Source organism: Brucella sp. NBRC 14130, from assembly GCF_040371715.1.
In the GTDB taxonomy this organism is placed as follows: domain Bacteria; phylum Pseudomonadota; class Alphaproteobacteria; order Rhizobiales; family Rhizobiaceae; genus Brucella; species Brucella intermedia.
In genome coordinates this window covers 57,672-115,342 of record NZ_BAABTE010000011.1, presented here as the reverse complement: position 1 = coordinate 115,342, position 57,671 = coordinate 57,672, and the positions used below count along the sequence as shown (strand labels likewise).

Genomic DNA, 57,671 nt, shown 5'->3' with positions numbered 1-57,671 from the left:
ATCCCTATTATAATCAGGGCACGTGGCCGCAGTTCGGGGCCTACTCCTTTCCTTCCCTGATCGAGAAGATCGAAAAAATCGACGATCACACCGTCAAGTTCGTGCTGGCGCATCCGGAAGCGACGTTCATCTCCACGCTGTCGCTGACATTTGCCGTCATCCAGTCCAAGGAATATGCCGACAAGCTCGTCGCGGAAGGCCGCATCTCCGAGTTCAGCCAGCAGCCGGTCGGAACCGGTCCCTATCAGTTCGTCGCCTATCAGAAGGATAGCGCCATCCGCTATCAGGCCAACCCCGATTACTGGGCGGGCAAGCAAAAGATCGACAATCTGATCTTCGCGATCACGCCCGATGCGGCTGTGCGCTACCAGAAGCTGAAGTCCGGCGAATGCCATGTCATTGCCGCGCCGAACCCGGCCGACATTGCGGAGATGAAGAAGGACCCGGCTGTCGAAATGCTGCACAAGGAAGGGCTGAACCTCTCCTTCCTCGCCTACAACACCCAGCAGAAGCCGTTTGACGATGTGCGTGTCCGCAAGGCGCTGAACATGGCGGTCAACAAGGCCGCGATCATCGATGCGGTCTATCTGGGTTCGGCTGTCCCTTCGGTCAATCCGCTGCCGCCAAGCGTCTGGGGTTCCAACAAGAACGTCAAGGACGACGCTTACGATCCCGAACAGTCGCGCAAGATGCTCGATGAGGCAGGCGTCAAGGACCTCAAGATGAAAATCTGGGCCATGCCGGTGCAGCGGCCCTATATGCCCAATGCGCGCCGCGCTGCCGAACTCATCCAGTCCGATTTCGCCAAGGTGGGCGTAACGGCCGAAATCGTCACCTATGACTGGGGCGAATATCTCAAGCGTTCGCTGGACAAGGACCGCGATGGCGCCGTCATGCTTGGCTGGACCGGCGGCATTGCCGATCCCGACAACTTCCTCGCCGCGCTTCTGAGCTGCAAGGCCATCGGCAGCGCCAATCGCGCCAACTGGTGCGATCAGGATTTCGAGAAGCTCATTCAGGCGGCCAAGCTGACGACCGATCAGGCCGAGCGCACCAAGCTCTACGAACAGGCGCAGGTCGTGTTCAAGGAACAGGCGCCGTGGCTGACGATCGCCCATCAGATCGTCGAACAGCCGATCAGCAAGAAGGTCCGCGATTTCCGCATCGATCCCTTTGGCGGCTATCTCTTTGAAGACGTCGATATCGAGGAATAAGGCTTGTCCCCGCTTGCCGGATGCCTGACCGCATAACAGGCCGGATGACTGGCCCGATGACTGGCGACCGACTCCGGTTGGCGGGCATGGAGCATGATCCGACCGGAGTGAGCGGGATCGATCAGGATCATGCTCCGAAAAGACAGGTTCAGAGCGCCGAACTGATTCAACCAGATCGAAGCGCGCTTTGAACGCCCGCTATCTTCTTTGGGCCCCGGCTGAATCCGGGGCCGCATCTGACCAATATTCGAGAGAATGACATGGATATCGTAGACCGCTTTCTAGCCTATACCCGCATCAACACGACCGCCGTGCCCAATGCGGGGAAACTCCCGTCGAGCGCCGGACAAACCGATCTCGCAAAGCTGCTTGCCAGCGAAATGCGCGCCATGGGGATGGAGGTTGAAGAGCGTGACCACTCGATCGTCGTCGGCACCTTGCCTGCCAATGTCCCGAACGGCGACCAGCGGTTTCCGACAATTCCCTGGGTCGCCCATCTCGATACGTCGAGCGAATATACGACCGACACCCACGCTCATGTCGTGGATTATAAGGGCGGCGATATCGTGCTCAACCAGGCCACCGGCGCTACCATGCGGCTGGCCGAGTTTCCTGAACTCGAACGCTATGTCGGTGACAGGATCATCGTGACGGACGGCACCAGCCTGCTGGGGGCCGACAACAAATCCGCCATCGCCGAGATCATGCATGCCATGCAGGTGCTGGCCGGCAATCCCGAAATCGAGCACGGTACGGTCAAGGTCGTTTTCGTCCCCGATGAGGAAATCGGATTGCTTGGCGCCAAGGCCCTCGACGTCGCTTCCCTCAATGCCGATTTCGCCTATACGCTCGACTGCTGTGCGGTTGGCGAGATCGTTTATGAGAACTGGAATGCCGGTGAGTTCCGCCTCACCTTCAAGGGCCAGCCGGCGCATCCGATGTCGGCCAAGGGCAAGTTGCGCAATGCCATTCTCTACGCCCAGCAATTCATCGCAATGATGCCGGGAGGCGAGCGTCCCGAATATACGGAAGGCACCGAGGGCTATTACTGGGCGAAGGGCATTCAGGGGGCGGTGGCGGAGACAACCCTTGTCATCGATATCCGCGATTTCACGAAGAACGGGTATGAGGCGCGCCGCGCCTTCATTGAAAACCTCGCCGCAAGCTTCAACCAGCTCCATGGCGAGGGCACGGTTCACGTGGACTACAAGGCCGTCTACCGCAACGCAGCCGAGAGCCTGCAAGGCGAAAATCGTTATCCGGTCGCGCTGGCGCTGGACGCCATGAAGGCAATAGGCGTGGAGCCGACGCCGCTGCCGATGCGCGGCGGTTATGACGGCGCTGTGCTTTCGGAAAAGGGATTGCCCTGCCCCAACCTGTTCTGCGGCGCGCACAACTTCCACTCGATCTACGAGTTCCTGCCGGTGGGTTCGCTCAACAAGGCCTCCGAAATGGTCATCGAGATTCTGAAGACTGCGCGGATCAACGGCAAAAACGCCGGTTGATCCGCTACGGCCTCAAATGCTGAGGAGACGTGAATTGTCTCGTCTCCTCGTTCGAGCGATCAGGCGCCGGAGCGGTCCGGGTTAGAGCATTTCCAGCAAACGGAACCGCTCTAATAGCCGATGGCGGCACCAGCGACGGCGCGGCTGTCTATGGCGCCGTAATAGCGGTTGTCGCCGCCCTTTTCGATGGCCGCCATGTTCTTGCCGCCGACGAGAATGCCTGCCGCCTCGCCCCAGACCGGCCAGTTATGGTCCTCGCCGACCGTATAGCCCATGCCGGTCAGCAGCCGGATCGTATCGGGCGAAAGCGCGTTCGCTTCCATATAGACCCGATCAGGCAGCCACTGGTGATGAATGCGGGGCGCATCGATAGCTTCCTGAATGTCCATGCCATGGTCGATGACACTCATGATCGCCTCCAGCGTGATCGTGATGATGCGCGAACCGCCGGGGCTGCCGATGACCATGAACGGCTTGCCATCCTTCGACACGATTGTGGGGCTCATAGAGGACAGCGGCGACTTGCGCGGTTCGATGGCATTGGCTTCGCCCTGTATGAGACCATAGAGATTGGCCACGCCCGGCTTGATGGTGAAGTCGTCCATCTCGTTGTTGAGCAGAATGCCGGTGCCTTCGGCCACCTTGGCCGTGCCGAACGAACCGTTCAGCGTGTAGGTCACGGCGACGGCATTGCCGTCCTTGTCCACAATGGAATAATGCGTGGTCTCGTTGGATTCCTTGAATTCGGCTGGCTTGAGCGCCTCGCTGACACCGGCGCGATAAGGATCGATACGGCTGCGAATTTCAGCGGCATAGGCCTTGCTGGTAAGCTTCTCGATCGGGTTCTTGATGAAATCCGGATCGCCCAGCGCCGTGTTGCGATCCACATAGGCGTGGCGCATCGCTTCCACCATCAAACGCGTGGTTTCCGCCGAGCCATAGCCCAGATAGGAAATCGGATAGCCCTCGAGCACGTTGAGGATTTCGCAGATGATCAGTCCGCCGGAGGAAGGCGGCGGCGAGGACACGATATCATAGCCGCGATAGCTGCACTTGACCGGTTCCAGTTCGCGGACCTTGTATTGTTCGAAATCCTCCTTGGCGAGAATGCCGCCATTTTCCTTGCTGGATTTGACGATCAGATCGGCAATATCTCCCTTGTAGAAGGCTGACGGGCCCTTTTCCGAAATGGCCGAGAGCGACTTCGCCAGATCCGGCTGGACGAGCTTCTCGCCAAGGCCGATCGGCTTTCCGTCCTTCAGGAAGATTTTTGCAGCAGCCGGGTCTTTCGCCAGTCTCTCATTGCCGTCGGCGAAGGAGAGAATATCACCCAGTTCCAGCGCAAAGCCGTCCTTCGCCAGTTTCACTGCGGGCTCGATCAGTTCCTCGCGCTTGCGGGTGCCGTATTTTTCGCGCGCTTCCTCGAGGCCGGCGACCGTGCCCGGCACACCCACGGCGAGATAGGTTTCAGTACTGGCGCCCTCGACCGGCTTGCCATCCTTGTCCAGATACATGGTCTTGGTCGCGGCGAGCGGCGCGCGCTCGCGAAAATCGAGGAATGTGCTCTTGCCGTCCTTGAAGCGGATCGTCATGAAACCGCCGCCGCCGAGATTGCCGGCCGTCGGATAAACGACCGCCAGCGCATAGCCGACCGCAACTGCCGCATCGACGGCATTGCCGCCGTTCTTCAGCACATCGATGCCGACCTGCGAGGCGAGATGCTGTGCCGTGACCACCATGCCGTTCTGGCCTTCGGCGGGGGCTGGCGATGCCGCATAAGCCGAAGGCAGATGACCTGCAACGGCAATGGCCGCGGCAAGGGAAAGCGATTTCAGTCTGTAATGCTGCATGTCTTTCCTCCCTTGTGTCCTCCCCAATGGGAGGCAAGACCACAGCGTCTGCAAAATCTTTCCCAAAAGCAAGTGTAAGAAATTGGCTCTATTTCAGCTTGCCGATCAGGCGTTGAACGATAATAATATTCAATATTCGGTTCAGGCGCTGCCACAGTTGCAGCCGGTTTCCTCTCCCTTCCCACGATGCGATCCATGTTCGATAGAGCCATCAGGAATAGCCGGAGCGCAAACCCCGTGCGTTTACGCCGTCATGTGTCGAACATGGCCAGTGTGCGTAACAGGTGGGCGAATGTAACGGAGCGGTTCGCATCGGGCTGGCTGTCGCCGGTGCCGTCGTTTCGCGGCAGGGCTTTGCGGACATTGGTGGGGCTGTAGCCGAAATGTTGCGTGAAAGCCCGCGTGAAATTGGCCGCGGTCTCGAAGCCCAGCAATTGCGCAATATCCGACACTTTGCGATTTTCCGAGGCATCGGCCAGCATTTCATGCGCCGCGAACAACCGCTTCTGGCGGATATAGTTGAGCACCCCGCCCGAGCCCTCGAACAGCTGATAGAGATGCGTGCGCGAGATCGCCAGCTCCCTGCTGAGCGCGTCGGGCGTGAGATCGCGGGACATGAGGTTTTTCTGAATAAAACGCCGGGCGCGGGTCATCAGCCCCAGAGAAGCGCCGTGCGCGTTCGCATCGCTCTCCCTCACCAGCGGAACGATGGTGTCGAACACGAGCTGGCGCAAGGCGTCGCGCAATTCTGGCAGGTCTTCGGCTGTTATGCGGTCCAGCCCGGTCTGGATTGTCGATACGAAATCGATGAGGAGCTTGGCGCGATAGCCTCCGAGCGTCGCATTGTTGCAGGCTTCCGGCATGCCGCCGAGGCCCGCGAACTGGTCGACCGGAATGATCAGCAGCACGGCTTCGGTCGCGAGCGCCCGACCGCGAAACGGGTAGCCGAACGAACGGATGTTGATCATGCCGGGTTCGTTTTCCGCCACCCGGCCATCCACCGAGGTCCACGAGCGGCCGGAGCGCAGGAAACTGATCTGCCAGTGATCTATCGGGCTGAAGCGAACTTTTTCCGGCGTGCGCTCGTAACTGAACGGAGGGGCTGCCTGTTCGATCAGCAGCATCCCGCGCAGGTCCCAGACTTTCTGGCTGACGGCAAAGCCGTCCCGGGCACTGACGCCTTCCGGCAAGCGCACATCATAGAGGGGAGCCACATGCTGCTGCCATGCGGAAAACTGCGCGGAGGGGTCCAATTGTTCGGTCGTAAAGACCAGCGGGGCCAGAATATTGGTGCTTCGGGCTTCTTCTCCAAGCCTCGCAAGCGGCACTCGCGCTGACTGGCGGCGCTCCACAAATTCCGGCTTCAGATCACTCGTGGCCTTGTCGCTCGGGGATGTCACGGCAACTCCCAAAACCAAACCGGGGGCCAGGGCGCGCAGACCGCATCCCAAGACCATGGCTGGATATTAGCATTTGCGCGTATAAAATCAAAATAAGCCGGAACATTATCTGTCAGCTATCCGTTGGAAGCGGCAGCCGGTATCCTCATGCACAGCGAAGACCTGTTTTTCCGGCTTCGCCCGGAACTGACCGGAATTGGTCTGTGACGGAAGATCATTGCATCCCATTTGATGAAAATTTTCATGAAAATCCGGCCAGAATATTAAAACGCATCCGATAGAAAGCACGGTAATAACAACCGGAGGCAATCGCATGAACAATGTATTTGCATATACTGTGCGCCGCGAAAGCTTGAAATGGGCTGCCGCTATAGTGGTTGGACTTTCCGCTTCATTATGCCTGACGGCGGGTGCAGAAGCCAAGGATGCCCGCAAGCAGAAAAGCGAAACGATTTCCGTTTATCGTGCCAAGGTCGAGACAAACGGGCAGGTTCGCTACAACAAGCCGGGATCAGCGAAAGTCATGAAGGTTTCCGCCTCGCAATATGCGAGCGGTACGTCCCTTGTGTGCACGCCGAGCGGTTTCGGGCAGAAATCCCGCTGCTTCAACCGCAACTAGGGTGAAGCGCGAAACGCGCCAGTCACACCGGCTCGCCGGAACTCCATACAGATCGGCGAGCCGGCATGTTCGCCTCGCGATCAGCTCGCATCGGCTTTCATGCGCGCCAGTCCCTTGCTTATGCGGTCGCCCCGCAGGAGCTTGGCGGCCTCGTCGGTCGGGCGCTGCGGATTGTTGCGGAACACGTACCATGTGCCGCCCAGCGAACGCTTCTGGTAGATGACGCCGTTCTTCTCGCGATGGAGGAAGCAGGTCGTGTCACCGTCGCCGCTCATCTTGTTGACCCAATAGGCCTGCAGGCAGAGCTTGCCATTGTCGGTGGCATACCAGCTCCCCTCGGCATAGGACCACGCCCTGCCCTTCTGCGACCAGGCGGTGAAGCGATGTCTGTCGGCGGAGAAATAGCCGCCGCCATCCTTCCATTTCCATGTTCTGCCGGAATAAAGCGCCTCAAGCGCCGTGGCTGACAGCGGCGATGCCGCCGCAGCCTCGATGGCGACCGGATCGTCGGCCTTCGGCTTCGGCGCTGCTTCCGCAGCACTTGCCACGAGAAGCACTGCCAAAGGGAGTACGGCCCGGAAAACGGACTGTGCCGTGCTGACGGTTCTAAAACGGATCGAAAACATTGTCGTAATCCTGTTCAGACGTTGGATCATTTCCAGCAAAGGTGCGATGCGGTTTCTCATCCGGGACGCACTTGCTTCGCCGGATCAGTCAAGCGGATGGTTTGCAACCCGCCAGTCGGGCCGACCCACACCACGTGGCCACGGATAGACTTCGCGGTCATTGAAGTAGACCGCCGCGGTCAGCGCGGGAAATTCGGCCTGCGGCTTGTTGGTTTCCTGCGCCCAGGCGCGGACATAGGCGTCGCTTCCCTCATAGCCGAGTTCGGCGATGACAATCGGCTTCTTGAAACCCACCACCCGGTCATAGCCCGGTTTGGCGCGTTCCACGAAGGTGGATGCCCGTCCCAGTTCCAGCATGTCGTAGGGTTCGTAACCGAATACGGAGAGGCCGATCACGTCGACATAACCATCGCCCGGATAATAGGCTTCCAACCCCTCCTCGCCCTTTGGCGACCACATATATTTGGCGTGTGGCAAGGATTTGCGGCAGACATTGACGACATGCTGATAGGCGCGGATATAGCCCTGCGCCGGCCAGTAGGACCAGGTGAACTGGCCTGCCTTGTCATCCATTTCCTGCGCCCAGCGAATGGTGACCGGGCTCTTCAGCTTCGAGGCAGCGGAACAGACCGCTGCCATGTTTGAATCGTAACGGCTACCCACAATGCCGCTCAGCAGATCGTCTGGCACCACGCGCCAGTCGCGGGCCCACGACCACGGTTCCACGGTGATCAGCAGCTCGCGGCCCCGTTCCTGCGCATAGGCGTCCGCCGCCGAAAGGCTTGTCAGGTCCACATCCTCCCACGGCAGGAACAGATGCTCGATGCGTGAATTGGGATCATTGGTGAAATCCCCGTGCGGATCATAGGCTCCGAAGGTGATGGATTGCGGAGTGATGACCGGGCGCTTGTCGTGGAACATGCTGCGGGTGTCGACAGTGGCACCCGAAACACCGCTGGCGGCGTAGACGGCTGTTGAAAGCAGCGCGCCGCAAAGAATGGCTGTTGCTAGTTTGTATGAGGTTTTCATCGCCGCCTCCTTTATTGCGTTGGCGATTGGGCAACGGGCAGCGCCAGATTCAGCGCTTCCCTGTCCGGTGTTATCGTTTCGATGGAGATGAGTTTGCGCGCCTCGTCATCCTTGTTTCCGCCCGCATGGCGGAAGACATACCAGACGCCGTCCGGCTCTCGTTTCTGATAGATGGTCCCATCGGCGATGCGGTGGGAGAAACAGGTCTTGTTGGGGAATACACCCTCATCCATATGCCACTTCGCATCGAAGCACATCTGCCCCGACCTTGTGATGCGCCAGCGGCCTTCGGCCCAGGCCTTGCCCTTCTCGCCATCGACCCGCGCGGTGAACCGGCGGTTCTGGCTTTCCATGCGCCCGGAACCATCGGTCCACTGCCAGCTCTTGTCGTGATAGAGCATGTAAAGCTCGGCAGGCGTCATCGGGCGGGCGCCGTCAGGCAGCCCATCCTTTGCGGATGGCGATGCACCGGCTGGCGCGCTGATCCCGGCAAGCACGATGAGGAGTGGCAGAACGCGCCTGCTCCGCAACGACAGGGTCCGCCCACCCTCAAACCTCGCCTCAAACTTCAAATGTTTCATTTGAACCTCCCACGACCTTGAGGTTGCGCGCACCCGCCAAAGGTTCTTGCGATTGACGGATGCGCGCCTGCGGCAGAACGTTTGTTGCTCTTCTTTCCTGCCGCTGTTGAACAGGATGGCCGATTGTCGAAATCCGGAAACCCAGGCTCCCGGCAATCGCCGGTGAAAAGACATTGCGCAGGTCGATGATTACCGGGTCCCGCATGGTCTGCTTCATCCGGGCGAGGTCGAGCTTGCGAATACTGTCCCATTCGGTCACGACCACGGCGGCGTCGGCCATGTTCAGGCAGTCATAGGGGTCGTCATGGAACTCGACGTCGCTGAGCAGGCGGCGGGCATTCTCCATCCCCGCCGGATCATAGGCGCGAATGCTGGCGCCAAAACGCTGCAAGGTTTCGACAAGCGGAATGGACGGTGCGTCGCGCATGTCGTCCGTGTCGGGCTTGAACGTCAGGCCGAGGATGGCAATCGTGCGGCCTTCGGCGCTGCCGCCAAGCGCATCCAGCACCTTCAGCGCCATGCGGCGCTTGCGCGCTTCATTGACCGTGACCGTTTCCTCGACCAGCCGCAGGGCCACCCCGTGGTCCTGGGCGGTGCGCAGCAGCGCAAGCGTATCCTTCGGGAAACAGGAGCCGCCATAGCCCGGCCCCGCATTCAGGAAACTGGTCCCGATACGCTTGTCCAGCCCCATGCCGAGCGCCAGTTCGCTGACATCGCTGCCGACTTCCTCACACAGATCCGCCAGCTCGTTGATGAAGGTGATCTTGGTGGCGAGAAAGGCGTTGGCGGCATATTTGATGAGTTCCGCCGTCCGCCGCTGCGTGATCAGGATCGGCGTCTGCCGGGGTTCGAGCGGCGGAGCGTAAAGGGCCACCAGCATGGAGCGCGCGCGCTCATCCTCGACGCCGATCACGACGCGGTCCGGCTCCAGAAAATCGCCGATGGCCACGCCCTCGCGCAGAAACTCGGGATTGGATGCGACGGAGAAACTTCCCGGCCTTTTGACCGAACCGATGATCTTCTGCACCACATCGCCAGTGCCGACCGGAACGGTGGACTTGATCACCACGACGCTATGATCGTCGATCAGCGGGGCGAGTTCACGAGCGGCCATATAGACAAAGGACAGGTCGGCATCCCCGTGGCCAGCGCGCGCAGGCGTTCCCACGGCAATGAAGACAACCGACGCGCCCTTGACGGCCTCCGCCAGATCGGTCGTGAAACGGAGCCGCCCAAAGGCGAAGTTGCGTTCCACCAGCTCCTCCAGCCCCGGCTCGTAGATCGGCACGATGCCGCGTTCCAGCCGGACGATCTTCCGCTCGTCCTTGTCGACACAGACGACTTCGTGTCCCCAGGCCGCGAAACACACGCCACTGACCAATCCGACATAGCCCGTACCGATGACAGCGATCTTCATAATCGTCGCGCCTCTTTCGCCTAGTTTACTGCGCTGGCCGCACCGGTGCGCCAGCGTGGGTTGAAGACTGTACGGTGAACGTCGCGCCCGCCTCTGCCAGCCCCTGCAACCGAGAAGCGGTCGTCAAAGAGCGTGAAGCTTTTCGTGCCCCAGCTCAGAGCCTCGATGCCGTCGCGCCCGCGTTCGGCAGTGGTGAAGCCGGTCAGCGCCACCAGCGCCGTGAAACTGCATGCCATGGCGGGTCGATAGAGGCGGCTCGTCATCCGCACCTGATTTTCCCGCGTGTGCTGGATGACGATCATCGCCATCAGGAACAGGTAGAGACACGCATTGAGGATGGCGAAGACGAAGAAGCCGCGCGTCTGGTCCGCCTCGCTGACGAGAAGCACCGGCAGGATGGACAGGCCGGAGATCAGCGCATAGGGCGCGATCACCCGCAGCGGCACCGGATCGACTTCCGACGAACCTTTCGGCGTGACGCGGAAATCGACAAAGGAACCGGTCAGCCAGTCGCGAAGGGCGGCGAAGGTTCCAGCCATAAGCCAGGGCCAGCGCGCCAGCAGGAACAGCATCGCTTCCCAACTGAGAATCCTTCCGTCCACCGGGCGGAACGTCTTGCTGGACCGCCACCAGAATGCCAGCATCAGGGTGACGAGCGATAGCGGCAGGAAATGCGTCAGGAAGGCGGGATAGGTGACGCTGACGAAATTGTCGCCATAGCACAGGATGGCAATGGGCAGGACGAATGCCAGCGACAGAAAGAATGCGTAGAGCGGATACCAGAGCTGCGAGAACAGGAACTGGAACTTGAGGCGCAGCGGCAGCCGGCCGATCAGCGCCGGCGTATATTGCAGCAGGATCATCACGAGGCTGCGCGACCACTGGAATTCCTGCGTCACAAGATCGGCGAAGGTGCGCGGGCCGTCGCCATGGGCAATGGCATCCAGCGCATGAACGCCGTGCCAGCCATGCGCATTCATGAACAGGGTCGTAGAATGATCTTCGGCGAGTTCGGGTCCAAGACCGCCAATTTCCTTCAGAGCCGCCGTGCGCACCGCATAGTGCGAACCGATGCAGAGCGGAGCAAAGCCGCCATTGTAACCGGCCTGCAGCGAGCCGTGCATGCTGGCCTCGGCATAGAGGCGTCCGCGCGCCGACCAGCTTTCGTGGGCGTTGCGGTCGCAGATGCTCGGCGCCGAAACATAACCGACCGAGGGATCGGCGAAGGGCCGCAGAATGTTGAAGAGATAGCCCGGCTCAGGCACATGATCGGCATCGAGCTGCGACACGAAATCATAGCGCTCATAGCCATAGTGATCGTAGAAGAAGGCGAGATTGCCTTCCTTGCACCGGGTGCGGCGCGGCCAGCTTTGCCGATGATAGTCGGCACGTCCCTTGCGCGTGGAAACGTACACGCCATGTTCCCGGCACCAGGCAAGCGTCGCGGGCGAAGGGTCCTCATCGGCAAGCCAGGTATCGTGCGGCACATCCTGCGCCAGCATGGCGCGCAAGGTTTCAGCCACCACCTCGAACGGCTCAGACGGCGCCTTGGTGACGACCATGGCAACGCGGCTTCCGGCGGGGATGCGAAGCGGCCCGGTCGGGCGCGCCGCGTGGAAGAAAATGGTGATGAAATAAAGCGGCAGGATCGTGATCCAGGCCAGGAGCGCCGTCACCAGAATATAACCCGCAAGGTGATTGGGCGTGGCGCTGATGAGCCACCATTGCCAGAAATAGGCGAGGGTGAAGGCCCAGAGGACAATGCCAACCACATACTCCACCCGCTTGCGGCCAGTGAAGATCGGCGCCAGCAAGGGTTCCGTCTCGCCTGTATCGCAACCAGTGACTGGATGAAGATCGCGCCGTGTCATGTCCGCATCTCCAGCCCAAAGAAGGGCGCAGCCGTGCGGATGATCGTGTCGAGATCGGAATGGAGCGTGCGGAAGCCGAGCTTTGCCGCAGCCTCCGACGGATCGGCATAAAGCACGGGCGGGTCGCCCGCCCGGCGCGGCCGCATTTCGACGGGCACCCTGCGGCCGGTCAGCCGATCTATGGCATCCACGATTTCCCTGATGGATGTTCCGCGCCCGGTTCCCAGATTGAGAACGAGGTTTCCGCCGCCATTCAGAAGATGTTCGACCGCAAGCACATGCGCCCGCGCCAGATCGACGACATGAATATAGTCGCGGATGCAGGTGCCATCCGGCGTTTCGTAATCATCGCCGTAAACTTCGAGGCAATCGGCCTTTCCCGCCGCAGCCAGCATGGCGCGCGGTATCAGATGGGTTTCGGGATCGTGCCTTTCGCCCAGTTCTCCATCCAGATCGGCGCCGCAGGCGTTGAAATAGCGCAGTGCCGCATAGGGCAAGCCATAGGCTGCCGAATAATCGGCCAGCATATGTTCGGCGATCAGCTTCGTGCGCCCATAGGGGTTGATGGGACGCTGCATTTCACCCTCGCGGATCGGCAGCGCATCCGGAATGCCATAGGTGGCGCAGCTCGATGAAAAGATGACGGGGCGTCCGCCCGTCAGGCGGCTGGCCTCCAGGACGGACTGGATGCCGCCGACATTGTTGCGATAATATTTCGCGGGGTCCGTGACGGATTCCCACACATAGGCCGAGGCCGCAAAGTGGATGATGGCTGCCGGATCAAAGGTCGTGATGGCGGCGACAAGCTGATCCTGGGAAAGCGTGTCGCCCTCGACAAACTCGCCCCAGCGCACGGAAGACCGGTGACCCGTCGACAGGTTGTCGTAGACGACCGGCGAGAATCCGCTCTCATGCAGAAGCTTCGCCGTATGGCTTCCGATGAAGCCCGCACCGCCGGTGACGAGTATGGTCGGCCGTGTCATCTCGCCACCTCGAAAAGCTCGCCCGTCGGCCTGACAAGCTGGCGTTCGAAATAGGCGATCGTCTGCTTCAGCCCTTCGACAAGCGCTATCTGCGGTTCCCAGCCAAGCTCGCGCTTGGCGAGCATGATGTCCGGACGGCGCTGGCGTGGATCGTCGGTCGGCAGCGGACGATAGACGATCCGCGATGACGAACCAGTCAGCGCAATGATCTGCTCGGCGAGTTCACGCACGGTGAATTCTCCCGGATTGCCCAGATTGACGGGCTTGCGGACCTGACTGTTCATCAGCCGGCTGAAGCCTTCGATCAGGTCATCGACATAGCAGAAGGAACGGGTCTGCGAGCCGTCGCCATAGATGGTGATGTCTTCGCGCTTGAGGGCCTGAACGATGAAGTTCGACACGACGCGCCCGTCGTCGGGCCGCATGCGCGGGCCATAGGTGTTGAAGATGCGCACGATGCGGATATCGACGCCATATTGCTTGTGAAAATCGTAGAACAGCGTTTCGGCGGAGCGCTTGCCGTCGTCATAGCAGGACCGGGGGCCGAAGGAATTGACATTGCCCCAATAGGCTTCCGGCTGCGGATGCGTCTGCGGATCGCCGTAGACTTCCGAAGTCGATGCCTGAAAAATCCGGGCCTGGTAATGCGCTGCAAGCTCAAGCAGGTTGAGCGAGCCGATGACGCTCGTCTTCATCGTATGCACCGGATCGGCCTGATAATGCGGCGGCGAAGCCGGGCAGGCCAGATTGTAGATCTCGTCCACCGGCAGATCGATCGGGTTGACGATATCGTGGCGCACGAAGCTGAACGTGTCGTAACGCAGGAGATTGCGCAGGTTCTCAAGCCGCCCCGTCGAAAAATTATCGACGCAGACGACGAAGTTGCCTTCGTTCAGAAGACGTTCGCAAAGATGAGAGCCAAGAAACCCCGCGCCACCGGCGACAAGGATGCGCCGCGTCGACATGCGCATGGCAGATATACCCGATGATCTGAAGTTTATACTCACGAGAACCTCCAACGCCAATTCTTCAACAAGCGATCCCGCAAAAACACAAAGCATCTTCATCAACACGCTTGAATAGAAACGTGCTGTTCGGTGATTTATGCTTGCTCTACCAGATGATTGAAGATAGCGGCGCTGGAGACCAGAGTCGTTAGCGTAGAATCCGGAAACTTATCCTTGCGTCCATTTTTGAAGAGCCTTTATTGCTCTAGTTCCGCGCCTGCAACTGCGCGAAATGGGCAAGCATCCGGTCCGGATCGGCTTTGATGCCGCTGAAGAGCTCGAATGCGCCGACCGCCTGAAACACAGCCATCCCGCCGCCGTCGAGCACGCGACATCCGCGCTCCTTCGCAAGCCGGACCAGCGGCGTCTGCAATGGAAAATAGACGATATCCGAAACCCAGAGGTGAGGCTGCACCAGCGCGGGCGCGAGCGGCAGGCCGGGATGGGCATCCATGCCCGTGGGCGTCGCGTGGACCAGACCGGATGCACCCGCCAGCGTCCCCTCCAGATCGGAACCTGCAATGAAACTGCATTGCGGCTGCACCGCAACGAGCTTGCCGATGACCGCATCGACCTTCGCGGCGTCGAGGTCGAAGATGTGCACTTCCCGCGCCCCCATCTCGGCGAGCGCATAGGCGACCGCAACCCCGGCCCCACCCGCACCGAGCAGCACCACACGCGCCAGCGACGCACCCGGCAGGCCGCGACGAAACCCTTCCGCATAGCCCCACCAGTCGGTGTTGTGACCGATGCGCCTGCCATCGGAAAACACCACCGTGTTGATCGATTGCAGGGCAAAAGCATGGGGCGAAAGTTCATCGACCAGCGCCACCGCCGCCTGCTTGCAGGGGTGGGTGATGTTGAGACCGGAAAAACCTGCAGCCTCGGCCTCCGCGACAAGCGCGGGCAGATCGCTGGCTGAGCGCCCCTTCTCGGCAAGATCGATAATGTCGTAGCGATAGGCGAGACCCGCCGCCTCGCCTTCCCGCATATGCATTGCCGGTGAGAGCGAACGCTGGATATTCGCGCCGATCAGGCCCACATGAACACGGCGTTTCGTCACTTCACTTCTCAATTCCATTCTCCACAGGATCGGACGGCGCGCCGACCCCCGCTATTCCGGGCTTTTCAAAAGGGCGATGATCGTATCGCTGATCAGGCGGCGATGCCGCGCCTTCACGTCGGAGGCCATCAGGTCGGTGCCGAAGATCGCGCCGAATGTGTGCCTGTTGGACACGCGGAAGAAGCACTGCGCGCTGATCAGCATGTGGAGGTCGAGCGCGGAAATGCGCCGCTGGAAAACGCCCTGCTCGCGCCCGCGTTCGAGGATTTTCTCGATCGTTTCCAGAATGGTCACATTCTGGCGCGACAGGACGTCGGAGCGCTCCATATGTTCGGCGCGGTGAATGTTTTCCACCGCGACCAGCCGCACGAAATCCGGATTGGCGTCGTCATGGTCGAAAGTGCTTTCCACCAGACTGCGCATGGCGGATTCCGGGTCCTGATCGTCGAGCGACAGCGAGCTTTCGAGCGCACGTATCTTTCCATAGGCCCGTTCCAGCACGGCGAGATAAAGCCCCTCCTTGCTGCCGAAATAATAATAGATCATGCGCTTGGACGTGCGGGTCTGCGCCGCGATCTCGTCCACGCGGGCGCCGGAAAATCCCGATGCCACGAACTCCCGCCCCGCAACGTCGAGAATATTTTCCCGCGTTGCATCCGGGTCGTTCTTGCGCGTCTGCGCCTTGGCGAGCGCCTTTGCCATGGTTCCCTCTCCCCCAGCGATCAAAGTGCCGCTGCACTTTTCGGCATGCCCGCCGGGCGCATGTAGCGCCGCAGCGCCGCAATGCGGAAGATCGCATTGGCCGCGCCATACCCTTTGTAGCCCTGCCTTTGCACGACTTCGAAAAAGAAACCCTGATCGTCGGTCGGGCTATAGAGCTGGAAATATTCGCCGCTCTCGTCGCGGTCATAAAGCACGTTCGCAGCCTTGAGCCGGTCGGTGAATTCCGGGTCAAGACCGAGCCGCGCTTCCAGATCGTCGTAATAATTCGGCGAGATTTCCAGCGTGTGGAAGCCGTTGTCACGCAGGGCCGCAGCCGTCGCGAAGATATCGTCCGTGGCAAAGGCCAGATGCTGGATGCCCGAGCCGAAGGTTTCGGCGATGAAGCGACCCGCCAGTGTGCGGCGGTTTTCCGCGCCGTTGAGCGTGATGCGCAGCGTTCCCTCATCGTTTTCCACCACCTGGCTGCGCACGACGCCGCCCGGATCGACGATATCGACCATGGGCGATTTCCGCGATTCCGTGAGCGAGGTATAGAAGAGGAGCCAGGTCAGAAGCTCATCGAACTTCATCGTCTGGGCAACATGATCGATGCGGGTGAGGCCGACACCAGCCCCCGTTTCACTGCCTGCAACCGGCTCGAACTCGATATCGAAGATGCGGGCCAGATCGGTCTTTTCGTCAAGAAAATAGACCAGCCCGCCGCCGACGCCACGAATGGCGGGCATGGCGATTTCGCCCGGATCGAGCGGTTGTTCAAAATTCTCCGCACCCATGGCAACGGCGCGTGCATGGGCTTGCGCCGCATCGTCCACGACGAGGCCCATTGCATAGGCTGCGGTGCCGTGAACGGCATAGGCCGAGCTTGCAAAGCCGCGCGTATCGGTATTGATGACGAGGTTGATGTCACCCTGCCGGTAGAGCACCACCTCTTTCGTACGATGCTTGCCAGCGAGCCTGAAGCCCAGCGCGCCGACAGCCGCGACGAGCCGTTCGGCATCTTCGGCATGGGTGGCAAACTCGACAAAGCCGACCCGGTGCACCTTTGCGCGGGGCGGCATGGCGGCGACCGTCAGCCTGTTGTCCGGCTCGACCCGGCGAACCTGATCGCCAAGATAGATCAGCGAACGGCGTCCGTCGGCAGCGATCGTGGCGGGCGATCCGCCACGGAACTGGTCGTTGAAGATTTCCAGCGAGAAATAGCCGTCATAGCCGGTCGCGGCCACCGCACGCATGAAATCCAGCACCGGCAGATCGCCCTCGCCCGGCATGTTGCGATAATGGCGGCTCCAGTAAAGCAGGTCCATGTCGATCAGAGGCGCATCCGCCATCTGGATGATGAAAAGCTTGTCCTTCGGAATGGAGCGGATCGAATTGACGTCGATCTTGCGCGCCAGCGTGTGAAAACTGTCGAGGATCAGCCCGACATTGGGATGGTCGGCGCGGCGCACGATCTCCCATGCATCGCGGTGGTCGCTGATATGGCGGCCCCAGGCGAGCGCCTCGTAACCGACGCGCAGATTGCGCCGCGCCGCCCGCTCGCCAAGCTCGCGAAAATCATCTGCGGCGCGGTCAATGCCGCCAATGGCAGCTGGCGACACGTTGGAGCAGACCAGAACGAGATCGGTGCCCAGCTCCTGCATCAGGTCGAACTTGCGTTCGGCGCGGTCGAAAGTGCGGCTGCGCAGGGGTTCGGGCATGCCTTCAAAATCGCGGAAAGGCTGGAAAAGCGTGATCTCCAACCCCAGGTCGCGCGCCATCTGGCCCACCTGACGCGGGCTTTCGTCAAAGGTGAGAAAATCATTCTCGAAAATCTCCACCCCGTCGAAACCGGCCTTGGCGATGGCTCCCAGTTTCTGCTGGAGATCGCCGCTGATGGAGACGGTTGCTATCGAAGTCTTCATGTCACGCTCCTGTCTCCGGCCTGACCGGAGTTTCCTGCCAGTCCCGGGCAAACCCGCCCGGAACCGTTTCATTCAGTATCGGCCTGCACCGTACTGTTTTAATTTCCGCCGCGAACCTTCTTCAATTCGGCAAACAGCTCATTGACGGTTTCCGCACCGATTTCGGCACTGAACTTGTCGATGATCGGCTTCACCGCATCGCGCAGGCGCGCGGTTTCTTCCGGCGTCAGTTCGGTCACCTGCATGCCCGTCTTCTTGATCTCGTCCAGCGCCGTTGCATCCTGCTCACGCGAAACCTTGCGCTGATAATCGCGCGCCTCGACCGCCGCCTGTTCGATCACCGCCTTTTCCTCATCGTTGAGGCGATCCCAGAACTTCTTGCTGATCATCACGATCTGCGGATTGTACTGGTGGCGCGTCAGCGTCAGATATTTCTGCACTTCATAGAACTTGGCGTTGATGATGTTGGCATTGGGATTTTCCTGCCCGTCGACGGTGCCGGTTTCAAGCGCCGTGTAAAGCTCGGTATAGGGCAGCGGCACCGCATTGGCGCCAAGCGTATTGAACAGGGCGACAGGAACCGGCGATTGCAGGGTGCGGATCTTCAGCCCGGCAATATCCTCCAGTTTCGCGACGGGATGGCGGTTGTTGGTCAGGTTGCGGAAGCCGAGTTCCCAATAGGCAAGCCCGACCAGCCCCGTATCGGGCAGGCGCTTCAGGAGGTTGGTGCCGAACGGGCCATCCATGACCTTGTCGGCTTCCTCGCCGCTGTTGAACAGGAATGGCAGATCGACGGCCTCGAATGCCTTGACGGTGCTGGACAGGATACCCGCATTCATCACCGTCATTTCCACCACGCCGCCCTGCAAGCCGGAAAGCGTCTGCGGATCGCTGCCCAGCACACCGCCGGGAAACAGTTTCACGTTGATCTGCCCGCCGCTCTTTTCTTTCACCAGCTCGGCAAATTTCTCCATGCCGGTGACCTGCGGATGGCCCTTGCTGTTGGCGGCGGCAAACTTGATGGTCTGCGAACGGATTTCGGCCATGGCCGTGGTCGTCATCAGGGCCAGCGGCAGAACCATGCCCAATGCCATTGTCTTCAGTATGTTCTTCATGTCTTCCTCCCACTCGTTATTTCAATGTCTTCAGGGCCGCATCACGCGGCGCCCGTTCTTGATTCAATGAAACCAGCCCATCGGCACCGTCACCAGCTGCGGAAACAGCACCATCAGGAAAAGCACCACCAGCTGCGCGATCAGGAACGGCAGCACGCCCGTCATCACCTTTTCGAATGGCAGGCGCGCGACGCCGCACACCACATTCAGCACCGTGCCGACAGGCGGGGTGATAAGGCCGATGGAATTGTTGATAATGAACAGCACGCCGAAATAGACCGGATCGATGCCTGCCTCCTTGATAATCGGCATCAGCACCGGCGTCAGGATCAGGATCGTCGGGGTCATGTCCATCGCCATGCCGACGAGAACGACCATCAGCATGATGGCAAGCAGCAGAAGCGTCTGGTTATCCATCAGGGGCCGTACCAGATCGGCGAGTTCGCCCGGCACATCGGCAACGGTTATCATCCAGGCCGAAACGCTGGCGCTGGCAACGAGGAACATCACCACGGCTGTCGTCTTCGCCGCGTCCACCATCGCCGGATAGAGCCGTGACAGCGGCAGTTCCCGGTAGATCACGGTTGCGACGAACAGCGAATAGACGGCGGCGACCACGCCCGCTTCCGTCGGCGTGAACACACCGAAGCGAAGGCCGACAATGATGATGACCGGCAGCATCAGGGCCCAGATACTGTCGAGGAACGCCCGCATCCGCGCACCGGGCGCGGCCTTCTTCGGCAGGTCGAACTGTTCGCGGCGGGCAAGGATGAACCATGTCACGCACAGCGCCACGGCAATCATCAGGCCGGGAAAAATACCAGCCAGAAACAGCTTGGTGATCGAAACGCCGCCGACCACGCCAAACAGGATGAAGCCGATGGATGGCGGGATGATCGGCGCGATGATCGAGGCCGAGGCGATCAGCCCGGCGGCGCGGCCCGGCTCATGTCCGGCATTGCGCATCATCGGAAACAGCAATGCGCCGAGCGCCGCCGCATCGGCGACCGCCGAACCCGAAAGGCTTGCAATCACGCAGGCCGCGAAGATGGCCACGAAACCGAGACCGCCGCGCACATGGCCTACCATGACCAGCGCCAGATTGACGATGCGGCGCGAAAGGCCGCCCGCATTCATGATTTCCCCGGCAAGCAGGAAGAACGGGACGGCCATCAGCGGAAAACTGTCCGCGCCGTTCAGCACGTTCTGCGCCACGATCTGAGCGTCGAACAGATCCATATACATCATCAGCGCCGCGCCGCTGATGATGAGCGCGAAGGCCACCGGGACGCCGAGCGCCATCGGAACCAGAAGAGCGGCAAGAAAGATGAGCAAGGTCATTGTCGGCGCGCCCTATTTGCGATCTTCATCGGTCGGGACGGGCGTGACATGCTCCTCGCTGTCCGTCACGAAATGCGTGCTGGCGACATCGATCCGCCCGGTCGCGATGCCGAAGCCGTTCCACGCGATGATGAGGAGCGCGGGCACGGCAAAGGCCAGCCCCGCGCCGTAAAACCAGCCCATCGACATGCCCGTCGCAGGGGCCAGCGTCGGGATATTGATGAGGGTCTGCGTCCAGCTTCCAGAAAGAACCAGCCAGGTCGCGCCGAACATCATGATGTGGCCTGCGACCAGCGCAATGCGCGCGCCCGCAGGCGACAGGCGGCGCACCAAAGAATCCACCCCCAGATGCGCATGGTCGCGCATGGCGACGACCGCGCCCAGAAAGGTAAGCCAGACGAAGAAGATGCGCGACAGCTCTTCCGAAACTGTTATGCCCTGATTGAAGGCGTAGCGCAGCACCACATTGCCGAACACGAGCACGACCATGCAGCCAAGAAGGCAGGCAATGGCGAACCGCGCCGCCGTAAAATAGAAATCGACTAAAGCTTTCACGTTCCTCCTCCTGGCCTCCTCCGGGCCTCCTTCGGCCCTCCTTTGGGCGCATCGCTTGCGGACCGCTGTCCCTTTTCGGGTTTCGAAAGAAAGCAGCGCCGCATCCTTGCAGGATGCCCATGCATCCGGCGGCGACTATACTTTCCCGCTGTCCGCGTCGGCCATCGCAACTAAAGGCGTGTCAGAAATCCGTCCGGTTCCCGGCAGTGCCCTGTCGCAAGCTGCAATCCGCCCCTCCTCGGTCCTCCCACCTCGGAACGGAATGCATGATCGGCTGCGCTGTTTCCCTAAAATGTACTAACTGGTTAGGATGTCAACGGGTTCTGTTTAAACAAACGCATGAAAACCCTTCATTGCGCGGCTGTCACGAATGTTCCATCTGGTTCAAAATTGCAGGTTTCTGTGCGCAACGCAGGCTGGAGCGGTTCCTGTTAAAACGGAATAGCCGGAACCGCTCCAAGCATTTGTCTTTGACGCGCATCTTTTCCGAAAGAGAATCAGCCGCCGTTCACCAGCGCCAGGATCAGCTGGTGGACATTGCCGCCATTGCCCATCTCCACCCGGTCGAAGGAGCGGCCTTGCGCGCGCTGCACGTCGACCATATCGGTGATTTCCTTGATCAGCACCTTGCGGATCTTCTGGCATTTCGGATCGTCTGGAACCGACAGGCCCACGGTCCGGCGCACGATCTCGCGCGTCATGTCCTTGGCGTGGTCGCCATGCACAAGCTCATGCTGGCGAATGCCTTCATAGAAGGTTTCCCAATGCTCCTTCACCGGCGAGGTCAGCTTCTGCGCGGGCTTCGGCAGCGTATAGGTGATCTTCAGTTTGGGCGTGGCCGACAGGATCGTGCAGGCATTGTTGGAGCGGTCGAACTGCCGGTCCCAGGTCAGCACATAGCTGGTATGGGCGATGACGCGGGTTTTGCCGCCGCCGATCTTCGGGCCGCGCTCGCCGATGGATTCATAAAGTTCCGGGCCGGTTTTCCCGGCGATGGCATAGAACTTGATTTCCTCGACGGGCTTCCAGTTGTCTTCGGCAAGCGCGGGTGCCGCCGCCAGAATTCCAGATAATGCGAGTGCTGCCGCTTTTCTCACGCTTGCCCCGTTGCATCGATTTGCCGGATGATTTGCGCGCAAGCTACAATATCGGCAGGCGATGCGTAAGCGGTCCTGCAGCAAAAAGCCCGCCCCGGTTTCCCGGCGCGGGCCTTTTCGGATCACGATAACGATCTTACTTTTCGATGGTGCGGTTCCAGCGGCTGTTGAGCTGCTGGCGGCCTTCGTTGACTGCATCCCAGTCGAGCGTCTTGGCAGTTTTCATGTAACCGTTGAAGGCGTCGAGCTTGGCCTGTGCTTCCGGCGAACCGGCCTTCGCCTTCTGGTTCGACGGGATGACGTTGCCATGGTCGAGCGCCTTGCTCTGCGCATCGGCGGAAAGCAGATAATGCGCAAGCTTCTGGCTCAGCTCCGGCTCGCTGTTGCCTGCGAGCACGCATTCGGTCACGGCGAGGACCACGGAACCTTCCTTGGGCTGCGCATATTCAACCGGAATGCCCTTGTCCTTCAGATTGTTGACGCCGGTTGGCGTCAGCGGGAAGATCGCCGCTTCGCCGGTCTGCACCATTTCCGAAATCTTGGCCGAGGACGGGATGAATTCCAGAACGTTTTTGCCGATCATGTCGGGGAACTTCTCGAAGCCCGGCTCGAGGTTCTTGTCGTCGCCACCCTGAATGCGGTTGAACATCAGGAAGGCATGCAGGCCGAAAGTCGAGGCGGAAGCCGACTGGAACACGACGGCATTCGCATATTTTTCGTCGGCGAAATCCATCCACGAAGTCGGGGCGGCCCAGCCCTTTTCGTCGAAAAGCTTCTTGTTATAGGCAATGCCGGTCATGCCCATATCGACGCCGATGGCCATGTCGTCCTTGAGGCGCGCGGCAGGCTGGATGTCGGCCAGAACCGGATCGTCGGAGATTTTCTGGCACAGGCCCGCATTGATCGCGCGCACCATGACGCCGTCGTCGAGCAGCATGACGTGCATCTGCGGATTGTCTTTCTGCGCGGTCGCCTTGGCGAGAATATCCGCCGAGGTGCCCGGCACGACAACGACCTTGACGTCATTGGCCTTTTCAAATTCCGGCAGGACATGCTCGGTATAGGCCTTCTCCATATTGCCGCCATTCATGCCGATATAGAGCGTCTTGGTTTCAGCCGATGCGGCCGAAGCGAAGGCTGCCGACAGGCCGAGCGCCAACAGGGCGGTTTTGGTGATGTACTTCATGCTACTCCCCTTTGTGGTTTGAGTTCATATCGAACCGGTCGATGCGGAAGGCATCGATCGGCGTTTCCGTCTCGCCCTTCACGGCGAGATCGCAAAGAATGGCGCCCACAGCCGGGCCGGTCTGGAAACCGGCGCCGCAAAAGCCGAAGGCGTGAAAGAGATTGTCGACCCGGCTGCTTGGCCCGATGACCGGATTGTCGTCCGGCATTTCCGATTCAGTGCCAGACCAGAAGCGGATAACCTGGGCATTTTTCAGATGCGGGAACAGTTCGATGGCGCGCAGCATCACGGATGAGGCGGCATTGACCGAAGGCCGCGAGAAGTCCGGGTTTTCAAGCGGCGCGCCGCGCCCGCCGCCCATGACATAGTTGCCGCGCGTGACCTGACGGCCATAGAAACCGCCGCCCTCTTCGCCAAGGCTCATCGGCAGGCGAAACGGCATCGGCTCGGTAACGACCATCGAGGGATAGATGCGCTGGAGCGGCACCGGCTCGCCGAAAGAGGCTGCGAACCGGTCCGACCAGGCACCGGCGCAGTTGAACAGCAGGCGCGAGCGGATTTCGATCGTGTCACTCGCGGAGCCACCGCCTGCCAGAATGGCAAAGCCGTCGCCGGTCTCTCGCGCTTCAATGACCGGCGTGTTTTCCAGCACCGTTGCCCCCGCCGCCAGTGCCGCGCGGGCAAAGGCAGGCGCAACCAGACGCGGATTGGCATGGCCATCCTCCGCGCAGAGCGAAGCGCCCGCCACATCGCCCGGCAACCATGGAAAACGGTCGCGGATCGCATTGCCGCCGATCAGCTCGACATCCAGCCCGAGCGGCCTGACCTTCGCGGCATAGGCTTCAAGGCTTGCGAAATGCGCTTCCGTGCGGGCAAGCTTCAAATGGCCGCTGCGGACATATTCGCCGTCGATGCCGATGAGTTCCGGCAGGCGCGCCCACAATTCATGCGACCGTTGTGCAAGCGGCAATTGTTCCGGCGCGCGGCCCTGCCTGCGCACGCCGCCATAATTGACGCCGCTTGCCTGCGCACCGCAAAAGCCCTTGTCGAGCAGAATGACCGACAGGCCGGCCCGGCGCATGAAAAGCGCTGCCGAGCCGCCAACGATCCCGCCCCCGATAATGACCGCATCGGCCTGAAGACGCCTTGTCATGACGAAGCGCCCTCCCTGGCCCGAGCGCCGAACCCGAGCGGGATCGGCTTGACCGGCGCCTGAGCGCGGATGCGACCTGCTTCGGCGGGCGTCTTGTCCTGCACCGACGCCAGAAGTTCCGCCGCCGCTGCCGTGCACATGCGGCCCTGGCAACGGCCCATGCCCACGCGGGTGAGCGCCTTCAGCCGGTTGATCTCGCGCACATCACCTTGACGGATCGCGGCCTGCGCGTCGCGCAGCGCGATTTCCTCGCAACGGCAGAGCGTGACGTCGCCAGCAATCGTGTCGAACCAGTCGCGCGGGAACGGAAAGGCTTTTTCGACGATCAGGCGCTCGCGATAGATATGATCAAGCCTCGCGAGAAGAGTGCGTTCAGTACCTTCGTAAAACGGCAGGCCCCGATCACGCAGCAAGGCGATCGCGGCCAGTTGTCCGCGAATTTCGGCGGCATCGGCACCGGCGATGCCTGCACCGTCGCCCGCCACATAGACGCCGATGCGGCTTGTGCGGCCAAGCCTGTCGGCAGCCGGGAGCCATGCGCGGTCGCGTTCTTCAAAGCGGAAATCACAACCGGCGAGATCGGCAAGCTGGGTTTCGGGACGCAAGGCAAAACCATAAGCCAGCGCATCGCACTCCACCTCGCGCACACGCCCGGCCGAGCGAAAGCGAATGCCATCGACATGCCCCTCGCCCAGCACCTCGTCGGGCCGCACATTGTAATGGATCGGCACGCCGCCAAGCTTCAGGCGCAGGACGTAATAAGCGCCGAGCGCCACGATGCGCGGCGCATAAAATGCCAGATGCGCCAGATGGAATTTGGATGCGAAAGGCGCTGTGTCCAGCACCGCCACAACCTTCGCCCCGGCATGATGATATTGCCAGGCCACCAGATAAAGCAGCGGGCCCGACCCCATGAACACCACGCGTTCACCGACCGTGCAGCCTTGCGCCTTGAGCGCCGTCTGCGATGCGCCGAGCGTATAGACGCCGGGCCTGGTCCAGCCTTTGAACGGCAGAACCCGGTCGGTCGCGCCGGTGGCCAGAATGAGATGGCTGTAGGGCCACTGGCCGTGAACGCCGTCGGTCAGCAGGTCGAGCCGGTCGGTTTCCCCGCGCGAAATGTTCCAGACCAGCGTTTCCGGGCGGTAGTCGATTGCGCCGCGCAATGCGTCGAAGCTCTTGTGCAGCGCTTCGGCCTTGTGCGCTTCCGAACCATAGCGGCTGCGATAGCTGCGCCCGTCATCGAGCGGCGGGCGGCGATAGATCTGCCCACCGGAACGGAACCCCTCGTCGAGCACGATGGGCCGGAGACCCGCCTTGACCAGCGTTTCGGCGGCGCGAACACCCGCCGGACCTGCGCCAACGATAACCGGATCGAGCACCGCACTCATTTCGCAGGCTCCGTGACAAAGGCCATGCCGTCTTCCAGAAGCGTGGTACAGGCGCGAAGCCTGTAACCTTCGTCCGTCATGACGTGGCAATCCTGACACGCGCCGATGAGGCAGAAGCCCGCGCGCGGCTCGCCGGTGAACTCGGTATGACGCAACTTGCCCTGCACCGACAGAATGGCGGTCAGCACGGTATCGCCGCGACGACCCTCGAAGCGCACGCCGTCGAGCGAGAAACTGACCGGCTGTTCGGCCAGCCGATACCGTCTGCGGAACTGAGCCGCCGAAGAAGAAACCGGGATCGTCATGGTCTGCCTGCTCAGCCCTTGCCCACCAGCAGCCGGTCGAGACCGAACATACGATCGATGATAATCATGGTTGCGGTGGCGACGAGGATCATCAGGGCTGAAACGGCGGCCATCATCGGGTCGATGGATTCGCTGGCATACATATACATGCGCACCGGCAGCGTGACCGTGGATGGCGAGGTGACGAAGATCGACATGGTGAGTTCGTCGAACGAGTTGATGAAGGCAAGCAGCCAGCCGCCGGACAGGCCCGGCAGGAGCAATGGCAGGGTGACGCGGCGGAACACCGTCCATTCGCCTGCACCGAGGGTGCGGGCCGCGTTTTCCGCATTGCGGTCCATGCTGCCGAGCGAAGCGAGGATCAGGCGCAGCGCATAGGGCGTGACGACGATGGAATGCGCCGCGACCAGCCAGACGAAGGAGCCGGTAAAGCCCATCAGCGAGAACAGGCGCAGGAACGCGACGCCCAGAACCAGATGGGGAATGATGAGCGGCGACAGGAAAAGCGCGTTCAGCGCATCGCGGCCACGGAAATTATACTGCGCGATCGCCAGTCCCGAAGGCACGGCCAGAAGCGTGGAAATCGTTGCCGAGAAGAAGGCGAGCTGCACGCTGTTATAGAAGGATGCCATGAAATCATTATGCGCGAACACGGCCTCGAACCAGCGCAGCGACAGGCCCGCATTGGGGCCGCTCCACGGCATGGTCAGCGTGTTTTCAGGCGTGAAGGCCACAAGGCACACCACGACCATCGGCGCCAGCATGAAGATGACGATCAGCGTGTGGAAGAAAAGGGCGAAAGGACCGTTCTTCGTCATGGCTCTATCCCAGCTTCTTCTTGGCCTGCCCTTCGAGCAGACGGTTATAGGCGATCATGATCACCAGATTGGCGACCAGAACGATGATGGCGATGGCGGCGCCGAGCGGCCAGTTCAGTTCGATCAGGAACTCGTCATAGACGACGGTTGCCGCCATCTTGAGACGACGCCCGCCAAGGAGGCCCGGAATGGCAAAGGAGCTGGCCGAAAGCGCAAACACGATGAGGCTGCCCGAAAGGATGCCAAGGACGGCCTGCGGAAACACCACGCGGCGAAGTGCCGTCAGGCGCGATGCGCCGAGCGTCAGCGCTGCGGCTTCCACCGCCGGATCGAGCTTTTGCAGCACGGTCCAGACAGGGATCACCATGAATGGCAGCATGATGTGCACCAGGCCGATGACAATCGCCGTTTCGCTGTAGAGGATTTGCGTCGTCGGCAGGCCCACCATGTCGAGCGCGCTGTTCACGAGGCCATTGCGGCCCAGCAGCATGCTCCAGCCGAATGTGCGCACCACGACCGAAACCAGAAGCGGGCCGATGATGACCAGCAGGAAGATCGAGCGCCATGGCTTGCGCATGTTGGAGAGAATATAGGCTTCCGGCACGCCGACCAGCACCGTGATGACGGTGGTGATCAGCGCCAGCTTCAGCGTGCGCCAGAAGATTGAGAGGTAATAGGGGTCTTTCAGGACCTGCACATAATTGGCAAGCGTGTAGACGTTCTCGATGCCCTTGTCATAGCTGTAGCTGTTGAAGGACAGCAGCACGGTAAGGCCGAGCGGCAGCAGCACCAGCGCGAAGAACAGAAGCGTCGACGGCCCGACCAGAAAAAGCGGCGTCAGGTCGCGCTGCCCCTTGGGCGCGGCGGATATATCCTGTGAGGTGACGGCCGACATGCTCAGTTCACCCCTGCGGTGAGGATGCGGCAATCCTCGTGGTTCCAGCTGAGGCCGACCGATGTGCCTTCGGATGGCGGCGGGTTGCCGAGATTGGGAAGCGCGACCGAAAGCTGGCCGGCAGGCGTCGTCACGCCGAGCAGCCACTGCGCGCCCATGAAGTAGCGTGTCGTTACTTCACCGGCGATATGTCCCTCGCCCGCTGCAACGAGCTGCACCTTTTCAGGGCGGATGAAGACGGAAAGCTCGCCAGAGACCTGCTTGCCATTGGCGGGGAAGCGGATCGCGGTTTTGGTCAGCGCGATCATGTCGCCCTCGGCGCGTGCCTTGAGGAAGTTCGACTTGCCGACGAAATTGGAAATGAAGTGGTTATGCGGATGCTCATAGAGCTTGTAGGGTGCGTCGACCTGCGTGATGACGCCCTTTTCCATGACCACGATGCGGTCGCTGATCGACAGCGCTTCGGCCTGGTCATGCGTCACCATGATGGTGGTGATGCCGACTGTGCGCTGGATGCGGCGCAGCTCGAACTGCATTTCCTCGCGCAGCTGCGCATCGAGATTGGAAAGCGGTTCGTCGAGCAGCAGGACCGGCGGATTGATGACCAGCGCGCGGGCAATCGCCACGCGCTGGCGCTGGCCACCCGACATTTCGCGCGGATAACGGTCGGCAAGCGCGCCCAGATGCACCAGCTCCAGCACGTCGCGCACGCGCTTTTCGCGTTCCGCCTTCGGCACATTGCGCATTTCGAGGCCGAAGCTCACATTCTGCGCCACCGTCATATGCGGAAACAGCGCATAGCTCTGGAAGACGACGCCAAGCTCGCGTTTGGCGGGGGCAAGGCGCGTGATCTCGCGCCCGTCGAGCGTGATCGCGCCCGCCGTCGGCGTCACCAGGCCGGCGATCATCTGCAAGGTCGTGGTTTTGCCGCAGCCGGAAGGGCCGAGAAGCGAAATGAACTCGCCCTTTTCAATCGCCAAGTTGAAATTGTCGACAGCCGCGAACTTGCCGTAGTGGCGGGAAATTCCGGACAGGGTCAAAAAGCTCATTGCATCTCCCTCTCGGCATGACTTCCGCGGCATATGCGGGGGAGCGGAAGCGCCGTGATGTTGTCTCACGTCGCCTCTTCGTCGGGCTGGCTGGCGGGAGCGGCTTGACCGCGCTTGAAGCGCTGATCCGGCTTGTCCGTTTGAACGCATGACCGTCCGGCCGCTTACGCAGCGCAGCGTTCCCCTTGATTACAAGCAAAACCGCCGATCCGCTTGAGGGCACTTCTCCAACGCCTTGCCGGACCTTCCCATTGGCGACGGTTTTAGATGGCGGAAAAATCCGCAGGAATGCAAATTATAATTTTCAAATCCGGAAGAAATTATATATTTCTTTCAAAATGCAGAATTTGGAAGCAATTTTATGGATGATATATCTGAGAATCCGAAATCCGGCGCCGCGCTTAACTCAAGTCTGGTGAAGGCGATCCATATCCTGAAGGGTCTGGCCGCCAGCACGGATGACGGCGTACGGCTCATCGATCTGGCGCGCGACCTCGAACTCAGCCAGCCATCGACGCACCGCCTGCTGAAGACGCTGATCGCGGAAAACCTTGTCGAGCAGCTTCCCGACAAGAAGGCCTATCGCCTGTCGCTGGAGTTTTTTGCGATGGCGGCGCAGGCGCGCCAGCGTGACGGCATACTGAGCATTGCCCGCCCGTCGCTGCTGCGCCTTTCGACCACGTTCAACGATACGGTCTTCCTGCTGGTGCGCAGCAATTTCGACGCGGTCTGCCTCGACCGCGTGGAAGGGCCGTTTCCGATCCGCTCCTTTACCGGCGACATCGGCGGCAAGGTGCCGCTCGGCATCGGTCAGGGGAGCCTTGCCATCCTCGCCTTCCTGCCGGAAGAAGAACGCGAGGCGATCATCCGCTTCAACATGCCCCGCATTCTGGACAAGTCGGCGGTGGACGAGGTCGATTTGCGCATCATGATCGCGGAAGTGCGCGAAACGGGCGCATCCACTTTCAATTTCAACATGATCGACGGCATGGCGGGCCTCGGCGTCCCCATTCTCAACCGCGACGGCGAGGCGGTGGCAGCGCTCAGCATCGGCACGCTTGCCGCGCGCCTGACCGAGAAGCGGCAGGAGACAGTGACCGAACTTCTGCGCAAGGAAGCAGCCATCATCTCGCAACGGCTCAATCCGTTCGACCCGACCCTGCGGCACCCAAATCAGGCTTTGTTGAAATAAACGAAAGCTTTATGAGCATTGTGCGCAACAGACCGGCTTTGTCCACAGCGGGCAAAAAGTTTGGCGATTGACTCGCAACCGCCGTCAGCGTTTGATCGCTGGCAGGGTGTGGAGGTTCTGTGGGCGGAGGGCAAATATCCAAAGCAGAAAATCCATCTCCATAACGCTACAATATTGGAGTTCTGTTGTGATCAAATCCACCAGACGGGGAATAATCCACCTTGCCTTTGCCCTTGCTGCATCGACGGCGATGGGCACCTTCGCCACCACGGCGGCTCAGGCACAGGACAAGATCCTGCTCATCATCAATGGCGCGCTTGGCGACAAGTCGTTCTTCGACAGCGCCGCCAAGGGCATGAAGATGATCAAGGACAAATATGGCGACGACGTCGAGACCAAGATTCTCGAAATCGGCGACGATCCGACCAAGTGGGAGCCGGTGTTCCTCGATGCGTCCGAACAGGACTGGGACCTGATCATCGGCGGCACCTACCAGATGTCGGAAACCGTCGGCTCGGTCGCCCAGCAATATCCGGACAAGAAATACATCCTCTACGATGCAAGCGTGCCTTATGAAGAGGGCGGCTATGACAATGTCTATTCCATCCAGTACAAGCAGAACGAAGGTTCCTATCTCGGCGGCATGCTGGCGGCGTCTCTGCTGAAGGAAGGCAAGCTCGGCGATACCGGCAAGAACCTTGGCTTCCTCGGCGGCATGGACATTCCGGTCATCAACGACTTCCTCGTCGGCTATATCGCCGGCGCGCAGGCCATCCAGCCCGATGCCAAGATCGCCATCTCCTATGCCGGTTCCTTCATGGATGCCGCAAAGGGCAAGGAACTCGGCCTCGCGCAATATCGTTCCGGCGTTTCGCTCGGCTTCGTCGTCGCCTCGCAGACCGGCCTCGGCCAGCTTTCCGCTGCCAAGGAAACCGGCAAATATGTTCTCGGCGTCGATTCCGATCAGGAAGCGATCTTCAAGGACAGCGATCCGGCCATCGCCAAGCAGGTCGTCAGTTCCGTCCTGAAGAATGTCGATGTCAGCCTGCTGCAAGCCTATGAACGCTTCAAGGCCGGCGACCTGCCGTTCGGCAAGGCGGAAGCGCTCGGCCTCAAGGAAGGTGCTGTCGGCATCGTGCAGGATGGCAACATGGCTTCCATGGCCACGCAGGAAATGAAGGACGCCATCAAGAAGGCTTCCGACGAGATTTCCGAGGGCAAGATCACGGTTCCGACCGCATTCGGCATGAGCACCGAGGATCTCAACGCGATCCGCAACAAGGTTCGTCCCTGACCGTGGAAAATCCAGCTGAAAATAATGAAGGCGGCGATGCTATCGTCGCCTTCCGCCCAATCGTCGCTTTCCGCGATGTGAGCAAGGTCTATCCGAACGGCACGCAGGCGCTGCGCGACGTGTCGTTTTCGATCCGCGCAGGCTCCATCCACGCCATTTGCGGCGAGAACGGTGCCGGCAAATCCACGCTCATGAAAATCCTGTTCGGCATCGAAAATGCCACGGCGGGCGAAATCGTCGTCGATGGACAGCATATTGCATCCTGGTCGCCGGAAGATGCCGCGGCCAAGGGCATCGGCATGGTCCACCAGCATTTCTCGCTCGTGCCGACGCTGACGGTCACTGAAAATATCATTCTTGGTCATGAACCGGTGAAGGCCGGGCTGATCGACCGCGCGGGCGCGCGCAAAATGGTCGAAGCGCTGATGCAGCAATACGACCTGCACGCCGACCCGGACGCGATCACCGGCGCGCTTTCCGTCGCCGCCCAGCAGAAGGTCGAAATCCTCAAGGCGCTGGCCCGCCGCACGAGGCTCCTGATCCTCGACGAGCCGACCGCCGTTCTCTCTCCGCCGGAGATCGAGGAACTGATGCGCAAGCTGAAATCGCTGCGCGACGAAGGCATTACCATCCTCTTCATTTCTCACAAGCTGAACGAAGTGCGCGAACTGGCCGAAAACGTGACGGTGCTGCGCGCCGGTGCCGTCGCCGGGACAGAAAAGCTCGCCGACGTGCCGGACGATGCCATCATGCAGATGGTGATGGGCCACGCGGTCGACATACCGCAACGCGCCCACAAGCATGGCGCGATGAAAACCGTTCTCGACATGAAGGACGTCACGACCAGGGCAGCCGATCCGGCGGACCGCATCAAGGATGTGAGCCTGACCATCGGCGCGGGCGAGATCGTCGGCGTTGCCGGTGTCGATGGCAGCGGCCAGCGCGGCCTCGTTTCCGTGCTGTCCGGCCTCGCTGAAGCGGCAAGCGGCGCGATCAGCCTCAACGGCAAGGACATGCTGCGCGCCGACACGGCAAGCTGGCGCAGGCAGGGCCTTGCCTATCTGCCAGCCGACCGCTTCTCGCAGGGCGGCGCACCCGGCCTGTCTCTCGCCGAAAACGCGATAGCCGGAGCCGGATCGATTACCGCCGACAGACAGATTTTCCGCGGACCGTTCCTGCGCTGGAACGCCATCAAGGCCCGTGTCAGCGGCATGATAAGGCAATATTCGGTGCGGGCGGGCGCGATTACCGAACGGCTCGATTCCCTTTCCGGCGGCAATGCGCAGAAGCTGATCGCCGCGCGCGAGCTTGCCACCAATCCGAAATTCCTGATCGCCGACCAGCCGACGCGCGGCATCGATGTCTCGGCGGCAGCCTTCCTGCACCGCCGCATCGACGAAGTGGCACAAGGTGGTTGCTCCGTGCTGCTCGTCAGCGCCGATCTCGATGAATTGCTGCGCTTGAGCGACCGCATCGTCGTGCTCTTCAACGGACGCATCGTTGCCGTTCTGCAAAACGGACCAGACATAACACCGGCTGCTCTTGGTCCTTATATGCTGGGGACACGAGCATGATCCCAAAAAGTGTAAAACGGTTTTTGGATAAGATCATGCTCAAACAGAAAGCTGCCGCCTGATGCGCAGATTCATATCCTATCTCATTCCATTCTTCCTGACCGTGCTGGTGATCGGCGTCATCATGGCGGTGCTGCTCGTGCCGCTGGCGCTGATGCAGGACAATCCGGCGGCGATCCTCAAAACCTTCTTCCTCGGACCGTTAGGCAGCATTCGCCATATGGGCAATGTGGTGGAGGCGGCAACGCCGATCATGCTGACCGGCCTTGCGATCACCATCCTGTTCCGCTCCGGCCTGTTCAATCTCGGCGCGGAAAGCGGCTTCTTCCTCGGCGCGCTTGGTGCTGTGGCGGGCGCTGTCCTGCTTCCTTCGCTCGGCTGGTTCTCACTGCCGGTGGCCATCCTCTGCGGCGCGGTTGCGGGCAGTTTCGCCTGCACCATCCCGGCGGCGCTGCGGCTGCGGTTCGGCGCCTCGGAAATGGTGACGTCGCTCGTCCTCAACTATGCCTTCCTGTTTCTCGGCCTCTTCGTCCTCAACTATGTCATCCGCGATCCGGCAGCAGGCGGGATGATGTCGCTCAGGATACCCCCGGACGCCAAGCTCGACCGGCTGCTTGCCGGGACGCGCCTCAACAGCGGCTCGATCATCGCGGTTCTTGCCTGCATCGCTGGCGGCATCTGGCTCTACTGGACGCGCTCAGGCCTCAATATCCGTATTGCGGGCTCAAGCCCCGGCTTTGCCAATCACCTCGGCCTGCCGCTGAAACGCATCGTCATGCGGGCGCAGATCGTGGGCGGACTGGTGGCAGGCATGGCCGGAGCGCTGGAAGTGCTGGGCCTTCATGCCCGCTTCGCCTGGCTGGACCTGCCCGGCTATGGCTGGACGGGCCTCGTCGTCGCCATCCTGGCGCGCGAAAACCCGTTCCTGCTCATTCCGTCGGCACTTTTCCTCGGCTTCGTGCAGGTGGGCGGCGATCTTCTGGCCCGCAACATGAACATCCCGACCGAAGTGGTGGGGCTGGTGACCGCGGCGATCATGGTGGGCGCGACGGCAAGCGTCATTCACAATCATCCGACCGTCTTGCGGCTGATCCGCAATCTTCGCGATGCAGACCAGGCCGCAGTGCAGCCGGGAGTACAGGCATGAGCACCGTTCTTGCACAGATTTTCGACCCGCATTTCATCGGCACGATCCTGCGTGTGGCGACACCTTTGCTGCTGGCCGCTCTGGGCGTGATGATTTCCGACCGGGCGGGCGTGCTCAATATCGGCATGGAAGGCATGATGCTGGTCGCGGCCCTCATCGCCGTTCTGGCCAGCGCCGCAACGGGAAGCCCGGCCATCGGCCTGCTGGCGGCGCTTGTCGTGGGCGCGCTTCTGGGCTGGCTCATGTCGCTTTCGGTCAACCGGCTCGGCACCGATCTCATCATGACCGGCATCGCGCTCAATATCGCGGCTGCGGCGGCAACGACGCTCGGGCTTTATCTCGCGACAGGCGACAAGGGCATGTCCGGCGCGCTGAAAAGCGGGGCCCTGCCAAGCCTCTCCGTGCCCTTCATCGGCAATATCCATGTGCTCACCTTCGCGGCCCTTCTGGCCGTCCCGGCGGTCAGTCTCCTCATGATGCGCACGCGCTTCGGCCTGCATCTGCGCGCCACCGGCGTCGATCCGAAATCGGCGCGCGCCGCAGGCATCCAGACCGGCCGCGTGCAGATGATGGCGCTCATCCTGTCCGGCCTCTTCGGCGGTGCCGCCGGTGCCTACCTGTCGCTCGGCTATGTCACCTGGTTTGCCCAGAACATGACCGCCGGTCGCGGCTTCATCGCCATTGCGGCGGAAGTCATGGGACAGGGAACCGCATGGGGAACGCTCGTGGCGAGCCTGGTCCTGGCGGCGGCGGAAGGTTTTGCCATCACGCTGCAAAGCCTTGGCCTGCCTTTCGAATTGATGCAGATGATCCCTTATCTCGTCCCGGTCGTCGTGCTGACGGTCCATGCGGCGCGGCGGCAGCGCCGCGCCCGCCTGCTGAAGAAATCCTGATAATGAACATCGAAACGAGAATGACATGAAAGCTTGGGAACTGACCCGAGACCTGCTGCGCGACACGAAACCGGTGGTACGCACGGCGGAGGAACAGACCTGGGATGCGAGCGCCGTCATGAAGGCGCAGGACGATCTCATGGACATGTTCTGGAAAAGCAATGTGCCGGGATCGGCTGCGCCTGAATGCCTGATGGCGGGTGCGCTCCAATCGCTGGAAAACAAGGGCTTTGTCCTTGCACCTTATGAAGAGCTGCTTCGCGACGGGCTCGCCGCCCTCGAACGCGGCGACTTCGAGACGCTCTATCGCATCGACATGCGCCTGCGCGTCCTGATGCGCGCCGCACGGCCCGATCCGGACCATCCGTCGCAAAGGACCGTTCGCTATGGCACGTGGGACGAGTTCGACGCTGCCGTTCAATGGCCCGACGATGTGCTCTATGCCATCCAGTCCGATGATTTCCGCGACCGCACCGCCGCCGCCTGGATGGCGCAGCTTGTCGGTGCGGCGGCTGGCACGGCGCTCGAAGGCTATACGGCGGAAAACATCGCCGAGGTCTTCGGCCCAATCCGCGATTATGTGCGTGAGCCCAACACCTATAATGACGACATCACCTTCGAGATAGCCTTTCTGGAAGCCTTCGGCGACAAGGGTTCTGCCGTGACCAGCGCCGACATTGCCGAACGCTGGACCTCGCTGATCCCGCTTGGCTGGTCGGCGGAGGCAATCGCGCTTTCCAACATGCGGCGCGGCCTCACCGCGCCTGAAACCGGCACGTCCGACAATCCGTTCGATGAATGGATCGGCGCACAGATGCGCGGCACGATCTGTGGCATGGTCGTACCGGGCCGCGCCCGCGAAGCTGCCCGCCTCGCATGGATGGATGCGGAAATCTCCCATGCCGGAAACGGCATATTGGGCGAAGTCTTCAATGCCGTCATGGCGGCGCGCGCCTTTGCTGTTGCCGACACGCGCGAACTGCTCGTTTCGACGGCAGCACTTTTCCCGGTCGAGACCGAATATGGTGCGGTTCTGGCCTTCGCGCTCGATGCCTGCCGCTCCGCCGGCAGCTGGCAGGATGCATGGGCGAAATGCGACGCGGAATATGCCGAATATAACTGGATTCACGTCTATCCGAATGCAGCCGCGCAGGTCATCGCGCTCTGGTTCGGCGAAGGCGACTTCGACCTTACGCTCGAAATCGTCTGCGGCATCGGCCATGACGTCGACTGCAATGCCGCGCAGATTCTCAGCATGATCGCCATCCAGCGCGGCTCCGGCATCATCGCCGAACGGTGGTCGAAGCCGCTTCTGGCCGACGACATCGTCACCTATATGCGCCGCCCGGCGAAAATCTCCTTCGACGCACTTGTCGACCAGACGGTCGATGCGGCGCGCAACGCGGTTTAAATCTTTTTACGCTTTTCCGGACGCAAAACCGCTTCACATTTTTGCTGGAAAAGCTTCAACGCAGAAAGACCCATCATGGCCCGTAAAATCATTATCGATACCGATCCCGGTCAGGACGATGCAGTCGCCATTCTTCTGGCTCTGGCAAGCCCGGAACTCGACATTCTCGGCATTACCGCAGTGGCTGGCAACGGCCCGCTGGCGCGCACCGAAGTCAACGCCCGCACCATCTGCGAAGTGGCGAAGAAGCCGGAAGCCAGGGTGTTCGCAGGCTCCATTCGTCCTCTAGTGCGCCCGCTCGTGACGGCTGAAAACGTGCATGGCAAGACCGGTCTCGACGGTTACGACCTGCCCGCCCCGACCATGCCGCTGCAGGCACAGCATGGCGTCGACTTCATTATCGAAACGCTGATGAAGGAAGAGCCCGGCACCGTCACGCTTTGCCCGCTCGGACCGCTCACCAACATCGCCTCCGCACTCATTCGCGAGCCGAAGATTGCCGAACGCGTCAAGGAAATCGTGCTGATGGGCGGCGGCTATTTCGAAGGCGGCAACATCACGCCGTCGGCGGAATTCAACATCTATGTCGATCCGCATGCCGCATCGGTGGTGTTCAAATCCGGCATAAAAATCACCATGATGCCGCTTGACGTCACCCATAAGGTGCTGACTACCGAGAAGCGCATCGCCGCCATTCGCGGCATCGGCACCCATGTCGGCGAAGTGGTCGCCGCATGGCTTGAATTCTTCGAGCGCTATGACGAAGCCAAGTACGGCACCGATGGCGGGCCGCTGCATGACCCCAATGTCATCGCCTATCTTATCAAGCCGGAACTTTATTCCGGACGTGAGTGCAATGTGGAAATCGAGATCAATTCGGAACTCACCATCGGTGAAACGGTCGTGGACTGGTGGGAAGTAACCGACCGTCCGAAGAACGCGCTCTTCATCAAGGATGTGGATGCAGACGGCTTCTTCAAACTGCTGACCGAGCGTCTCGCAACGCTTTGATTTTTTCAGGACACGATCCCGAAAACCGGAAGTCCACCTTTCGGGATCGTGCTCCAAATCATAATTTTGCCACAAATAAGCCGCGAGTGCCTTAATTTCGTTGTTTCTTCGCCATGTTTGAAGTGGTGTTTTCGAGCAGTTTTTCGCTCAAATCGCGTGAAAGCGGCGCAAATCGCCGCCAATCTTCACTTTGTCACAATTTGCGAAGGGCGGTTCAGCCCTGGCTTTGCAGAAGCGCTGCCACTTCCGCAGCGGTCGGCGCGGCGCTTCCCGCACCCGGTCTCGTGACCGCAATCGCACCCGCCGCCGAACCATATCGCACGCAATCGTGCAAGGAACGGTCCTGCGAGTAGGCGACCGCGAAACCGCCATTGAAACTGTCGCCAGCGGCGACCGTATCCACCACATCGACCTTGAACGGCGCGAAGTGTTTCACGTCGTCCGCCGTCACCAGCAGCGCGCCACGGCTTCCAAGCTTGACGATGACCATCTTCGGCCCACGCTCCAGAAGATTTCGGGCTGCGGCTTCCGCCGAAGCCAGATCGGTCGGCTCGATGCCGGTGATTTCGGCGGCTTCCGTCTCGTTGGGCGAGATGATGTCGCTGAGCGCAATCAGATCGGCCATGCGGCCTGCATCGCCGACCGGGGCCGGATCGAGCAGAACACTGCCGCCTGCCGCACGCGCGGCCTTCGCCACGGCCAGATTGGCTTCATGCGGAACCTCGCGCTGCAACAGCGTGATCTTCGCCCTGGCAATATCGGCTGCATAGGCATCGATATCGGCAGCCGACCAGCGCGCATTGGCTCCGGCACAGACCGCGATCGTGTTCTGTCCGGCTTCCTCGACCTGAATGATCGCCATGCCCGTATCGACACCGTCGATTACGCGCACGCTTTCGGTATTGAGGCCGAATTCCTGCATCTGCTTCACGGCCAGTTCGCCAAAGGCATCATTGCCGACAGCGCCGACGAAGCGAATGTCACCGCCAAGCTTTGCGACCGCAACCGCCTGGTTGGCGCCCTTGCCGCCGAGGCCGATGCCATAGCCCGATGCATTCACGGTCTGTCCCGGACGCGGCAGCGCGGCCATCCGCGCGCTGACATCCACATTCACACTGCCGAAAATAAAAATCTTCAACGGTTTTCTCCATCGCTTTGTCGCGGCACCTTAACCGGGCCGAAACAAAACTTCCACGCCGGGCTTGTCGCCATGCACAGAGAGAAAAGGGGCTCGCGCACTTAAGCCGCGGTCGTCAATGCGGCTCGGCCCCTGATTGCAGTTCCCGCTTCAGCAGTTTTTCGAGCCAGTCGGCAAAGACCTGAAGCCGACGGGAAAGATGCTGGCGGTGCGAATATAGAAACGTCATTCGCATCGGCGCGGCGCGCATATCGGCCATTACCTCGATCAGTTCGCCAGCTTCCAGATGACGTCTGACGTCATAGGCCGGAATCTGGATCAGGCCGAGACCGGCGAGACAACAGGCGATATAGGCTTCGGCGCTGTTGACGGTGACGCGGCCGCGCACCGGAATGGATCGCGTTGCGCCAGCTTCGATCCATTCCCACGGCTCGACGCGCCCGCTCGACGGCGAGGCATAGTTGATGGCCCAATGGGCGGAAAGGTCATGAGGCGTTTCGGGAATACCGTACCGCTCAAGATAGGCGGGGCTCGCAACGTTGATGAGCGGAAGCTCGCCGAGCGATCGGGCGATCAGCCCGGAATCTGTCAATGGTCCCACGCGCAGGACGCAATCGACACTCTCTTCGACAAGATTGACGGCGCGATCAGTCACTCCCAGATGTATATCGATCTCCGGATAGGCATCCAGAAACTCGGGCAGGGCTGGCGCAATGATCAGGCGTCCGATGCGGCCGGGAACGTCGATCCGCAACGTGCCGGATGGCGTCGCGGTATTCCGAAACAGATTTTCCGCTTCTTCCATATCCGCAATCAGGCTCAGGCATCGCTCATAGAAGGCGGCGCCATCCTGCGTCGTCGACACGCTTCTGGTGGTCCGGTGGAGGAGCCGTGCCCCGAGGCGTCCCTCCAGCTCGAGAACCGCCGCCGAAACAGAGGAACGCGGCACGCCGAGCGTATCGGCGGCGCGTGTGAAACTCGAACATTCGACGACACGAGCGAAGATACGAAAGAGGTCGATGCGATCCAAGGTAAGCTGCCTCCATTGTCCGTCAACTCTGACAGGTGTTGTCAGAATGACGGTCTTTATAGCGCTATCCTAGACGATACTCTTCGGGTCTGAAAGCGGCTGCATGGCGCAGCCGCATCGGGAAAAAAGGGTGAAGCCATGACGGACCACAGCATCAAGGGCAAAACGGTTATCATCGCCGGTGGCGCCAAGAACCTCGGCGGATTGATCGCGCGCGATCTTGCGGAACACGGGGCAAAGGCAATCGCAATTCATTATAACAGCGCAGCGTCCAAAGCGGACGCGGATGCCACTGTCGCCGCCGTGAAGGCCGCAGGCGCGCAAGCGGTTTCCTTCCAGGCCGATCTCACCACCGCCGGTGCGATGGAGAAACTGTTCGCCGATACGGTTGCCGCCATCGGACGTCCCGACATTGCCATCAACACGGTCGGCAAGGTTTTGAAGAAGCCGATCGTCGAAGTTTCGGAAGCCGAATATGACGAGATGACCGCCGTCAATTCCAAGTCGGCCTTCTTCTTTCTGAAAGAAGCAGGGAAACACGTCAACGACAATGGCAGGATCTGCACACTGGTAACCTCGCTGCTCGGCGCCTACACGCCGTTCTATGCAGCCTATGCAGGCACCAAGGCCCCGGTAGAACATTTCACGCGCGCGGCTTCCAAGGAATTCGGCGAACGCGGCATTTCAGTAACCGCCATTGGTCCCGGCCCGATGGACACGCCATTCTTCTATCCGGCGGAAGGCGAGGACGCGGTGGCCTACCACCGGACTGCGGCGGCACTCTCCGGCTTCTCCAAGACCGGCCTCACCGATATCGAGGACATCGTTCCCTATATCCGCTTCATGGTTTCGGAGGGCTGGTGGATGACCGGGCAGACCATCCTCGTCAATGGCGGCTATACGACCAAGTAGAGCATTTCCAGCAAAAGTGCGGAGCGGTTTTGCGCAGGATAATGCGTGAGAACGATAAGATAGAGCATTTCCAGCGATTCAATCCCAACTGGAAATGCTCCAGGATCAATGGCGGCCTGCCGGTGCAAGGGCAGGCCGCCATACGGCTCGCTGAAAAACGGAAGGCCTATTCGGCCTTCAGGAATTCGCCCACTTCCAGCAGGACGAACTCATTGTCATCCACCTTGTCGAGCGCGCGACCGGCCGAGAACGGCAGATTGTTGTCATTGCCGACGACGATATGCGTTTCGTCCACGCGGTCCACATTCTCGATGGTCAGGAACGGCATGTCGTAAATGCCCTCGCGTCCACCCTGACGGCGCTTGTTTTCCGGATCGGCAATGGCGAGCAGGTCGATATAGCCGATCTTGCGCACTTCCTTGCCGACATTGCTGTCGTCGAAAGCGATCTTGTAGATGCGCTTCACCTTCGACGGCACATCGAAGCAATCTGCCTGCGGCTTCTTCGGATCGGCGCAGGCCTTGTCCGCCGTGCCGACGCCATTATCGCGCTCGATGACCAGCGCCGTGGTTTCATCCAGCATGTTGAAATCGCCGATGGCTTCGCCGCCTTCGGCCAGCGGGTAGAGCCAGGACCGGCCCGTCCACTTCTTGTCGGCGACGCTGAACTCGATGACGCGCAGGCCCGTCTTGCCGCTCTCGGTCTTTTCCGGCGCACCGTCGACGAAAAGCGGGCCTTCCAGAAGACCATAAAGCTTCGTGCCGTCCTTCGACATGGCAAGACCTTCGAAGCCGCCGGAACGCTTCAGATTATAGGCCGGGAGCTTGAGGCTCGGATTGGCAGGCAGAGCGAGCTTCGGATTGTCAGGTGAGACAATTTCCTTCTCGCCGACGAAAGTCGGGAATACATCGGTGAGCTTGCCGTCCGTGTCGAATTTCAACAGGAACGGACCGAATTCCTCGCCGACCCAGAAACCGTCCGCCACCGGCTGGATGGATTCCACGTCGAAATCCGCGCCCATCAGATAGCGCTTTTCCGCGCCTTCCATGACGATGGGGAACGGAGCCTTCTTGTCCGGATCGCTGAGGAACACGGTCTTCACACGGTCCACCGTTCCCTTGTCCCAGTCGAACTTCACATTGTGCAGCATCATCATGGCATCCGGCGAATTGAGTTTGGAGCCGAAACCATTGTCGGACAGCGACCAGAAGCTGCCGTCTTCCATGGTCTTGATGCCGGAAAAGCCTTGAACCGGCTGGCCGTCGAACGGCACCGAAAGGCCGGTCTTGCGCACGCCGTCCTTGCCTTCCACAGTGCCGATGCCCTCGGCGCGCTTGCGGTCGGCGGTGGTGAACTTGCCCGACGTCTTCAGGTGTTCTGCCGCATCCTCCGGCGCAGCGATGATGGTGTTCGCCGGCAGGATGGCATGGGCCTTGAGCGTTGCGGGAAAAGCCTTTTCTTCAGCGGAGGCCGGAAACGCCAATGCGACGGCACCGGCAAGCATGGTAGAGGCGACAAGACGCGATATCATGATAAGTCCCCGTTGGATTGGAAATACAGGGATGGAATTAGGCTGGCTTTGTATCGCTGGCTTGACGCTTCCATGAAGCTTTGACGAAGGCCCCCGGCTTTCACCGGGGGCCATTGTCTCATCAAGTCATTTTACCATGGCGCTGAGATGCTAACGCATCACGCCCTGAAAATGCCCAGTCGGCGCACGGGCTTAACCAAAACTCGATGAGTCAAACTCATCGAGTTTTGGTATTACACCGCGATCTTGCCGCCGCCCTGTTTGGTGATTGCCACCACGGCAGGCCGCACCGGCATATCGTCCTTGAAGTCCGGCCAGCGGGTGGACAGGTCCTCGTAATAGGACGGACGGCCATGACCGTCCCAGTCCTCGCCGCCATCGCCCGGATGCTGCACGGCGACAAAGGCCGTTTCATCGTCCGGTGCGAACAGCGGACCGCACATTTCCGCGCCCACCGGCACCCGGTAAAACAGTTTCGAGGTTGCGCGCGCATCGCCTTCCGTGTCGACGGCCCAAAGTCCGTCGGTGCGGCCGGTATCCTTGTTGCTGTTGCCATCGGTTGCGACCCACAGCCGACCGGCGCTGTCGACGGCGGCATTGTCCGGCATGCCGAACCAGCCATTGCGCGTCGTATCGGTGGAGAAGCTGGCGCCAACTTCGGCCACGGATGGATCGCCGCATTTCAGCAGCACTTCCCACTTGCCGGTCGTGGCGGCAAAATCCTGCCCGTCTTCTTCGATCTCGATGATATGGCCGAAGGCGTTCTTGGCGCGCGGATTGGCGGCATCCACCTGATCGTCCTTGCGCTTGGTATTGTTGGTGAGCATGACATAGACGCGGCCATTGACCGGGTTCGGCTGCACGTCTTCCGGGCGGTCCATCTTGGTGGCGCCGAGAAGATCGCCAGCGCGGCGGGTTTCGATCAGCACATCGGCCTGGCTCTTGAAACCGTTCTGTTCGGTGAGCGGACCCTGTCCGAACACCAGCGGCATCCACTCCACCTTGCCGTCCTCATGGAACTTCGCCACGTGCAGCGTGCCTTCATCCAGCAGGTCCATATTGGCAGCGCGGTCATCCGGGTTGAACTTGCCCGCCGTCACGAACTTGTAGACATAATCGAAGCGTTCGTCGTCGCCCAGATAGAAGACCACGCGCCCGTCCTTGCTGACGATGGATTCCGCTCCCTCATGCTTGAAACGGCCAAGCGCGGTGCGCTTCTTCGGCACGGAGTTCGGATCGGACACATCGACCTCGACGATCCAGCCGAAACGGTTCGGCTCGTTCGGTTCCTTGGAAACGTCGAAACGGTCGTAGAAACGGCCCCATTCATACGAGCCTTCGGGAATGCCCATGCGCTTGTAGTTGGCCGTTTCCGCGTGGCCTTCCGGCAGTTCACCGATGAAATAGCCGTGGATGTTTTCCTCGGCCATGATGTAGGTGCCCCATGGGGTGACGCCGCCCGCACAATTGTTGATCGTGCCGAAGACCCTGGTGCCGGATGGATCGGCATTGGTCTTGACGCGGTCATGACCCGCAACCGGCCCGCTCAGCACCATCTCGGTATTGGAGGTGATACGGCGGTTCTTCGCGCCTTCGAGCACCGGCTGCCATTTGCCGTCCTGCTTGCGGATTTCGACAATCGTGCCGCCATGGGCGGCCATTTCGATATCCACCTGCTCCCTGGAAAGCGGAGCCTGCTCCACCTTGCCATCGACGATCTTGACGAGACCGGGGAACATCAGGTGCGGATTGGTATATTCGTGGTTGACGACGAGCAGCCCGTGTTCGGGCGAACCGTCGATGGCGATATAGCCGACATAGTCATTATTATAGCCGAACTGGCGGGCCTGCGCCTCGGCGGACTGTTTCGTCGGATCGAATTCCGGCGCATCGGCGAAAAGCCTGTCGCCCCAGCGCAAAAGCACATCGGCGTCATAGCCTTCCGCGACATGGTGATGGGCGTCCACACCGGCCTCGACTTCCTTGAACGAAAAGGCCGAACCGGATGCGGCGCGCGCATCGCCAGCACTCATGAGGGCGAGGGGGCTTACCGTTGCCGCAATGGCCGAGACGGCGAGCGATCCACGCAGAAAGCCACGGCGGGAAAAGCGGCGGCTGATGATTTCGCCCATGGTGGGGTTATCGGACGGATTGCGCGGATCGGCATCGGCTTCTTCCAACTGGCTGGTCTTGAACAGACTTTGCTGGGAAAGATTGTCTGACATTGCTGGCTCCCTATCGAACAGTGAAGCTGCAAATTAGAAGCAGTTCATGACAGACGGACGACATTGTCCCAGTCCTTGGTCCTAGTCCTTGGTCCTAGTCCTTGGCCATAGCCCTTGCCTTTCCCGTGATGCCGGGCTGCCAAGAAAACCTGTCAGGAATAATTCTGCGGACCAGTAGAATAATTTTGCTGGCGAAAGCGCTTTCCGATAAAACCGTCCCGATTTCGTCCTTTGAGGAGTTGACGATGACCGACCTGACGGCCGCACGGCGCAATATTATTATCCTGACGATTGCACAGGCGCTTGGCGCTTCCAGCCCGCCCATCGTGATTTCGCTGGGTGGCCTGGTCGGCCAGAAACTGTCTTCCGATCCCGCCCTCGTCACGCTGCCCGTCAGCCTGTTCAATCTCGGCCTTGCGCTGGGCACGCTGCCAGCGGCCTTCTTCATGCGCCAGTTCGGGCGCCGCAATGCCTATATGCTCGGCGCGCTTGTCGGCGCCTCGGCGGGCGTGATCGCAGCCGCGGGCATTTTTGCGGCATCCTTCCTCATCTTCTGTCTCGGCACGCTCACCGCCGGTTTCTACGCCGCCTATGTCCAGAGCTACCGCTTTGCCGCCACCGATGCGGCGACCGGCGACATGAAGGCCCGCGCCATCTCGTGGGTGATGGTCGGCGGGCTCGTTGCGGCCATCGTCGGGCCGCAGCTCGTCATCTGGACACGCGATACCATTCCGGATGCCATGTTCGCGGGCAGTTTCCTCAGCCAGGCGGTTCTGGGCCTGCTCGCCCTCCCCGTCCTCTTCATGCTGCGCGCGCCGAAGGTCCGCAAAGACCCGAACGTGGTCCATGATACAGGCCGCCCTCTCGGCGGCATTCTCCGCTCGCCGCGCTTCCTGCTTTCCGTGGCCGCCGGCGTCTGTTCCTATGCGCTGATGACATTCGTGATGACGGCTGCGCCCATCGCCATGGTCGGCCATGGCCATTCCGTCGATCATGCAGCCCTCGGCATCCAGTGGCACGTGCTCGCCATGTTCGCCCCGAGCTTCTTCACCGGAAGGCTCATCACCCGTTTCGGCAAGGAAAAGATAACCGCGCTGGGGCTGGTGCTGATCGCCTTTTCAGCCATCATTGCGCTCGGCGGCTTCGATGTCGGCCATTTCTGGGGAGCGCTGATCTTCCTCGGCATCGGCTGGAATTTCGGTTTCATCGGCGCGACCGCCATGGTGACCGACTGCCACACGCCGGCTGAACGCGGCAAGGCACAGGGCGCCAATGATTTCATCATGTTCGGCACCGTGGCCTGTGCTTCCTTCTTTGCCGGGTCGCTCCTGCATTCCTCCGGCTGGGAAACCATCAACTGGCTCGTTTTCCCGATCGTCGCCCTCGTTCTGGTGCCGCTCATCCTGCGCCTGAAGCCGAAAGAGGCTGCCGCAGAAGCCTGATCGGTCAAAAGCCCCGCTCTTTCATCCAGAGCCTGCCGCCTTCGGACACTGCGTCATAGACAGCGCCACCGAGGGCGGCGCCTATATCCGTATGCAAGCCTGCGTAGGATGCCGCCTCTCCCTGCTCCCCAGGCGGCGCGGAAACCGCGATGCAATCCGTCCCGGTCCCTGTCGCAACCCTGCCGCCGACATCAAGCCCAAGTTCCATGATGGCAGCGGTGCGGGCCTCGGCGGCAATCGACATTGCCTCCAAATGGGCCGCGACCGACAAGGGCCTGTTGATATGAACCAGAAGATTGATGGTTCCGGCGGGCATCATCATCTGCGCGCGTTCCCCCACCCTCCCCGCATTGGTCAGGCCGACAGTGACAAGGCAGGCGGCATGCGCCTCGCCCGAGCGCCGTGTTGCGACATGATGCTTCTCCACGTTGCGCGACGTCATCATCTGCACCGCTTCGCCATAGCCCGCTTCCGCCAGTTTCTCCTCAAGCAAACGCACCGGGTCCACATCCAGTGTCAGATCGTCATTGCGCACTTCCAGCCAGGCGACGGAGCGCGCCCGGACGAAACCCGGACGGGTCAGTGACCAGCTCAGAATGTCTTGCGGTTCGCGAAACTCAGCCGCGAGGACCGGGCGGGAACAATGGATCGTGAAAGGCAGCATGAGCAATCTATCGCAGATCGGCATGAAGTGCGCGACCAGCGCCTTGCCGCGATTTGCCACCATCCACAGGGCCGCGGCATCGCAACATAGCCGGCGCGGCGATAAAGCACGCCTTCGTGACTTGGCCACCGTTGCGCAAGGCGATATGGATCGCGGAATATTGTTTCGCGCGTCTTGAAACGGACAAGCGGTTTGCTCTGGATTGCGTCATGATCAACGATCTCACCGATGAGATATTCTGGATATTCACCATCGGGTGCTGCATCCTTTTCATCATGCGCCTTCTGTCGCCTCCCCCACGTCACAAGACTGACCAGGCGCAGGACCTCAACACATTGCGCCCTCGCCGCCGTTCGCGTCGCCGTCGCTTTCAGGCACTGGACTGAGTTTTCTTCCCTGCCATGCTTTCCGGCGCACATTCTTTCACCGGTAGCCCGACGGCCTTGATCGACGCCTTCACAAATGGTGCTGACAATTCTCAAGCCCTCTCCGAAGCCAACAATGCATGAACCTCCAAGAGTGGTTGGAAGCCTTCCCGGCCTCTTTTACGGTTCCTTGATCTTGTTAAACTTCATGAACGATACGAAACCTAAAAGGCAGTTCAGTTTTGTCACACTGACTTGGCTTTTTATGGTTAACGAACCTGCCCATTCAGCGCGGCCATCAGCATTGGCCTGATCGAGAAAGACCCATTGGCAGCCTTTTCCGTCAAAATGCGCAGATAGCCTCCAGCAGACTGAATTTGCTCATAGCGCTGCAGGATATAGGCAATCACGATCGACGCATTATGGGGTCCAAGAACCTTCTTTGCGAGATCATAGAGCTTTCCATCGATCCCAAGGAAGGAGCGTACTTTCTCTGCCGTATTGGCCAGATCGTGCCAATGCCGAATGGAACTGACCGCATAGGCCGTGATCTCCGGACAGGAGCGAAGCACCATGTCGAGCGAAACCGTGGGTTCTGTTGGAGCGCTGGTGATTCCATTTACGCGCTGGTCGATGAATTCAGCCGTTGCCTTTTCAAAATGGGAATCTGGATTCGATTCAATTTGCTGCCGCTCATTTTGAGATTCATTGCCGCGCAAATTCTGAACATTTTCATGAATTTTCAATGCGTTATCAATTTCCGCACGAATGGACTGCAAGGATTCGACCAAAGCTGCCAGCTCTTCCTGCTCGGCACGGCGCGGAATGCTGTCGACGATCAGGCGGAAGCGATGGCGAATGTCCTGCCAGTTACCGGCAAGCTGTTCCTCGGCGGCGAATTCGACAAGCTTGGTGATATCGCGTCGCAGCAAGGTCAGCTGCTCGCGCATTTCACGCAATGCAGTCTTTTCCGCCCTCACCTGTTCCGCGGCGGTTTCCAGTTCAGGGGCACGGGCCAGAAGCGGCGCCAGTGAAAAGCCGAAAGCAATCTGCACGTCTCCGCCCTTGGCGCGACGCGCATAACGCTTGCCATTGGGGCTGTCCTGCCGAAGGATGAAACCGGCATCGACCAGCGCAGCCAGATGACGCCGCAAGGTCGCATCCGCCATGCCATGGGCGCGTAACGCCAGTTGCTTGTTGGAGGGAAACACGATCAGGCTGCTCTGCGCATTCAGTTCCGTTTCCGGATAGAATGACAGGAGCGCCGAAAGAACCGCCAGAGAGCGATCATTCAGGCCGAACAGCGTCTTTGCCTCACACAGCCAGCGATGCAGCTGCCACTTGTCGGCAACCGTTCCAGGCGCAATCTGCCGTGTGTTCTGTTGACTTGCCAGCAAGGCAAGCGTCATCCTTCGACTGCCGAACGGCGTCGAGGCCAATTGAATCTCCATTTTCTTTCACCTTCCACAAGGCAAAAGAAATCCACCCGCCGAAATGACGCTAATAGCACTTGACAGTGATTCGTGGATTTGCGATTCTCTAGCTGCTAAACCAATGAGAAGGGCTTCCACACGGCGACGTTTGGGGGCCTTTTTCTTTTGCTGTCTCGTTCCTTTTCCTGAACAGTTTCGACGCAAATACGCTTACAAATTCAACCGAGCATGTCCTGATCCCGAACCGGTTCCCGTTTCCGTTCCCGGTTTTTGGGAGACATGCCTTACACAATCAGACCGCAGCAAAGCCGCTGGTCTGTACGCTACTCACTTCTCCTCGCTACGGAACGACGCATAAAGCTCATCCAGATTGCGAGAAAGCCAATCGGCAAAACGAGGCCCGTTGGCGGCACTGAGCGCCAATGTGGCCGACTTGCCATTCTGTTTGATAACCGCGCTGACGGACTTGTCCGAAGCCGTCCAGCTGGTTCCGGGCCTCAGAGCCGCCTTGGTGACGGGTTTCTTCTGCTTTCCGCCTTTCAGATAGCCATAGAGCTGCTCGAAACGATCGACAGACGACGCCTTTTCAAAGGCTGAAGTCATCAGGAGTTCTTCCGCAGCATCCTTCTTGCCCGGTATTTCGATCAGCTTGCGCAATTCCAGCCAGCGATCACGCCCGATGCCCTTGGCCGGACCCACGGCCAGGAGAATATGCTCCGGAATGGCCTTCGGAATGGTCAGCATCTTCGACAGGGTCTGGTAATCGACCGTCAACGCGGCCTGTATGGCTTCACGTTCGAAGCCCAGCGCCTCAAGACGCGCCGCAAAGAAGACACGCTCGATGAAGCTCAGATTGGCGCGGGCAGAGTTTTCCTGGCCCTGGCTCAGAATATGTTCCAGATCGGCGAGGGGCTTGATGACCGCCTTGACCTTGATGCCAAGCTCCCGGGCAACCCGCGCACGGCGGTGGCCGAAGACGATCATATAGCGGCCGCTGGTCTCTGGATGCGGACGAACGAGGATAGGGCTGTCCTGCCCACGCTCGCGAATGGCTTCCAGAAGTTCGCGATATTCTTCGTCATCCGTTTCAGGCAGGCGATCCGCCACGAAGGAGACATCCAGCTGTGCGGGATCAAGCTCGACAATGGTTTCCCCATCGAGCTTCTGGGCCGCCTGCTTTGCCAGTTCGTCAATCGACGCGGAAAGGGATTTCGCGGCACCGAACCGGCGCGATACGTTTTCGACCGGCTGAGAGGCCTGTTCAGCCGCCGGTTCGTCCCGCATAACGCTTTCAAATATGTTCTTTCGTGCCATTCCTGTATCCTCAAACCGGTCAGAGACCTGATTTTATTAAATATTCGCCGCTTTAGACGGCAGTCTAACGCCCCCATGCCTCATGAACGAGGCCGCGAATTTCCGAATTGACCGCTTCCATGGCTTCCATGGCGCGATCATAGGTGCCGCGATTCATCGACGAACGCTCAACCTCGTAAAGCGTCTGCTTGGTAAGCCCGGCATCGGAGATAGCCGTCGATTTCAACATCTGGTGCTTGAGCATATGCGAGGCGAGCATGCTTTGCATGAAGCCGACCATCTGCGCCTGCGGCACATCGGTCGGTTCGTAACGCGTGATCAGATATCGGAACCAGTCGAGCTGCACCGCGCCGCCGGCCTGACGGACCGTCTTCAGAATATCGCCGAGCATCAGCAGGAACTGCGACATGGACATGAGGTCCAGCATTTGCGGATGAACGGTAATCAGCACCGAAGTCGCTGCGGAAAGCGCCGTCAGCGTCAGATAGCCGAGCTGGGGAGGGCAATCGATGACCACGACGTCATAGTCGCTGTCGACATCGGCGAGAGCCTGCGCGATGCGGTTCCAGAATGTCTTGCCCTCGCCGCCATTCTGCATGGCGAGCGGCGTGTCATATTCATATTCCTGCAACTCGAGCATGGCGGGAATAATGTCGAGGCCGGGGAAGTTCGTCCGCCGGATAACCTCGCGGATGGGCTTCCTTTCGGAGTCGTAACGAATGGCTTCATAAAGCGACGGAAACTCATCGAGTTCCGGCTGGATACCGTGCAGGGCGGAGAGCGAAGCCTGCGGATCGAGATCAATGGCCAGCACACGATGGCCGGTCAGCGCCATATGCTGCGCCAGATGCGCAGCCGTCGTCGTCTTGCCCGAACCGCCCTTGAAGTTGACGACGCCGATGACCTGAAGCTTTTCATTGCCGCGACGATGCGGAACGTAGCGCTTCACTTCGGCGCGGCCGTTCTGGTCGAGCCACTGGCGCAGTTCCTGAATCTGCTCGACACTATAGGCGCGGCGGCCACCTGTCAGAATGGTCGGCTCGACACCCTTGCCTTCAAGATGTAATTTCTTGAGATTGCTGGGAGAGACACCGAGGAAATAGGCAGCCTCGGCCATCGAAAACTGGCGCAGCATGTTCTTGCGCGCATCCGGCGGAAAGTTTTCGTGACGCAGCAGATTTAGCTTGCGAGAAATCTCGCGCCCTTGCGATAGTATCATGTCGTCAAACGACAAGGCTGCTGCCGGATTTGCGATATTCATTTGCTTGGTGTCCCTAGTGACGGCATTGGAACTGATACCGCCTAAATACCGTCATTATGTCCGATTCTTATTCTATCGCAAGGGGCAGCCGAATTAACAAAGGGTTAGCGCCGACATTAAAATTAAGCGAAATTTTATCGATTCGCTGCCGCTTCTGCTATCCTTTTGTTTTTATAACCTTTTATCGGTTTTAGACGGCGGTCTATAAACCGGAACCCTGAACCCGCATGTAATTTCAATCAAGAAGAGTCCTGTTTCCACACCGGAGTGACATCGCTTTATAGGGGACGAAGCTTGTGCGCCCGATTCTCTGCTACGTTCCGGCACCGTGATCATTGCGAAACCGAAATGATAAGAAGAGGCTGGAGGAACTGCCAATTTCGGCGTGTCAAAAGACGCGTGTTAAGGTCGCCTGAGGCCGAGGGGAGGCCGTGGCGTCTCCACTGGTCGACACCATCTTCATTCTCCGTCGTAGATGGGATAGTCCGCTTGTCGACTGGCCGCGAAGATAGCTGCATCCGATATTGTCGAGGCTGCTGCGGCCAGCGTCGGAAAACGAAGGACAGAAATCCAATAATGAACAATAACCCCTGTGCAGTTCCTCCGATCGAGCCAGAACGGTGAGGCTGCGTTGCGCGGAAGGTGAGGGGGCCTTGTTCAGCAGATGCGCCGGATTATGAACCCGGCCCACTCCTGTGAAGCTCTGCCCCTCGGGCCACGCGCCCTTCTCCGGAAGAGGGGAGCGAATGGTTTCACCCTTACTGCTTGTCCCGCTTCGTGCTTTCAGGGGGTGGATTTCTTAACCAAATCAGGCTAGCTTGGGAAATACCAGTCAGGCCCTGTTGACCTCTGAAGATTGAGCGCCCAGCGCCATCCCACAATCCCCAACGAAAACCCCCTTGCGACCGTCGCTCGAACAAAACCTAATGAGGTTTTAGGTTTAATACGGCTTCAAAAGGCGATAATTTTCAGCGGGATATAGAACGGGACATGAGGCCTCCGAGGTGCGCTTTTTCATGCGCTGGTAAGCCTCTGAAGAACTCTGCCAACTGTGCGACAAGCCTGATTGTTTACAGGGTGGCGAACCTTGAACCGGACAATTCCGCGAGCGGTTCACCCATATTGTCGCAAAGCGAAACCGCCGGAATCCTTTTCCGCTCCGAGGCAGATTGTTCAAAGGTGGTGAACTGAGTGGGTTCCGCCTGCTTCGCTGCCTTCATTCACGTCGCTTGCTTTATTCTCGTCCGTGTTTTCCCACCAGTCGCCGAGGGCATCGATGAGCGGCACCAGTCTTTCGCCCGCTGGCGTCAGGTCGTACTCGACCCGAAGCGGATAACCGCCGAATTCGGTGCGCCGGACAATGCCGGCCTCTTCGAGCTTGCGCAGTTCCAGTGTGAGCATCTTGTGCGAGATGGTGGGATTATCCCGGCGAAGATCGCTGAACCGTTTTGTCCCTTCCTGAAGATAATAAATGAGCAGGGTCGGCCAGCGGCCGCTCAGGACCTGCATGACTTCTTCGATCGGGCATCGGGAAACAAGGTCTTTCATCGGCAGCTCCTGGTTACAAAAAGGTGCGTAATTTACTTGGCGGAGCGATGTTTTATGGTCCGGCTTCGCTGCGCAGCGTGATCAGAAGACATCACGGAGAACACCAAACATGGAACCGATCCTTATATATGGCTTCCCGGCCGGAAGCTCCATGGGACTTGTCGCAGCTCTCGAATGGCTGGGCAAGCCTTACAGGCTGTGCCGGGTCGACATGCTGACCGAGATGCGGGAGCCTGCTTACAAGCGGATCAACCGCCGGGTCGAGACGCCTGCCTTCGTCACGGATGAGGGGCGGGTCGTGACCGAAAACATGGCTATCGCCGCCTGGTTGGAGGCGCGGGACACCGAGCGGCGGATCAGCTTCGATCCGCTGTCGCGCGAGGCTGACCGGATGCATCAATTGATGGGGTTCATCAACACCGGCTTTACCGGCATGTTCGGCCCGCTCTGGGCCGCGATGGAAATGCAGTCGCCTGACCCTGCGATGAAATCGGCGCTGACCCGATGGGGCAGCGAACGCGTCATCGAGCGGCACGACCGGCTTGAAGAAATGATCGGGGACACGCGTTTTCTGGTCGCCGACCGTCCGACGCTGGCGGACGCCCTGCTGGTTGGAGTTGCCCGCTGGCTGGACTTTCACCAGGTAGCAGACGCCGCACGCTGGCCGAAGCTTGCCGCCGTGAGAAGCCGTATCGAAGCCGATCCCGCTGTCATCCATGCAATGGCGCTGGAAAGGGGCGAGTCCTCGCCGGGCAACGGAGCCTTTCAGGGCCATGTCGGTCTGGAAGAACTGATCGAACAGTTTGGCGCGAAATAGCGATCATGATGCGCAGCCACGGCCAGCAATGGCGGCTGCGCATCACCCGGCAGCAGCGGAGTTCTCATGGAACCGGGAGCTGGCGGCTGATTGCTGCCATTCCTGTTTTTGAATGGCGCCCCCGGGAGTAGACAATAGTATCCGGATATAGATCGGCCGGTTTCGATAATTTGCGATAGACAAGTCTCCGCTGAAGAGGAATTCTGACGTTCTTTGGCAGCAGACAACGCAAACAACTTCGAAACGGCCTATGACATCCGATATTCAACGTCAGCCTATCCGGCAAATCCTGGAATGATGAGCAATAGCAGATCGCGACAAGACCCGGCCCTGTTGCGCCGCCTGCTCAGGGCCAAAGACAGACTGGATGCCGCCTCGCATGAGCCCTGGCCGGTGCGTCGGTTGGCGCAGGTGAGCGGTGTCTCGGAGGCTCATTTCGCCCGCGCGTTCAAGATCGCATTTGGCGTGCCGCCGCACCGTTATCTCCTCTCGCGGCGCATCGAGCGCGCAAAGGCATTACTGCGTGACACCGACAAGCCGGTGATCGAAATCGCGTTTATCACAGGTTGGGCAAGCCTCGGAACGTTCGGGCGCGTTTTTCGCGATATCACGGGTGAAAACCCCTCCGACCTTCGTGCCCGCGAGCGGGCGGGTTCGCACAGGCTGGAGCACGTGCCACATTGCTTTGTCAGTGCAGCGTATCGCCCGGACCTCACAATAGCAGTTTCGGAGAAGCGGCGCCAAGATAAGGCTGATACACAGAACCCATGACAACAGGAGAGCAGTGATGGACCAGGGAGTAGGGGTGGCGGGCATTTACGTGCGTGACCAGGATGAGGCCATTGATTTCTATGTAGGCAAACTTGGGTTTGCCATTCACACCGACGTCAAGAACGGAGACTACCGCTGGCTGACGGTGCAGCACCCGGACCAGCCTCACTTCCAGCTTGGGCTGTTCCGGCCCCAGCCGCCCACTGTAGATGAGACGACGGCGCGACTGCTTGACGAGGTCGTCGCGAAGGGCGCCATGCCGCCGCTGGTGATGGTGGTCAAGGACTGCCACGCCACGCATGAGGCATTCGCGGCAAAAGGCGTCGAATTCACTCAGGAACCGATCAGCCGCTTCGGCAGCGTTGATGCGAGTTTCCGCGATCCTTCCGGCAATGGCTGGAAATTGGTTGAGGCTCGGTGAGGGTGCCCGAGCACCTTGGTCATTTACGGGCGTTTGCTGGAATTAATCCGGTGTAGACCGATGCCCTGCGGACCAGGGTGAGCGCAGCAACAGGCCTATCTGGCCGACAACGCGATTGTCGGCCGAACCAAAACTCATCCCGTGCTTAAGTGCCCAACCGGTACGCTGGTCACGAGAGAATGACAGGGATGTTGGCTTCCTCGAGTATGCCGGCCAAAATCGGGGCTGGCATTTCATTCGTTACAAGGGCGGTGACGTCGCGAACCGAACCAAGCTTCACCATGGCGCGCTTGCCAAACTTTGAGCTGTCGACGGCGAGCAATTTGTGTGCCGCTTGTCCAAGCGCTGCGGAAACGACGGCGACTTCGGTATGGTCGTCATCGCACAGATCGCCGTCATCATCGATGCCGCTCACCGAAATGATTGCATAGTCGAACTTGAAACGCCGAATGAATTCCGGTGTGTCTTCCTGAAACATTCCCCCATCGATAGGGCGCACGAAGCCGCCGGGAACAGCGAGCGTGAAATCCGTCTTCTCGCTGATGATGGCGGCGGATCGCAAGCTGTACGTGACGAGGTGCAGCCGCTCCCTGCTGACGAGCGCATTGGCAATCGCTTCGCATGTTGTGCCGGTATCGAGGAAAACGGTGGCGCCATCGGGAATGAGCGCGACGACAGCTTCGGCAATTCGCACCTTCTCGTCGGCCCGATCATGTCTGCGCTGACGGTAGGTCACAGGATCGAGCGGCGTCAGTTGCGACACACCGCCATGCAGTTTCCGGACTTTGCCCCGATGCTCCAGGTCCGCAATGTCGCGCCGCGCCGTCTGGGTGGTGACATGGAAGCGTTCTGCGATCTCTTCAAGAGAAACATAATGGCTGTTTTCAATCCATTGCAACAATGCCTGCTGCCGGATTTCCTTCTTCTTGCCACCGGGACCGGAAAGTTCGCTCATGGTTGTCGTTATGTCCTTATGCGCCTGATCACTCAGATCCATCTCTCATTTCCAGGTTGAATGAGGCGAGGAAATCGTGGGGTTAAAATAGCAATATCTGGGTGAATCGATTAGCGAATAAAAATGTAATATTAATGACATTTACTATTAAGGACCGCATGTTTTGGAGTCCTCGCAACCCGGTCGGGAGTAAAATGTAATAAAAGTGACATTGAACTCTGTCATTTCAGCATCGATTGAAGTTGGATGATCAATCCGGCTGTCACATTGATGAAATGGAAGCATCTTCCAGGAAAAGGACCGAGGGATGGTAACGGGGACGACCAAACGCAACGGAAAACTTTTGGCTTTGACTGCGCAGCTTTTATGCGGTGTCGCAGTCGCAGGAATTGCTGCCGCTCCGGCGCGCGCAGCCGATAGCTATGACATTCGCGTCATGACGCTCAATATCTGGAACAAGTTCAAACAGAACCCGGAATTGACAGCGGACTTTATGGCAGCCGCCAATTTCGACGTGCTCGGGATGCAGGAAGTCAACGGTAGTACCTATGTTACGCGCATACCGGATTTCCTTCAAACTGCGGGTCGCGGCACTTACGGTAATGTGCAGGTCGGCGATGTCGGTATCATCTCCCGTTTGCCGGGCAAATTCGGCACGATCAATCTGGGCGGAAATACGCAAGGTCGCTATGTCAGCTATACTCAGCTGGACGCCCAGGGCTCCCGTCCGCAGACACTCATCGGCACGGTTCATCTCGATTATGCAGATGGATCGACCGGTCGCGTGAATGAAGCCAAAGCCCTCAACACATGGGCAAAAGGAGCCATCCAGCCGATCATGGTCATGGGCGACTTCAATGCGGGGGATGTTTCCGAGCGCGGCCTTCATCACATCGATGCGCAGATCAGACTGATGCAGCAATCTGACGGCAACACCTTTTATCGCGATCTGACGCGGCAATATGTTCTTAACGCCGATCAGCAGACGATGCGTTCGGTCATTCAGGAAGCATATGTCGGACAGGACATCGACACCCTGTCGTGGAAGCAATGGGGCGACGCTCTTTCCGCCGCCTACAAGGCCGGGAAGAATGTCGGGCTGCAAGACGAAACCTATGCGGTTGCCAACAACACGCCGGTTACGATGAATGTGCTCAAGAAGCAGTACATGCTGCTCCAGACGGAGGCGGTCCGCGAAGACTTCAAGCCGCATGATCTCAACGATGGCAGCACCACATGGCCCTCGGCAGGCGAAGACGCAACCAATACCTGGGCGAGCTGGGATCGTGCCAAGATCGATCATTTCCTCGTCTCGCGGCCATTCGGAAAATGGTATGAGATTGTGGATGATCCCAATGATCCCTACACGGGAGTGATCAAGGACGTAAAAGTCACCCGGCCGGGCCGCCAGCCGGAAGCAATCTCCGACCATGAACCCGTTGCGCATGATTTTCGATGGGTTGGCCCGCAGCTCCAGACTTACTCGGAAAATGAAACGAGCAAGACGCGTCTCGTTTGGGCGCCAATGCTTACGGCTTCGCGGAAAAGAACAAGGAATTTGTTCTAACCCGAAACAATCAACGCAGGGATCTTTATCTGGGCCAGATTTCGGATGCCAATGGCAAACCGATTCTGACCGATCTGACGCTTGACGAAAAGAAGACATTGCTGAACTGCGACAGCACGGATGCGCGCTTCCAGCAGGCCATCAAAGACTATTGCATCGACGATCATTCCTTTATCGGTGAAACGGCTGTCACCGACGGCGGGACGATCCTCGTCAGCGAAGATGCGGCTCTTGGCAATGCCGATGCTCGGCTGCGTCTCATCGATGGCGGTTTGCGTATAACGGGCAGCGACATGAAAACGCTGGACCGCACCGTGTCCCTTGAGGGACTTGGATGGATCGACATCGCGGATGCAGACAACCGCGTGACGCTGCTGCAGCAAGCCACCGGGGAGGGCGCGCTGCTCAAGCGCGGAGCCGGTACGCTCGTTCTGGGCCAGGCAAACAGCTATACGGGCGGAACCTTGGTGGAAGGAGGAGTGCTTCAGGCTGGCGTGGACGGGGCGTTCGTCGACAATACGGCCTTCTCGGTGAATGGGGGCAAGCTCGATCTCAACAATTTCAATGTGAGCATGTCGTCGCTGATGGGCGAGGGCGGGACATTGAGCCTTGGCTCGGCAGCTCTGACCGTAGACCAGTCCGCCAATACCCGTTTCGACGGCAATATTGATGGTACTGGCAGTCTCACGAAGTCCGGCACTGGTGTTCTGGTCCTGAATGGTGCCAACACCTATACCGGCGGCACGACTGTAAAAGAAGGTGGGCTGGTCATTGGCGATGCATCCCATTCAGGTGCATTCCTTGTCGGCACAGCCAGCGTTGAAAACGGCGCCTATCTGGCTGGCGCAGGTTCAGTCGGAGGCCTTTATGCCGGCGCTGGCAGTATCATCGCACCGGGCAATTCTATCGGCACGCTGAAGGTCAATGGCAATCTGGCCTTTGATGCGGGAGCCACTTACGTCGCGGAAATTGATGCTTCCGGTAAAAGCGACCGCATCGATGTGAGCGGAACGGCGACGCTTGGTGGCGCGAAGGTCTATATAGAAAAAGCCGCCGTTACC

The 57,671-nt window shown here is 59.9% G+C and carries 51 protein-coding genes (2 of these 51 cut by a window edge); 18 read left to right on the top strand and 33 right to left on the bottom strand.

Features of this window, described 5'->3' with window-relative positions:
• Together ABWW28_RS20230 and pepT are read left to right on the top strand one after the other, a co-directional pair.
• Window positions 1–1,214: the 3' portion of an ABC transporter substrate-binding protein gene (locus ABWW28_RS20230; protein ID WP_353391865.1), read on the top strand. Its footprint begins 385 nt before the window's first position; the window shows 1,214 of its 1,599 coding nt (coding positions 386–1,599); its start codon lies off the left edge, out of view; its stop codon occupies window positions 1,212–1,214.
• A gap of 260 nt (window positions 1,215–1,474) precedes the next feature.
• Window positions 1,475–2,719, top strand: a complete 1,245-nt coding sequence (gene pepT, locus ABWW28_RS20225) for a peptidase T (protein WP_353391863.1) — start codon at window positions 1,475–1,477, stop codon at window positions 2,717–2,719.
• 110 nt (window positions 2,720–2,829) lie between these two features.
• Here pepT and ggt read toward each other — a convergent pair whose 3' ends face one another.
• Window positions 2,830–4,569 carry a gamma-glutamyltransferase gene (gene ggt, locus ABWW28_RS20220; RefSeq protein WP_113342386.1) on the bottom strand — a complete coding sequence of 580 codons (1,740 nt, stop codon included), beginning with the start codon at window positions 4,567–4,569 and terminating at the stop codon, window positions 2,830–2,832.
• A 251-nt stretch (window positions 4,570–4,820) separates the two neighbouring features.
• Window positions 4,821–5,969 (bottom strand): helix-turn-helix domain-containing protein, encoded by a 1,149-nt coding sequence (locus ABWW28_RS20215; RefSeq protein WP_244637692.1) that lies wholly within the window; start codon window positions 5,967–5,969, stop codon window positions 4,821–4,823.
• A 313-nt stretch (window positions 5,970–6,282) separates the two neighbouring features.
• Between ABWW28_RS20215 and ABWW28_RS20210 the strand changes: the two genes are divergently transcribed.
• Window positions 6,283–6,588, top strand: a complete 306-nt coding sequence (locus ABWW28_RS20210) for a hypothetical protein (protein WP_006469554.1) — start codon at window positions 6,283–6,285, stop codon at window positions 6,586–6,588.
• Window positions 6,589–6,668: 80 nt separating this feature from the next.
• Here ABWW28_RS20210 and ABWW28_RS20205 read toward each other — a convergent pair whose 3' ends face one another.
• The 21 genes from ABWW28_RS20205 to ABWW28_RS20105 all read right to left on the bottom strand — a co-directional run bounded on the left by ABWW28_RS20205 (window position 6,669) and on the right by ABWW28_RS20105 (window position 28,694).
• Entirely contained in the window at window positions 6,669–7,214 is a 546-nt protein-coding gene (locus ABWW28_RS20205; RefSeq protein WP_113342388.1) for a DUF995 domain-containing protein, read from the bottom strand.
• Between the two features lie 84 nt (window positions 7,215–7,298).
• Complete coding sequence (locus tag ABWW28_RS20200; protein ID WP_176588256.1) at window positions 7,299–8,243, bottom strand: glycoside hydrolase family 26 protein; 945 nt, start codon at window positions 8,241–8,243, stop codon at window positions 7,299–7,301.
• A gap of 11 nt (window positions 8,244–8,254) precedes the next feature.
• A complete protein-coding gene (locus ABWW28_RS20195; RefSeq protein ID WP_113342390.1) occupies window positions 8,255–8,824 on the bottom strand; it encodes a DUF995 domain-containing protein in 570 nt (189 codons plus the stop codon).
• Window positions 8,805–10,241: a UDP-glucose dehydrogenase family protein gene (locus ABWW28_RS20190; protein WP_113342391.1), complete on the bottom strand. Its 1,437-nt coding sequence runs from the start codon at window positions 10,239–10,241 to the stop codon at window positions 8,805–8,807. The genes ABWW28_RS20195 and ABWW28_RS20190 overlap by 20 nt, the downstream gene beginning before the upstream one ends.
• A gap of 20 nt (window positions 10,242–10,261) precedes the next feature.
• Complete coding sequence (locus ABWW28_RS20185) at window positions 10,262–12,112, bottom strand: glycosyltransferase (RefSeq protein ID WP_113342392.1); 1,851 nt, start codon at window positions 12,110–12,112, stop codon at window positions 10,262–10,264.
• Complete coding sequence (gene galE, locus ABWW28_RS20180; RefSeq protein ID WP_176588254.1) at window positions 12,109–13,095, bottom strand: UDP-glucose 4-epimerase GalE; 987 nt, start codon at window positions 13,093–13,095, stop codon at window positions 12,109–12,111. The genes ABWW28_RS20185 and galE overlap by 4 nt, the downstream gene beginning before the upstream one ends.
• Window positions 13,092–14,060: a UDP-glucuronic acid decarboxylase family protein gene (locus ABWW28_RS20175; protein WP_353391881.1), complete on the bottom strand. Its 969-nt coding sequence runs from the start codon at window positions 14,058–14,060 to the stop codon at window positions 13,092–13,094. Before ABWW28_RS20175 ends, galE begins: the two co-directional genes overlap by 4 nt.
• Before the next feature lie 247 nt (window positions 14,061–14,307).
• Complete coding sequence (locus ABWW28_RS20170; protein ID WP_176026665.1) at window positions 14,308–15,183, bottom strand: shikimate dehydrogenase; 876 nt, start codon at window positions 15,181–15,183, stop codon at window positions 14,308–14,310.
• A 33-nt stretch (window positions 15,184–15,216) separates the two neighbouring features.
• A complete protein-coding gene (locus ABWW28_RS20165; protein WP_006470784.1) occupies window positions 15,217–15,867 on the bottom strand; it encodes a TetR/AcrR family transcriptional regulator in 651 nt (216 codons plus the stop codon).
• 20 nt (window positions 15,868–15,887) lie between these two features.
• Window positions 15,888–17,789 carry a bifunctional sugar phosphate isomerase/epimerase/4-hydroxyphenylpyruvate dioxygenase family protein gene (locus ABWW28_RS20160; protein WP_113342394.1) on the bottom strand — a complete coding sequence of 634 codons (1,902 nt, stop codon included), beginning with the start codon at window positions 17,787–17,789 and terminating at the stop codon, window positions 15,888–15,890.
• A 98-nt stretch (window positions 17,790–17,887) separates the two neighbouring features.
• Complete coding sequence (locus ABWW28_RS20155) at window positions 17,888–18,904, bottom strand: TRAP transporter substrate-binding protein (protein WP_113342395.1); 1,017 nt, start codon at window positions 18,902–18,904, stop codon at window positions 17,888–17,890.
• Between the two features lie 63 nt (window positions 18,905–18,967).
• Window positions 18,968–20,245 carry a TRAP transporter large permease subunit gene (locus tag ABWW28_RS20150; RefSeq protein WP_100649202.1) on the bottom strand — a complete coding sequence of 426 codons (1,278 nt, stop codon included), beginning with the start codon at window positions 20,243–20,245 and terminating at the stop codon, window positions 18,968–18,970.
• Between the two features lie 12 nt (window positions 20,246–20,257).
• Complete coding sequence (locus ABWW28_RS20145; RefSeq protein ID WP_006470782.1) at window positions 20,258–20,800, bottom strand: TRAP transporter small permease; 543 nt, start codon at window positions 20,798–20,800, stop codon at window positions 20,258–20,260.
• Window positions 20,801–21,297: 497 nt separating this feature from the next.
• Window positions 21,298–21,897, bottom strand: a complete 600-nt coding sequence (locus tag ABWW28_RS20140; RefSeq protein ID WP_113342396.1) for a DUF922 domain-containing Zn-dependent protease — start codon at window positions 21,895–21,897, stop codon at window positions 21,298–21,300.
• A 136-nt stretch (window positions 21,898–22,033) separates the two neighbouring features.
• Window positions 22,034–23,083 (bottom strand): ABC transporter substrate-binding protein, encoded by a 1,050-nt coding sequence (locus ABWW28_RS20135; protein ID WP_021588279.1) that lies wholly within the window; start codon window positions 23,081–23,083, stop codon window positions 22,034–22,036.
• Between the two features lies 1 nt (window position 23,084).
• On the bottom strand, window positions 23,085–24,236 hold the full coding sequence (locus tag ABWW28_RS20130; protein WP_113342397.1) for an NAD(P)/FAD-dependent oxidoreductase: 1,152 nt from the start codon (window positions 24,234–24,236) through the stop codon (window positions 23,085–23,087).
• Complete coding sequence (locus ABWW28_RS20125) at window positions 24,233–25,627, bottom strand: FAD/NAD(P)-dependent oxidoreductase (protein ID WP_113342398.1); 1,395 nt, start codon at window positions 25,625–25,627, stop codon at window positions 24,233–24,235. The genes ABWW28_RS20130 and ABWW28_RS20125 overlap by 4 nt, the downstream gene beginning before the upstream one ends.
• On the bottom strand, window positions 25,624–25,932 hold the full coding sequence (locus tag ABWW28_RS20120) for a (2Fe-2S)-binding protein (protein WP_006469571.1): 309 nt from the start codon (window positions 25,930–25,932) through the stop codon (window positions 25,624–25,626). Before ABWW28_RS20120 ends, ABWW28_RS20125 begins: the two co-directional genes overlap by 4 nt.
• A gap of 11 nt (window positions 25,933–25,943) precedes the next feature.
• Complete coding sequence (locus tag ABWW28_RS20115) at window positions 25,944–26,750, bottom strand: ABC transporter permease (RefSeq protein WP_006469572.1); 807 nt, start codon at window positions 26,748–26,750, stop codon at window positions 25,944–25,946.
• A 4-nt stretch (window positions 26,751–26,754) separates the two neighbouring features.
• A complete protein-coding gene (locus ABWW28_RS20110) occupies window positions 26,755–27,645 on the bottom strand; it encodes an ABC transporter permease (RefSeq protein WP_021588283.1) in 891 nt (296 codons plus the stop codon).
• A gap of 2 nt (window positions 27,646–27,647) precedes the next feature.
• Complete coding sequence (locus tag ABWW28_RS20105; RefSeq protein WP_113342399.1) at window positions 27,648–28,694, bottom strand: ABC transporter ATP-binding protein; 1,047 nt, start codon at window positions 28,692–28,694, stop codon at window positions 27,648–27,650.
• Window positions 28,695–29,055: 361 nt separating this feature from the next.
• On the opposite strand from ABWW28_RS20105, the gene ABWW28_RS20100 reads away from it, so the two are divergent.
• The 7 genes from ABWW28_RS20100 to ABWW28_RS20070 all read left to right on the top strand — a co-directional run bounded on the left by ABWW28_RS20100 (window position 29,056) and on the right by ABWW28_RS20070 (window position 37,216).
• Complete coding sequence (locus ABWW28_RS20100; RefSeq protein WP_006469575.1) at window positions 29,056–29,886, top strand: IclR family transcriptional regulator; 831 nt, start codon at window positions 29,056–29,058, stop codon at window positions 29,884–29,886.
• Window positions 29,887–30,073: 187 nt separating this feature from the next.
• Window positions 30,074–31,180, top strand: a complete 1,107-nt coding sequence (locus ABWW28_RS20095; protein WP_006470777.1) for a BMP family ABC transporter substrate-binding protein — start codon at window positions 30,074–30,076, stop codon at window positions 31,178–31,180.
• A gap of 2 nt (window positions 31,181–31,182) precedes the next feature.
• Window positions 31,183–32,754: an ABC transporter ATP-binding protein gene (locus ABWW28_RS20090; protein ID WP_113342400.1), complete on the top strand. Its 1,572-nt coding sequence runs from the start codon at window positions 31,183–31,185 to the stop codon at window positions 32,752–32,754.
• Between the two features lie 61 nt (window positions 32,755–32,815).
• A complete protein-coding gene (locus ABWW28_RS20085; RefSeq protein ID WP_113342401.1) occupies window positions 32,816–33,901 on the top strand; it encodes an ABC transporter permease in 1,086 nt (361 codons plus the stop codon).
• Window positions 33,898–34,794, top strand: coding sequence for an ABC transporter permease (locus tag ABWW28_RS20080; protein WP_113342402.1), 897 nt, complete (start codon window positions 33,898–33,900; stop codon window positions 34,792–34,794). Before ABWW28_RS20085 ends, ABWW28_RS20080 begins: the two co-directional genes overlap by 4 nt.
• A gap of 25 nt (window positions 34,795–34,819) precedes the next feature.
• Complete coding sequence (locus ABWW28_RS20075) at window positions 34,820–36,205, top strand: ADP-ribosylglycohydrolase family protein (RefSeq protein ID WP_113342403.1); 1,386 nt, start codon at window positions 34,820–34,822, stop codon at window positions 36,203–36,205.
• A gap of 75 nt (window positions 36,206–36,280) precedes the next feature.
• A complete protein-coding gene (locus ABWW28_RS20070; protein ID WP_113342404.1) occupies window positions 36,281–37,216 on the top strand; it encodes a nucleoside hydrolase in 936 nt (311 codons plus the stop codon).
• A 214-nt stretch (window positions 37,217–37,430) separates the two neighbouring features.
• Here ABWW28_RS20070 and rbsK read toward each other — a convergent pair whose 3' ends face one another.
• Window positions 37,431–38,306, bottom strand: coding sequence for a ribokinase (gene rbsK, locus ABWW28_RS20065; RefSeq protein ID WP_244637699.1), 876 nt, complete (start codon window positions 38,304–38,306; stop codon window positions 37,431–37,433).
• Window positions 38,307–38,469: 163 nt separating this feature from the next.
• Window positions 38,470–39,384: a LysR family transcriptional regulator gene (locus ABWW28_RS20060; protein WP_113342406.1), complete on the bottom strand. Its 915-nt coding sequence runs from the start codon at window positions 39,382–39,384 to the stop codon at window positions 38,470–38,472.
• 138 nt (window positions 39,385–39,522) lie between these two features.
• Here ABWW28_RS20060 and ABWW28_RS20055 point away from each other — a divergent pair, with 138 nt between their 5' ends.
• The gene (locus tag ABWW28_RS20055; protein WP_006469584.1) at window positions 39,523–40,296 is read left to right on the top strand and encodes an SDR family oxidoreductase; all 774 of its coding nucleotides are present in this window, start codon (window positions 39,523–39,525) and stop codon (window positions 40,294–40,296) included.
• Between the two features lie 166 nt (window positions 40,297–40,462).
• On the opposite strand, the gene ABWW28_RS20050 is transcribed toward ABWW28_RS20055, so the two are convergent.
• Window positions 40,463–41,827 (bottom strand): esterase-like activity of phytase family protein, encoded by a 1,365-nt coding sequence (locus ABWW28_RS20050; protein ID WP_162750354.1) that lies wholly within the window; start codon window positions 41,825–41,827, stop codon window positions 40,463–40,465.
• 233 nt (window positions 41,828–42,060) lie between these two features.
• On the bottom strand, window positions 42,061–44,052 hold the full coding sequence (locus ABWW28_RS20045) for a PhoX family protein (RefSeq protein ID WP_353391851.1): 1,992 nt from the start codon (window positions 44,050–44,052) through the stop codon (window positions 42,061–42,063).
• A 245-nt stretch (window positions 44,053–44,297) separates the two neighbouring features.
• Between ABWW28_RS20045 and ABWW28_RS20040 the strand changes: the two genes are divergently transcribed.
• Window positions 44,298–45,494 carry an MFS transporter gene (locus tag ABWW28_RS20040; protein ID WP_113342437.1) on the top strand — a complete coding sequence of 399 codons (1,197 nt, stop codon included), beginning with the start codon at window positions 44,298–44,300 and terminating at the stop codon, window positions 45,492–45,494.
• Window positions 45,495–45,498: 4 nt separating this feature from the next.
• Here the strand turns inward: ABWW28_RS20040 and ABWW28_RS20035 are convergent, their stop codons facing one another.
• Window positions 45,499–46,221, bottom strand: coding sequence for an adenosylcobinamide amidohydrolase (locus tag ABWW28_RS20035; protein ID WP_244637693.1), 723 nt, complete (start codon window positions 46,219–46,221; stop codon window positions 45,499–45,501).
• Between the two features lie 53 nt (window positions 46,222–46,274).
• On the opposite strand from ABWW28_RS20035, the gene ABWW28_RS20030 reads away from it, so the two are divergent.
• A complete protein-coding gene (locus ABWW28_RS20030) occupies window positions 46,275–46,544 on the top strand; it encodes a hypothetical protein (RefSeq protein WP_151570419.1) in 270 nt (89 codons plus the stop codon).
• Window positions 46,545–46,792: 248 nt separating this feature from the next.
• Here the strand turns inward: ABWW28_RS20030 and repC are convergent, their stop codons facing one another.
• From repC to ABWW28_RS20010, 4 genes are all read right to left on the bottom strand, one after another.
• Entirely contained in the window at window positions 46,793–47,974 is a 1,182-nt protein-coding gene (gene repC, locus ABWW28_RS20025; RefSeq protein WP_113342409.1) for a plasmid replication protein RepC, read from the bottom strand.
• A gap of 309 nt (window positions 47,975–48,283) precedes the next feature.
• A complete protein-coding gene (gene repB, locus ABWW28_RS20020; protein ID WP_113342410.1) occupies window positions 48,284–49,270 on the bottom strand; it encodes a plasmid partitioning protein RepB in 987 nt (328 codons plus the stop codon).
• Window positions 49,271–49,334: 64 nt separating this feature from the next.
• Window positions 49,335–50,531: a plasmid partitioning protein RepA gene (repA, locus tag ABWW28_RS20015; RefSeq protein WP_021588304.1), complete on the bottom strand. Its 1,197-nt coding sequence runs from the start codon at window positions 50,529–50,531 to the stop codon at window positions 49,335–49,337.
• A 1,173-nt stretch (window positions 50,532–51,704) separates the two neighbouring features.
• Window positions 51,705–52,079: a winged helix-turn-helix transcriptional regulator gene (locus tag ABWW28_RS20010; protein WP_113342411.1), complete on the bottom strand. Its 375-nt coding sequence runs from the start codon at window positions 52,077–52,079 to the stop codon at window positions 51,705–51,707.
• 109 nt (window positions 52,080–52,188) lie between these two features.
• Between ABWW28_RS20010 and ABWW28_RS20005 the strand changes: the two genes are divergently transcribed.
• From ABWW28_RS20005 to ABWW28_RS19995, 3 genes are all read left to right on the top strand, one after another.
• On the top strand, window positions 52,189–52,896 hold the full coding sequence (locus ABWW28_RS20005) for a glutathione S-transferase family protein (protein WP_113342412.1): 708 nt from the start codon (window positions 52,189–52,191) through the stop codon (window positions 52,894–52,896).
• Window positions 52,897–53,190: 294 nt separating this feature from the next.
• A complete protein-coding gene (locus ABWW28_RS20000; RefSeq protein ID WP_113342439.1) occupies window positions 53,191–53,667 on the top strand; it encodes a helix-turn-helix transcriptional regulator in 477 nt (158 codons plus the stop codon).
• Between the two features lie 16 nt (window positions 53,668–53,683).
• Window positions 53,684–54,088, top strand: coding sequence for a VOC family protein (locus ABWW28_RS19995; RefSeq protein WP_353391850.1), 405 nt, complete (start codon window positions 53,684–53,686; stop codon window positions 54,086–54,088).
• Between the two features lie 169 nt (window positions 54,089–54,257).
• On the opposite strand, the gene ABWW28_RS19990 is transcribed toward ABWW28_RS19995, so the two are convergent.
• Window positions 54,258–55,085, bottom strand: coding sequence for a DeoR/GlpR family DNA-binding transcription regulator (locus ABWW28_RS19990; protein WP_113342414.1), 828 nt, complete (start codon window positions 55,083–55,085; stop codon window positions 54,258–54,260).
• Window positions 55,086–55,386: 301 nt separating this feature from the next.
• On the opposite strand from ABWW28_RS19990, the gene ABWW28_RS19985 reads away from it, so the two are divergent.
• Window positions 55,387–56,610: an endonuclease/exonuclease/phosphatase family protein gene (locus ABWW28_RS19985; RefSeq protein WP_353391848.1), complete on the top strand. Its 1,224-nt coding sequence runs from the start codon at window positions 55,387–55,389 to the stop codon at window positions 56,608–56,610.
• A protein-coding gene (locus ABWW28_RS19980) for an autotransporter family protein (protein ID WP_353391846.1) crosses the window boundary here: on the top strand, window positions 56,559–57,671 show its start. 1,278 nt of this gene lie beyond the right edge of the window; the window shows 1,113 of its 2,391 coding nt (coding positions 1–1,113); the start codon lies at window positions 56,559–56,561; its stop codon lies beyond the right edge, outside the window. Before ABWW28_RS19985 ends, ABWW28_RS19980 begins: the two co-directional genes overlap by 52 nt.

What these genes read in the sequence shown, in the direction of transcription:
- pepT (WP_353391863.1), top strand. Translation starts at nt 1,475, where the DNA reads ATGGATATCGTAGACCGCTTTCTAGCCTATACCCGCATCAACACGACC.
- ggt (WP_113342386.1), bottom strand. Translation starts at nt 4,569, where the DNA reads ATGCAGCATTACAGACTGAAATCGCTTTCCCTTGCCGCGGCCATTGCC.
- ABWW28_RS20210 (WP_006469554.1), top strand. Translation starts at nt 6,283, where the DNA reads ATGAACAATGTATTTGCATATACTGTGCGCCGCGAAAGCTTGAAATGG.
- ABWW28_RS20205 (WP_113342388.1), bottom strand. Translation starts at nt 7,214, where the DNA reads ATGTTTTCGATCCGTTTTAGAACCGTCAGCACGGCACAGTCCGTTTTC.
- ABWW28_RS20200 (WP_176588256.1), bottom strand. Translation starts at nt 8,243, where the DNA reads ATGAAAACCTCATACAAACTAGCAACAGCCATTCTTTGCGGCGCGCTG.
- ABWW28_RS20195 (WP_113342390.1), bottom strand. Translation starts at nt 8,824, where the DNA reads ATGAAACATTTGAAGTTTGAGGCGAGGTTTGAGGGTGGGCGGACCCTG.
- ABWW28_RS20190 (WP_113342391.1), bottom strand. Translation starts at nt 10,241, where the DNA reads ATGAAGATCGCTGTCATCGGTACGGGCTATGTCGGATTGGTCAGTGGC.
- ABWW28_RS20185 (WP_113342392.1), bottom strand. Translation starts at nt 12,112, where the DNA reads ATGACACGGCGCGATCTTCATCCAGTCACTGGTTGCGATACAGGCGAG.
- galE (WP_176588254.1), bottom strand. Translation starts at nt 13,095, where the DNA reads ATGACACGGCCGACCATACTCGTCACCGGCGGTGCGGGCTTCATCGGA.
- ABWW28_RS20175 (WP_353391881.1), bottom strand. Translation starts at nt 14,060, where the DNA reads ATGTCGACGCGGCGCATCCTTGTCGCCGGTGGCGCGGGGTTTCTTGGC.
- ABWW28_RS20170 (WP_176026665.1), bottom strand. Translation starts at nt 15,183, where the DNA reads ATGGAATTGAGAAGTGAAGTGACGAAACGCCGTGTTCATGTGGGCCTG.
- ABWW28_RS20165 (WP_006470784.1), bottom strand. Translation starts at nt 15,867, where the DNA reads ATGGCAAAGGCGCTCGCCAAGGCGCAGACGCGCAAGAACGACCCGGAT.
- ABWW28_RS20160 (WP_113342394.1), bottom strand. Translation starts at nt 17,789, where the DNA reads ATGAAGACTTCGATAGCAACCGTCTCCATCAGCGGCGATCTCCAGCAG.
- ABWW28_RS20155 (WP_113342395.1), bottom strand. Translation starts at nt 18,904, where the DNA reads ATGAAGAACATACTGAAGACAATGGCATTGGGCATGGTTCTGCCGCTG.
- ABWW28_RS20150 (WP_100649202.1), bottom strand. Translation starts at nt 20,245, where the DNA reads ATGACCTTGCTCATCTTTCTTGCCGCTCTTCTGGTTCCGATGGCGCTC.
- ABWW28_RS20135 (WP_021588279.1), bottom strand. Translation starts at nt 23,083, where the DNA reads ATGAAGTACATCACCAAAACCGCCCTGTTGGCGCTCGGCCTGTCGGCA.
- ABWW28_RS20130 (WP_113342397.1), bottom strand. Translation starts at nt 24,236, where the DNA reads ATGACAAGGCGTCTTCAGGCCGATGCGGTCATTATCGGGGGCGGGATC.
- ABWW28_RS20125 (WP_113342398.1), bottom strand. Translation starts at nt 25,627, where the DNA reads ATGAGTGCGGTGCTCGATCCGGTTATCGTTGGCGCAGGTCCGGCGGGT.
- ABWW28_RS20120 (WP_006469571.1), bottom strand. Translation starts at nt 25,932, where the DNA reads ATGACGATCCCGGTTTCTTCTTCGGCGGCTCAGTTCCGCAGACGGTAT.
- ABWW28_RS20115 (WP_006469572.1), bottom strand. Translation starts at nt 26,750, where the DNA reads ATGACGAAGAACGGTCCTTTCGCCCTTTTCTTCCACACGCTGATCGTC.
- ABWW28_RS20110 (WP_021588283.1), bottom strand. Translation starts at nt 27,645, where the DNA reads ATGTCGGCCGTCACCTCACAGGATATATCCGCCGCGCCCAAGGGGCAG.
- ABWW28_RS20105 (WP_113342399.1), bottom strand. Translation starts at nt 28,694, where the DNA reads ATGAGCTTTTTGACCCTGTCCGGAATTTCCCGCCACTACGGCAAGTTC.
- ABWW28_RS20100 (WP_006469575.1), top strand. Translation starts at nt 29,056, where the DNA reads ATGGATGATATATCTGAGAATCCGAAATCCGGCGCCGCGCTTAACTCA.
- ABWW28_RS20085 (WP_113342401.1), top strand. Translation starts at nt 32,816, where the DNA reads ATGCGCAGATTCATATCCTATCTCATTCCATTCTTCCTGACCGTGCTG.
- ABWW28_RS20080 (WP_113342402.1), top strand. Translation starts at nt 33,898, where the DNA reads ATGAGCACCGTTCTTGCACAGATTTTCGACCCGCATTTCATCGGCACG.
- ABWW28_RS20075 (WP_113342403.1), top strand. Translation starts at nt 34,820, where the DNA reads ATGAAAGCTTGGGAACTGACCCGAGACCTGCTGCGCGACACGAAACCG.
- ABWW28_RS20070 (WP_113342404.1), top strand. Translation starts at nt 36,281, where the DNA reads ATGGCCCGTAAAATCATTATCGATACCGATCCCGGTCAGGACGATGCA.
- rbsK (WP_244637699.1), bottom strand. Translation starts at nt 38,306, where the DNA reads ATGGCCGCGCTGCCGCGTCCGGGACAGACCGTGAATGCATCGGGCTAT.
- ABWW28_RS20055 (WP_006469584.1), top strand. Translation starts at nt 39,523, where the DNA reads ATGACGGACCACAGCATCAAGGGCAAAACGGTTATCATCGCCGGTGGC.
- ABWW28_RS20050 (WP_162750354.1), bottom strand. Translation starts at nt 41,827, where the DNA reads ATGATATCGCGTCTTGTCGCCTCTACCATGCTTGCCGGTGCCGTCGCA.
- ABWW28_RS20045 (WP_353391851.1), bottom strand. Translation starts at nt 44,052, where the DNA reads ATGTCAGACAATCTTTCCCAGCAAAGTCTGTTCAAGACCAGCCAGTTG.
- ABWW28_RS20040 (WP_113342437.1), top strand. Translation starts at nt 44,298, where the DNA reads ATGACCGACCTGACGGCCGCACGGCGCAATATTATTATCCTGACGATT.
- ABWW28_RS20035 (WP_244637693.1), bottom strand. Translation starts at nt 46,221, where the DNA reads ATGGTGGCAAATCGCGGCAAGGCGCTGGTCGCGCACTTCATGCCGATC.
- repC (WP_113342409.1), bottom strand. Translation starts at nt 47,974, where the DNA reads ATGGAGATTCAATTGGCCTCGACGCCGTTCGGCAGTCGAAGGATGACG.
- repB (WP_113342410.1), bottom strand. Translation starts at nt 49,270, where the DNA reads ATGGCACGAAAGAACATATTTGAAAGCGTTATGCGGGACGAACCGGCG.
- repA (WP_021588304.1), bottom strand. Translation starts at nt 50,531, where the DNA reads ATGAATATCGCAAATCCGGCAGCAGCCTTGTCGTTTGACGACATGATA.
- ABWW28_RS20010 (WP_113342411.1), bottom strand. Translation starts at nt 52,079, where the DNA reads ATGAAAGACCTTGTTTCCCGATGCCCGATCGAAGAAGTCATGCAGGTC.
- ABWW28_RS20005 (WP_113342412.1), top strand. Translation starts at nt 52,189, where the DNA reads ATGGAACCGATCCTTATATATGGCTTCCCGGCCGGAAGCTCCATGGGA.
- ABWW28_RS20000 (WP_113342439.1), top strand. Translation starts at nt 53,191, where the DNA reads ATGATGAGCAATAGCAGATCGCGACAAGACCCGGCCCTGTTGCGCCGC.
- ABWW28_RS19995 (WP_353391850.1), top strand. Translation starts at nt 53,684, where the DNA reads ATGGACCAGGGAGTAGGGGTGGCGGGCATTTACGTGCGTGACCAGGAT.
- ABWW28_RS19990 (WP_113342414.1), bottom strand. Translation starts at nt 55,085, where the DNA reads ATGGATCTGAGTGATCAGGCGCATAAGGACATAACGACAACCATGAGC.